60 protein-coding genes, 1 tRNA gene and 1 pseudogene (1 of these 62 only partly in view) are annotated in these 54,942 nt (G+C 60.8%); 30 read left to right on the forward strand and 32 right to left on the reverse strand.

The features are described from left to right. The 5 genes and pseudogenes from AC1DYF_RS23760 to AC1DYF_RS23780 form a co-directional block, all read left to right on the forward strand. A pseudogene (locus AC1DYF_RS23760) lies at positions 1-441 on the forward strand (P-type conjugative transfer protein TrbL); the annotation flags it as partial. Next, positions 441-1,124, forward strand: a complete 684-nt coding sequence (gene trbF, locus AC1DYF_RS23765; protein ID WP_477879243.1) for a conjugal transfer protein TrbF — start codon at positions 441-443, stop codon at positions 1,122-1,124. The pseudogene AC1DYF_RS23760 and the gene trbF, both read left to right, overlap by 1 nt. Continuing rightward, positions 1,121-2,170, forward strand: a complete 1,050-nt coding sequence (trbG, locus tag AC1DYF_RS23770; RefSeq protein WP_477879244.1) for a P-type conjugative transfer protein TrbG — start codon at positions 1,121-1,123, stop codon at positions 2,168-2,170. Before trbF ends, trbG begins: the two co-directional genes overlap by 4 nt. Then, complete coding sequence (locus tag AC1DYF_RS23775; RefSeq protein WP_477879245.1) at positions 2,167-3,390, forward strand: TraB/TrbI/VirB10 family type IV secretion system protein; 1,224 nt, start codon at positions 2,167-2,169, stop codon at positions 3,388-3,390. Before trbG ends, AC1DYF_RS23775 begins: the two co-directional genes overlap by 4 nt. A gap of 5 nt (positions 3,391-3,395) precedes the next feature. Then, on the forward strand, positions 3,396-3,638 hold the full coding sequence (locus AC1DYF_RS23780) for a DUF2274 domain-containing protein (RefSeq protein WP_477879246.1): 243 nt from the start codon (positions 3,396-3,398) through the stop codon (positions 3,636-3,638). A 33-nt stretch (positions 3,639-3,671) separates the two neighbouring features. On the opposite strand, the gene AC1DYF_RS23785 is transcribed toward AC1DYF_RS23780, so the two are convergent. The 4 genes from AC1DYF_RS23785 to AC1DYF_RS23800 all read right to left on the reverse strand — a co-directional run bounded on the left by AC1DYF_RS23785 (position 3,672) and on the right by AC1DYF_RS23800 (position 7,361). Next, positions 3,672-4,595, reverse strand: coding sequence for a LysR family transcriptional regulator (locus AC1DYF_RS23785; RefSeq protein ID WP_477879247.1), 924 nt, complete (start codon positions 4,593-4,595; stop codon positions 3,672-3,674). A gap of 114 nt (positions 4,596-4,709) precedes the next feature. Continuing rightward, positions 4,710-5,390, reverse strand: coding sequence for an FMN-dependent NADH-azoreductase (locus AC1DYF_RS23790; RefSeq protein WP_477879248.1), 681 nt, complete (start codon positions 5,388-5,390; stop codon positions 4,710-4,712). A 3-nt stretch (positions 5,391-5,393) separates the two neighbouring features. Then, on the reverse strand, positions 5,394-6,338 hold the full coding sequence (locus AC1DYF_RS23795; protein ID WP_477879249.1) for an alpha/beta fold hydrolase: 945 nt from the start codon (positions 6,336-6,338) through the stop codon (positions 5,394-5,396). 234 nt (positions 6,339-6,572) lie between these two features. Continuing rightward, positions 6,573-7,361 carry an enoyl-CoA hydratase/isomerase family protein gene (locus AC1DYF_RS23800; protein WP_477879250.1) on the reverse strand — a complete coding sequence of 263 codons (789 nt, stop codon included), beginning with the start codon at positions 7,359-7,361 and terminating at the stop codon, positions 6,573-6,575. A gap of 137 nt (positions 7,362-7,498) precedes the next feature. Between AC1DYF_RS23800 and AC1DYF_RS23805 the strand changes: the two genes are divergently transcribed. Then, on the forward strand, positions 7,499-8,728 hold the full coding sequence (locus tag AC1DYF_RS23805) for a TetR/AcrR family transcriptional regulator (RefSeq protein ID WP_477879251.1): 1,230 nt from the start codon (positions 7,499-7,501) through the stop codon (positions 8,726-8,728). 91 nt (positions 8,729-8,819) lie between these two features. On the opposite strand, the gene AC1DYF_RS23810 is transcribed toward AC1DYF_RS23805, so the two are convergent. Together AC1DYF_RS23810 and AC1DYF_RS23815 are read right to left on the reverse strand one after the other, a co-directional pair. Beyond that, positions 8,820-9,614 (reverse strand): SDR family NAD(P)-dependent oxidoreductase, encoded by a 795-nt coding sequence (locus tag AC1DYF_RS23810; protein ID WP_477879252.1) that lies wholly within the window; start codon positions 9,612-9,614, stop codon positions 8,820-8,822. Further along, on the reverse strand, positions 9,611-10,663 hold the full coding sequence (locus AC1DYF_RS23815; RefSeq protein WP_477879253.1) for a LysR substrate-binding domain-containing protein: 1,053 nt from the start codon (positions 10,661-10,663) through the stop codon (positions 9,611-9,613). The genes AC1DYF_RS23810 and AC1DYF_RS23815 overlap by 4 nt, the downstream gene beginning before the upstream one ends. Positions 10,664-10,688: 25 nt before the next feature. Here AC1DYF_RS23815 and AC1DYF_RS23820 point away from each other — a divergent pair, with 25 nt between their 5' ends. Next, entirely contained in the window at positions 10,689-11,108 is a 420-nt protein-coding gene (locus AC1DYF_RS23820) for a hypothetical protein (RefSeq protein WP_477879254.1), read from the forward strand. Between the two features lie 133 nt (positions 11,109-11,241). Beyond that, positions 11,242-11,511, forward strand: a complete 270-nt coding sequence (locus AC1DYF_RS23825) for a helix-turn-helix transcriptional regulator (protein WP_477879255.1) — start codon at positions 11,242-11,244, stop codon at positions 11,509-11,511. On the opposite strand, the gene AC1DYF_RS23830 is transcribed toward AC1DYF_RS23825, so the two are convergent. From AC1DYF_RS23830 to AC1DYF_RS23840, 3 genes are all read right to left on the reverse strand, one after another. Continuing rightward, complete coding sequence (locus AC1DYF_RS23830) at positions 11,501-12,757, reverse strand: tyrosine-type recombinase/integrase (RefSeq protein WP_477879256.1); 1,257 nt, start codon at positions 12,755-12,757, stop codon at positions 11,501-11,503. The two genes, AC1DYF_RS23825 and AC1DYF_RS23830, sit on opposite strands and share 11 nt — an antisense overlap. A gap of 318 nt (positions 12,758-13,075) precedes the next feature. Continuing rightward, positions 13,076-14,653: a glutamine-hydrolyzing GMP synthase gene (gene guaA / locus AC1DYF_RS23835; protein ID WP_477879257.1), complete on the reverse strand. Its 1,578-nt coding sequence runs from the start codon at positions 14,651-14,653 to the stop codon at positions 13,076-13,078. A gap of 45 nt (positions 14,654-14,698) precedes the next feature. Next, positions 14,699-15,127, reverse strand: coding sequence for a MarR family winged helix-turn-helix transcriptional regulator (locus tag AC1DYF_RS23840; RefSeq protein WP_477879258.1), 429 nt, complete (start codon positions 15,125-15,127; stop codon positions 14,699-14,701). Positions 15,128-15,218: 91 nt separating this feature from the next. Here AC1DYF_RS23840 and AC1DYF_RS23845 point away from each other — a divergent pair, with 91 nt between their 5' ends. Continuing rightward, positions 15,219-15,539, forward strand: coding sequence for a hypothetical protein (locus tag AC1DYF_RS23845; protein WP_477879259.1), 321 nt, complete (start codon positions 15,219-15,221; stop codon positions 15,537-15,539). On the opposite strand, the gene AC1DYF_RS23850 is transcribed toward AC1DYF_RS23845, so the two are convergent. Both AC1DYF_RS23850 and AC1DYF_RS23855 read right to left on the reverse strand, forming a co-directional pair. After that, positions 15,531-16,172, reverse strand: coding sequence for a 5'-methylthioadenosine/S-adenosylhomocysteine nucleosidase (locus AC1DYF_RS23850; protein WP_477879260.1), 642 nt, complete (start codon positions 16,170-16,172; stop codon positions 15,531-15,533). The genes AC1DYF_RS23845 and AC1DYF_RS23850 overlap by 9 nt on opposite strands. Further along, complete coding sequence (locus AC1DYF_RS23855) at positions 16,169-16,618, reverse strand: PaaI family thioesterase (RefSeq protein WP_477879261.1); 450 nt, start codon at positions 16,616-16,618, stop codon at positions 16,169-16,171. The genes AC1DYF_RS23850 and AC1DYF_RS23855 overlap by 4 nt, the downstream gene beginning before the upstream one ends. 221 nt (positions 16,619-16,839) lie before the next feature. On the opposite strand from AC1DYF_RS23855, the gene AC1DYF_RS23860 reads away from it, so the two are divergent. Together AC1DYF_RS23860 and AC1DYF_RS23865 are read left to right on the forward strand one after the other, a co-directional pair. Continuing rightward, positions 16,840-17,829, forward strand: a complete 990-nt coding sequence (locus AC1DYF_RS23860) for a potassium channel beta subunit family protein (RefSeq protein WP_477879262.1) — start codon at positions 16,840-16,842, stop codon at positions 17,827-17,829. 94 nt (positions 17,830-17,923) lie between these two features. Further along, positions 17,924-18,403 carry an MEKHLA domain-containing protein gene (locus AC1DYF_RS23865; RefSeq protein ID WP_477879263.1) on the forward strand — a complete coding sequence of 160 codons (480 nt, stop codon included), beginning with the start codon at positions 17,924-17,926 and terminating at the stop codon, positions 18,401-18,403. A gap of 149 nt (positions 18,404-18,552) precedes the next feature. Here the strand turns inward: AC1DYF_RS23865 and AC1DYF_RS23870 are convergent, their stop codons facing one another. From AC1DYF_RS23870 to lptC, 7 genes are all read right to left on the reverse strand, one after another. Further along, complete coding sequence (locus AC1DYF_RS23870) at positions 18,553-19,236, reverse strand: glutathione S-transferase family protein (protein WP_477879264.1); 684 nt, start codon at positions 19,234-19,236, stop codon at positions 18,553-18,555. Positions 19,237-19,271: 35 nt separating this feature from the next. Continuing rightward, positions 19,272-19,736, reverse strand: a complete 465-nt coding sequence (ptsN, locus tag AC1DYF_RS23875; protein ID WP_477879265.1) for a PTS IIA-like nitrogen regulatory protein PtsN — start codon at positions 19,734-19,736, stop codon at positions 19,272-19,274. Between the two features lie 76 nt (positions 19,737-19,812). Next, on the reverse strand, positions 19,813-20,394 hold the full coding sequence (gene hpf / locus AC1DYF_RS23880) for a ribosome hibernation-promoting factor, HPF/YfiA family (RefSeq protein ID WP_477879266.1): 582 nt from the start codon (positions 20,392-20,394) through the stop codon (positions 19,813-19,815). Between the two features lie 398 nt (positions 20,395-20,792). Then, entirely contained in the window at positions 20,793-22,343 is a 1,551-nt protein-coding gene (gene rpoN, locus AC1DYF_RS23885) for an RNA polymerase factor sigma-54 (RefSeq protein WP_477879267.1), read from the reverse strand. A 181-nt stretch (positions 22,344-22,524) separates the two neighbouring features. Further along, the gene (lptB, locus tag AC1DYF_RS23890) at positions 22,525-23,274 is read right to left on the reverse strand and encodes an LPS export ABC transporter ATP-binding protein (protein ID WP_477879268.1); all 750 of its coding nucleotides are present in this window, start codon (positions 23,272-23,274) and stop codon (positions 22,525-22,527) included. Positions 23,275-23,337: 63 nt separating this feature from the next. Next, complete coding sequence (locus tag AC1DYF_RS23895) at positions 23,338-23,892, reverse strand: LptA/OstA family protein (protein WP_477879269.1); 555 nt, start codon at positions 23,890-23,892, stop codon at positions 23,338-23,340. 5 nt (positions 23,893-23,897) lie between these two features. Beyond that, positions 23,898-24,566 (reverse strand): LPS export ABC transporter periplasmic protein LptC, encoded by a 669-nt coding sequence (lptC, locus tag AC1DYF_RS23900; RefSeq protein ID WP_477879270.1) that lies wholly within the window; start codon positions 24,564-24,566, stop codon positions 23,898-23,900. Between the two features lie 197 nt (positions 24,567-24,763). Between lptC and sppA the strand changes: the two genes are divergently transcribed. From sppA to AC1DYF_RS23915, 3 genes are all read left to right on the forward strand, one after another. After that, entirely contained in the window at positions 24,764-25,738 is a 975-nt protein-coding gene (gene sppA, locus AC1DYF_RS23905; protein ID WP_477879338.1) for a signal peptide peptidase SppA, read from the forward strand. Between the two features lie 20 nt (positions 25,739-25,758). After that, positions 25,759-26,076, forward strand: coding sequence for an integration host factor subunit beta (locus AC1DYF_RS23910; RefSeq protein ID WP_477879271.1), 318 nt, complete (start codon positions 25,759-25,761; stop codon positions 26,074-26,076). A 234-nt stretch (positions 26,077-26,310) separates the two neighbouring features. Next, positions 26,311-26,652 (forward strand): lipopolysaccharide assembly protein LapA domain-containing protein, encoded by a 342-nt coding sequence (locus AC1DYF_RS23915; protein WP_477879272.1) that lies wholly within the window; start codon positions 26,311-26,313, stop codon positions 26,650-26,652. Positions 26,653-26,875: 223 nt separating this feature from the next. Here the strand turns inward: AC1DYF_RS23915 and AC1DYF_RS23920 are convergent, their stop codons facing one another. Next, a complete protein-coding gene (locus tag AC1DYF_RS23920) occupies positions 26,876-27,331 on the reverse strand; it encodes an SRPBCC family protein (RefSeq protein WP_477879273.1) in 456 nt (151 codons plus the stop codon). Between the two features lie 117 nt (positions 27,332-27,448). On the opposite strand from AC1DYF_RS23920, the gene AC1DYF_RS23925 reads away from it, so the two are divergent. From AC1DYF_RS23925 to olsB, 5 genes are all read left to right on the forward strand, one after another. Beyond that, entirely contained in the window at positions 27,449-28,564 is a 1,116-nt protein-coding gene (locus AC1DYF_RS23925) for an RsmD family RNA methyltransferase (protein ID WP_477879274.1), read from the forward strand. Then, positions 28,561-29,415 carry a TrmH family RNA methyltransferase gene (locus tag AC1DYF_RS23930; RefSeq protein WP_477879275.1) on the forward strand — a complete coding sequence of 285 codons (855 nt, stop codon included), beginning with the start codon at positions 28,561-28,563 and terminating at the stop codon, positions 29,413-29,415. The genes AC1DYF_RS23925 and AC1DYF_RS23930 overlap by 4 nt, the downstream gene beginning before the upstream one ends. Beyond that, positions 29,412-29,906, forward strand: a complete 495-nt coding sequence (gene lspA, locus AC1DYF_RS23935) for a signal peptidase II (protein ID WP_477879276.1) — start codon at positions 29,412-29,414, stop codon at positions 29,904-29,906. The genes AC1DYF_RS23930 and lspA overlap by 4 nt, the downstream gene beginning before the upstream one ends. Positions 29,907-29,970: 64 nt before the next feature. Then, positions 29,971-32,304 carry a hybrid sensor histidine kinase/response regulator gene (locus tag AC1DYF_RS23940; RefSeq protein ID WP_477879277.1) on the forward strand — a complete coding sequence of 778 codons (2,334 nt, stop codon included), beginning with the start codon at positions 29,971-29,973 and terminating at the stop codon, positions 32,302-32,304. 287 nt (positions 32,305-32,591) lie between these two features. Next, positions 32,592-33,425: a l-ornithine N(alpha)-acyltransferase gene (gene olsB / locus AC1DYF_RS23945; RefSeq protein WP_477879339.1), complete on the forward strand. Its 834-nt coding sequence runs from the start codon at positions 32,592-32,594 to the stop codon at positions 33,423-33,425. Between the two features lie 104 nt (positions 33,426-33,529). Here the strand turns inward: olsB and AC1DYF_RS23950 are convergent, their stop codons facing one another. Beyond that, on the reverse strand, positions 33,530-33,691 hold the full coding sequence (locus AC1DYF_RS23950; RefSeq protein WP_477879278.1) for a hypothetical protein: 162 nt from the start codon (positions 33,689-33,691) through the stop codon (positions 33,530-33,532). 174 nt (positions 33,692-33,865) lie between these two features. On the opposite strand from AC1DYF_RS23950, the gene AC1DYF_RS23955 reads away from it, so the two are divergent. Together AC1DYF_RS23955 and AC1DYF_RS23960 are read left to right on the forward strand one after the other, a co-directional pair. Next, on the forward strand, positions 33,866-34,786 hold the full coding sequence (locus AC1DYF_RS23955) for a LysR substrate-binding domain-containing protein (RefSeq protein WP_477879279.1): 921 nt from the start codon (positions 33,866-33,868) through the stop codon (positions 34,784-34,786). A gap of 120 nt (positions 34,787-34,906) precedes the next feature. After that, positions 34,907-35,152: a DUF982 domain-containing protein gene (locus tag AC1DYF_RS23960; RefSeq protein ID WP_477879340.1), complete on the forward strand. Its 246-nt coding sequence runs from the start codon at positions 34,907-34,909 to the stop codon at positions 35,150-35,152. 282 nt (positions 35,153-35,434) lie between these two features. On the opposite strand, the gene AC1DYF_RS23965 is transcribed toward AC1DYF_RS23960, so the two are convergent. Then, complete coding sequence (locus AC1DYF_RS23965) at positions 35,435-35,638, reverse strand: hypothetical protein (protein ID WP_477879280.1); 204 nt, start codon at positions 35,636-35,638, stop codon at positions 35,435-35,437. Positions 35,639-35,867: 229 nt separating this feature from the next. Between AC1DYF_RS23965 and AC1DYF_RS23970 the strand changes: the two genes are divergently transcribed. Then, the gene (locus AC1DYF_RS23970) at positions 35,868-37,034 is read left to right on the forward strand and encodes a PAN domain-containing protein (RefSeq protein WP_477879281.1); all 1,167 of its coding nucleotides are present in this window, start codon (positions 35,868-35,870) and stop codon (positions 37,032-37,034) included. Positions 37,035-37,235: 201 nt separating this feature from the next. Here the strand turns inward: AC1DYF_RS23970 and AC1DYF_RS23975 are convergent. Both AC1DYF_RS23975 and AC1DYF_RS23980 read right to left on the reverse strand, forming a co-directional pair. Next, positions 37,236-37,312: transfer RNA gene (locus AC1DYF_RS23975), tRNA-Arg, on the reverse strand. A gap of 194 nt (positions 37,313-37,506) precedes the next feature. Continuing rightward, complete coding sequence (locus AC1DYF_RS23980) at positions 37,507-38,946, reverse strand: sensor histidine kinase (protein WP_477879341.1); 1,440 nt, start codon at positions 38,944-38,946, stop codon at positions 37,507-37,509. A gap of 246 nt (positions 38,947-39,192) precedes the next feature. Between AC1DYF_RS23980 and rpmH the strand changes: the two genes are divergently transcribed. The 4 genes from rpmH (at position 39,193) to AC1DYF_RS24000 (ending at position 42,537) form a co-directional block, all read left to right on the forward strand. Then, on the forward strand, positions 39,193-39,333 hold the full coding sequence (gene rpmH / locus AC1DYF_RS23985) for a 50S ribosomal protein L34 (RefSeq protein WP_477879282.1): 141 nt from the start codon (positions 39,193-39,195) through the stop codon (positions 39,331-39,333). Positions 39,334-39,355: 22 nt separating this feature from the next. After that, positions 39,356-39,754: a ribonuclease P protein component gene (gene rnpA / locus AC1DYF_RS23990; protein WP_477879283.1), complete on the forward strand. Its 399-nt coding sequence runs from the start codon at positions 39,356-39,358 to the stop codon at positions 39,752-39,754. After that, on the forward strand, positions 39,738-41,516 hold the full coding sequence (gene yidC, locus AC1DYF_RS23995; RefSeq protein ID WP_477879284.1) for a membrane protein insertase YidC: 1,779 nt from the start codon (positions 39,738-39,740) through the stop codon (positions 41,514-41,516). Before rnpA ends, yidC begins: the two co-directional genes overlap by 17 nt. 124 nt (positions 41,517-41,640) lie before the next feature. Further along, positions 41,641-42,537 carry a DMT family transporter gene (locus AC1DYF_RS24000; RefSeq protein WP_477879285.1) on the forward strand — a complete coding sequence of 299 codons (897 nt, stop codon included), beginning with the start codon at positions 41,641-41,643 and terminating at the stop codon, positions 42,535-42,537. A 17-nt stretch (positions 42,538-42,554) separates the two neighbouring features. On the opposite strand, the gene AC1DYF_RS24005 is transcribed toward AC1DYF_RS24000, so the two are convergent. From AC1DYF_RS24005 to AC1DYF_RS24015, 3 genes are all read right to left on the reverse strand, one after another. Continuing rightward, the gene (locus AC1DYF_RS24005) at positions 42,555-42,881 is read right to left on the reverse strand and encodes a hypothetical protein (RefSeq protein ID WP_477879342.1); all 327 of its coding nucleotides are present in this window, start codon (positions 42,879-42,881) and stop codon (positions 42,555-42,557) included. Beyond that, positions 42,818-43,165: a 2'-5' RNA ligase family protein gene (locus AC1DYF_RS24010; protein WP_477879286.1), complete on the reverse strand. Its 348-nt coding sequence runs from the start codon at positions 43,163-43,165 to the stop codon at positions 42,818-42,820. Before AC1DYF_RS24010 ends, AC1DYF_RS24005 begins: the two co-directional genes overlap by 64 nt. Positions 43,166-43,247: 82 nt before the next feature. Further along, positions 43,248-43,838 carry a 2'-5' RNA ligase family protein gene (locus AC1DYF_RS24015; RefSeq protein ID WP_477879287.1) on the reverse strand — a complete coding sequence of 197 codons (591 nt, stop codon included), beginning with the start codon at positions 43,836-43,838 and terminating at the stop codon, positions 43,248-43,250. A gap of 245 nt (positions 43,839-44,083) precedes the next feature. Between AC1DYF_RS24015 and yihA the strand changes: the two genes are divergently transcribed. After that, positions 44,084-44,734 (forward strand): ribosome biogenesis GTP-binding protein YihA/YsxC, encoded by a 651-nt coding sequence (gene yihA / locus AC1DYF_RS24020; protein WP_477879288.1) that lies wholly within the window; start codon positions 44,084-44,086, stop codon positions 44,732-44,734. A gap of 162 nt (positions 44,735-44,896) precedes the next feature. On the opposite strand, the gene AC1DYF_RS24025 is transcribed toward yihA, so the two are convergent. The 4 genes from AC1DYF_RS24025 to AC1DYF_RS24040 form a co-directional block, all read right to left on the reverse strand. Continuing rightward, on the reverse strand, positions 44,897-45,454 hold the full coding sequence (locus tag AC1DYF_RS24025) for a fasciclin domain-containing protein (protein WP_477879289.1): 558 nt from the start codon (positions 45,452-45,454) through the stop codon (positions 44,897-44,899). A 146-nt stretch (positions 45,455-45,600) separates the two neighbouring features. Beyond that, positions 45,601-45,834, reverse strand: coding sequence for a hypothetical protein (locus AC1DYF_RS24030; protein ID WP_477879290.1), 234 nt, complete (start codon positions 45,832-45,834; stop codon positions 45,601-45,603). A gap of 117 nt (positions 45,835-45,951) precedes the next feature. Next, on the reverse strand, positions 45,952-46,671 hold the full coding sequence (locus tag AC1DYF_RS24035; protein ID WP_477879291.1) for an anti-sigma factor: 720 nt from the start codon (positions 46,669-46,671) through the stop codon (positions 45,952-45,954). Beyond that, complete coding sequence (locus tag AC1DYF_RS24040) at positions 46,668-47,219, reverse strand: sigma-70 family RNA polymerase sigma factor (protein WP_477879343.1); 552 nt, start codon at positions 47,217-47,219, stop codon at positions 46,668-46,670. The genes AC1DYF_RS24035 and AC1DYF_RS24040 overlap by 4 nt, the downstream gene beginning before the upstream one ends. Positions 47,220-47,342: 123 nt before the next feature. Here AC1DYF_RS24040 and argB point away from each other — a divergent pair, with 123 nt between their 5' ends. Next, the gene (argB, locus tag AC1DYF_RS24045; protein WP_477879292.1) at positions 47,343-48,230 is read left to right on the forward strand and encodes an acetylglutamate kinase; all 888 of its coding nucleotides are present in this window, start codon (positions 47,343-47,345) and stop codon (positions 48,228-48,230) included. Positions 48,231-48,305: 75 nt separating this feature from the next. Continuing rightward, entirely contained in the window at positions 48,306-49,034 is a 729-nt protein-coding gene (locus AC1DYF_RS24050) for a glycoside hydrolase family 16 protein (RefSeq protein WP_477879293.1), read from the forward strand. Between the two features lie 66 nt (positions 49,035-49,100). On the opposite strand, the gene AC1DYF_RS24055 is transcribed toward AC1DYF_RS24050, so the two are convergent. Continuing rightward, complete coding sequence (locus AC1DYF_RS24055) at positions 49,101-50,201, reverse strand: DMP19 family protein (protein ID WP_477879294.1); 1,101 nt, start codon at positions 50,199-50,201, stop codon at positions 49,101-49,103. Positions 50,202-50,318: 117 nt separating this feature from the next. Further along, entirely contained in the window at positions 50,319-53,033 is a 2,715-nt protein-coding gene (gene mutS / locus AC1DYF_RS24060; protein ID WP_477879295.1) for a DNA mismatch repair protein MutS, read from the reverse strand. A 125-nt stretch (positions 53,034-53,158) separates the two neighbouring features. Here mutS and AC1DYF_RS24065 point away from each other — a divergent pair, with 125 nt between their 5' ends. Then, positions 53,159-54,942 carry the 5' portion of an NADP-dependent malic enzyme gene (locus AC1DYF_RS24065; RefSeq protein ID WP_477879296.1) on the forward strand. 499 nt of this gene lie beyond the right edge of the window, so only the first 1,784 of its 2,283 coding nucleotides appear in the window; the start codon lies at positions 53,159-53,161; the stop codon falls past the right edge of the window.

The raw sequence follows: 54,942 nt of genomic DNA on the forward strand, positions 1-54,942 counted from the left end.
GCCGCCGCTCGCGGCGGTGCTGCGATCGCTGGCGGCGCGTCCACCGCCTACAGCCTCGGCGCAGCCGGCCAGTCCGGTGCGTCGGGTGTCGCGTCCGGCCTTGGCGGGGTCGCCCGTGCCGGCGGTAGCGCCGCCGTCTCACCACTGCGCCGCGCTGCCTCGCGGGCCGCCGAAAGCATGCGCTCCAGCTTCAATGCTGGCGGCAAGGCCACCTTCGAGGCGACGGGCGGCACTTCCACCGCTGGCTCGATCGGCGGCGACGCGGCCGGTGACGCCGCCGCCGCCGGTTCCCCAACCGCCGGCGGTCCGCCGGCCTGGGCCCAGCGGATGCGCCGCTCCCAACACATGACCCATGCCGTCCAGGCCACGGCCCATGCCGTCCGCTCAGGCGACGCCCACGGCGGCGGCTCCTCCGTCAACCTTTCCGAAGGCGATCGCTGATGTTCAAACGACCAACCACCCACTACGGCAAAGTTTCTGAGCCGGAGACACCCTATCAACGCGCTGCCCAGGTCTGGGATGAGCGGATCGGCGCCTCGCGTGTTCAGGCGAAGAACTGGCGGCTGATGGCGTTCGGCTCGCTGATCCTGTCGGCCGGATTCGCCACCGCGCTCGTCGTGCAGTCGGCGCGGGGAACGATCGTGCCGTGGGTGGTGCAGGTCGATCGGCTCGGCCAGGCGCAGGCCGTCGCGCCTGCCGTCGCGGACTACCGGCCGACCGATCCGCAAATCGCCTTCCACCTCGCGCGGTTCATCGAGCAGGTCCGCTCCATCCCGGCAGACGCGATCATCGTGCGTCAGAATTGGCTGCGCGCCTATGACTTCACGACCGATCGCGGCGCCATGGCCCTGAACGATTACGCTCGGTCGAACGACCCGTTTGCGAAGGTCGGCCGCCAGCAGATCGCGGTCGACGTCTCCAGCGTCATTCGCGCGTCCCCCGACAGCTTCCGCGTCGCCTGGGTCGAGCGCCGCTATGAGAACGGCCAGCTCGCCGAGACCACGCGCTGGACCGCGATCCTGACGATCGTGGTGCAGATCCCGCGCAACGCCGACCGGCTCAGGGCGAATCCGCTCGGTATCTACGTCAACGCCATCAACTGGTCACGGGAGCTTGGGCAATGAAGCCGTATTTCCGTAAAGCCGGAAACCCGGCTTCACACACATCCGTAGTCTCGGCTTTCCGCAGAGCCGCATTCCCTATGGTCCTGCTGGCGACGACCGCGCTCGCCGGCTGCGCCACCACCAATCCGCCGCCGGAGATCTCTTATGACAATGCCGCTCCGGCCGTGCAGACCGTCGATCCGCCTGCACCCGTAACGGTAGTCGAACTGCCTCGGCCGCTGCCGCTGCCTGGCCAGTTGCAGCGCGTCGAGCCATCCCGGCGCATACCGGAGCCGACCGATCCAACGGCGCGGGTGAACCAGGCTAATGCAGCAGCGCGCATCCAGCCGGTGCGCGACGGCTTCATCAACTCGATGCAGGTCTATCCGTTCACGCAAGGGGCGCTCTATCAGGTCTATACCGCCGTCGGACAGATCACCGACATCGCGTTGCAGCCCGGTGAACAGCTCGTCGGCTCAGGCCCCGTCGCCGCCGGCGACACGGTGCGCTGGATCATCGGTGATACCGAGAGCGGTTCGGGCGCGACCCGGCAGATCCATATCCTCGTGAAGCCTACCCGCGCCGATCTGATGACGAACCTCGTCATCAATACCAACCTGCGCACCTATCATATGGAACTGCGCTCGACCGAGCGCACCTATATGGCTTCGGTCTCCTGGCAATATCCGCAGGACCAGCTTATCGCGCTGCGCCGGCAGAGCGCCGAGGCGCAGGCCTCTCAGCCGGTGGCGAGCGGCGTCGATCTCACCAACGTCAATTTCCGCTACGCCATCGACGGCGACCGTGCGCCGTGGCGACCACTGCGCGCCTTCGACGACGGCCGCCAGGTCTTCATCGAGTTTCCCCGCGGGATCGGCCAAGGCGAAATGCCACCGCTCTTCATAGTTGGCCCCGAGGGCAATACCTCCGAGCTGGTGAACTACCGCGTCCGCGGCAACCACATGATCGTCGACCGGCTCTTTGCCGCCGCCGAACTGCGCTTCGGCTCCAGCGACCACCAGAAGCGCGTGCGCATCACCCGCACCGACGGGAGGCCGGCATCATGAGCGATAACGAGCCCCCGAACGAGCAAACGCCAGCCGACGATACCCAACCCTTGACCGGCGAGCCGGCCAACGCCGCGCCGATGCGACTGCGCGCCGAGCCACCGCGTGTCACTCGGCTGTCGCGTAAGGTCCTGGCGGGAATCGGACTCGTCGCCAGCGTCGGGCTCGGCGGCGCTCTCGTCTATGCGCTTCAGACCCGCGATGGCGCCCGGCCGAACGAGGAACTCTATTCGACTGAAAACCGCTCGACCGCCGATGGGCTCGCCGGGCTGCCGCGTGACTACAGCGGCGTGCCTCGGCTTGGACCGCCCCTGCCAGGCGATCTCGGGCGACCGATCGTCGGTGCGCAGGAACGCGGCCAGCCCGTTCCTGTCCCCTCCATCGCCACCCCCAATCCGGGCGTCAGTCCCGAAGAGCAGCGCCGCATTCAGGAACTGGAGGCGGCACGCACGGCCCGGCTGTTCGCGAGCACTGAAACCCGGACAGCCGCCGCGACGCCGTCGCAAGCGACGCCCGGCGCTCCACCGACGCCCGATCTCACCAGCCTGGGGCTAGCGCCACCACCCGCGACGCCCACGGCGCAGGACCGCCAGACCGCCTTCCTCAATGCGGCCCCGGATCGCCGCACGGTCGCGGCCGATCGTGTCGTCGCGCCCCCATCTCCGAACATCCTGCAGGCCGGCGCTGTCATATCGGCCGCGCTGATCACCGGCATCAGGTCCGATTTGCCGGGCCAGATTACCGCGCAGGTCACCGAGAACATCTATGACAGCCCGACTGGACGCATCCTCCTCGTGCCTCAGGGCACGCGTGTTGTTGGCCAGTACGACAACAACGTGCAGTTCGGTCAGAGCCGCGTGCTTCTTGTCTGGAACCGACTGATCTTCCCGAACGGTCGCTCAATCGTTCTCGAGCGCCAGCCAGGAGCAGATGCCGAGGGATTTGCCGGCCTCCAGGACGGCGTCGACTATCACTGGTGGGATCTGGCAAAGGCAGCAGGGCTCTCAACCTTGCTAAGCGTCGGCGCGGAGCTGGCCACAAACGACGACGATCGACTGATCAGCGCGATCCGCAGCGGCGGCCAGGACACGATCAACGACGCTGGCCAGCAGATCGTCCGCCGTCAGCTCAACATCGCGCCGACCCTCACCATACGGCCCGGCTTCCCGGTGCGGGTGATAGTAACGCGCGATCTCGTACTTGAACCGTATGGAGGCTGATGAGGATGAAGTTGAAGCTTGGCCCTATCGTAGATGACAAGCCGGTAAAAGTGACGGTGGAGCTGCCGGCGTCGCTCTACCGCGATCTCACCGCATATGCCGAGGTGCTTGGTCGTGAGGAGGGTCGCGCATTGGTCAATCCTGTCAAACTCATCGTGCCTATGCTCGACCGGTTCATCTCATCCGATCGTGGCTTCGCTAAGAGCCGGCGTAGCTCTTCAACTGCTCCAGCATCAGGATCAGCCTGACGCTCTCGAACAGGGCTTATCATTCCAAGCAGATCAAGGCGGCCCAGATGCCTGTTGTCGCCGGTTCGCGAGGGAAGCAGCCAAATCTAGCAATCCCTTAAGCGCGGGATTCTGGTTGATCGTAGACCATACGACGCTCGAACCTACGACTTCCGCACCGTCGCCGATCGGGACAAAAGAAACCCCCGGATATACGGCGCCAAGCGTAGAATATGATGTCAGCGTGATTCCGAATCCCTTTGCCACCATATGCATCAGATTCTCCCGACCCACACGTTGGATCGAAATCTTTGGGCGAAAGCCTGGGCCTGACAGTTGGCGCACGAGGTAATCTTCGATCTCCGGTCCGGCCGCATCGGCTGTCACCAAGAAAACTTCGCCGCGCACATCCTGCAAAGTGATATCCCGCGAGGACGCCAGAAGGTGCCCGTCGGGCAAGGCGACGAAGATTCCTTCACTCCACAGATACCGGGTCTGACATCCAGGAAGCCGTGGATCGCCTGGAATAAAGGCCGCATCCAACCGCCCGTTCAAGACGCTAGCGGCATTCGCTTGCGCGGTAGCTTCCTCCAACTTGACATCAACATGAGGAAAGCGCCGGTGGTAAGCGTCGAGCAGATCGGACAAGAATCCACTTGCCAGAGAGGCCATCAGGCCAATCTTCAACTCTCCCGCTTCACCGCGTTTTATTAAGGCCATTTCATTGACGGTTTGGCGCAGGTGTCCGGCGCTGACGGCTGCTTCGCGTATGAAGCGCTCCCCCGCAAGGGTCGGCCGGGCTCCGATCCTACTGCGCTCGAACAGCGGCACGCCAAGCGTTCGTTCGAGTATCTGAATACGCCGGCTGACGGTCGACTGCGACAGATTTAAGATATCGGCCGCTCGCCGAAAGCTACCTTGCTCGGCAACAACGATCGCATACTTAAGATATCGAAGATCAAGCGCGAGGTCCGGCACTGGATGCGGGGTCGCGCAATCAAGCCAAGTAGGCGAAGCGCGAGTTCATCTCGCACCATTTGCGAAGGGCATTCCCTTTGCTCCGCAGCGTGCCATTCGCCTGTCCTCTTTTTGTCACGTTTGCCTCGGCTCAGGCACCAGCGATTTTGTAAGGCGCGTCGCCAGCTGTTCTCCCGCTTGCTTGGCGGCGGCGTGCGCCTGCTTAAGATTGGACGCCGCGAGGTCCCGAAACGAGGCCATGGCGGGATTAACATCGGCGAGGGTCAGCTCGACATCGATGAGTTGGAGGTCCAATCCCCAGTTGTCTTCGAAGATGCGCCTAAGCCAAGGCGTCGCGTGGTCCCAGCCGTCCTTCGGCATGCCGGGCCCGTAAGCGCCGCCACGCGCCGAGATCAAATAGGCGGGACGTCTCGAGATCGGCGACGGCACCTTAACGGTGAAACGCGGTTCGGTGACTAGAAGGTCAATCCAAGCCTTGACGTGCTGCGGAACCCCATAATTGTAGAGTGGAACCGCAAAGATGAAGGCGTCTGCTGCCAGCATCTCATCGGCCAGTTGGGTTGCGAGCGCTGCCGCCTGCGCCTGCTCCACCGTGCGTTCACTAAGGTTCAACGGAGCGGCCTGCACAGCCAGGGCCCAGGCCGTTGCAGGTAAGGGCGAGAGTCCAACGTCCCGCCCCACGACATCCAACCCTGCCAATTGCGCTCGGACGGCGTCCTCAAGCGTTGAAGCCACGGCACGGCTTTGCGAACCAACTGTACGGATGCTTGCATCCAAACGATAAATTGTAGTCACGCTTCAGCCTTTCTTCTTCTCAAGAAAGTCCACCAACGCCTCGTTCACGACCTCCGACGCTTCGAGCTGCGGCCAGTGGCCCACGCCATCGAGAGGCAGGAACCCCTTGAGATTCGGCACGGTCGGGGTGAGATCCTCCGCCTTCAGCGCTCGCATCTTCATCATCCCGTCCGCTGTGCCGAACGCGAAGAAGGCGGGCTGTTGGATCTTCGCCCCGGCAAAGGCTTTTGCCTGGTCGAAGTAAGGCTGCATGGCGCGGTAGATGTTGAGTGGTCCATGGAAGCCGTCGCGTTCGAAGCCAGCGATCGCCGCCTCGACATCCTCTCGGTCAGCGAACGGCGGGATACCGATCGGCGACGGCCGGTTGAGGCTCTTGCTCGGATCCATCGGATTCCACGCTTCGGAAGCGTTGGGCAGCCCCGACGTCCAGTAGAGCATGCCGGGCCAGGTCGTTGCGGCGTCCGCCCACTCCTCGTCGGCCTCCGGCCGCATCTGCCGGAACATGTAAAAGGCGTCCTCCTTACCGCCAGCCTTCAGCATCTCGAGCATGCTGGGTCCAGCACCCGGCAGGACCGGCGGGACGCTGAGGCAGAAGACTGCGTCAAAGAGATCCGGCCGCATCGCTGCCGCGTTCCAGCTCACGGTCGCCCCGAAGTCGTGGCCGACCAGGGTGGCGCGCTCAATGCCGAGTTTCGTCAGGATGCCGACGAGATCTCCGACGTTGTAGAGGACCGTATAGAGCGCGGGGTCTTCGGGCTTTGAGCTATCGCCATAGCCACGCGTATCGAACGATATCGCGCGGTAACCCGCGGCCGCGACTGCCGCCATCTGCCGGCGCCAGCCCCGCCATCCGTCAGGAAAGCCGTGGACGAACAGCACAGCCGGGCCCTCGCCTTGCTCGACAACGTTCAGCTTGACGCCATTGGCTTCTACAAAGGTCTGCTTCAACGATTTATTCCGATCCACGAAAGTCATCTTTCATGCTCCATTTGAATTGTGAAATTGACGCGCGCGATGCGGCGACCGCTGAGATCGATCTGTGAAGTACACAGTTTGATAATAGTTCGCGTGCGATCGAGATGGTGCTCGGCTTTACTTTGAACTCTCTGTCATCTGTCTCGGGGTCAGGTCGCAGACTAGCCGCTGCCTGACTCCGAGAATCGATGTCAGCGCCGGATCGAGTTACTTCCCGGAAAACTGGATCTTCGGAATCGGCTCATGTTTCCGTACAGCCGCGACTGCAATGGCCATTCCCTCTGCGCCGTCTTTGGTGTCGAGGATGCCAGCGCCGAGTTGGGTGGAGATGATGTCGGCAGCCGAGACGCCACCGGTAGCCCAAGTGCGGATGAGCGTACGCGCCTTGCCGTACGCAAGGGTCGGCCCCGTCGCGAGATGCCGCACGAGTTCGTCGGAGACCTCCTCCAACTTGCCGTCAGGCGCTGAATGGGTTGCGATACCCAGATCGACTGCGACCTTTCCGAAAATTGGCTCTGAGAGTAGGACGAAGCGAGTAGCGAGTGTTTTGCCGACGCGATCGGCGAGCCGCTGCACCCCGCCTGCCATTGGAATGCCGCCGACCGACACTTCCGGGAGGACGAGCATCGCCGACTCTGCGACGACCAGGAAATCGAACGCCAGGAGCAGTTCGAAACCGCCACCCATGGCCATCCCTGCTACCGAAGCAACCGTGGGGACGGGCAGTTCCTCGATCAGACGGATCGAAGCCAGGATGTCAGCTGCAAACGCTTCGAGAAATTTCGAGCCCTTGTCACCGATGGCGCCCAGATCGTCTGCCACGGCAATGTTGCCGGACGCGGACGTCAAGTGAAGGACGCGGATGTCGCTCGCATATGCCTGGCGAACGGCGGCCCGCAGCGACGAGGGAAAGTCGGACCCTGGCTCGCTGTCTGCATCACCGAGCAAGATCAGCTTGCCCACCGCACCGTGTTGCTCGAAGCGGAACGAACTCATGTTTTAACTCCTCATTTGCTGACTTATCTAGCCAGACAGGCCTAACGCCTGCTACAAAACGCCGATGCTTTGCGTCGCTCTTGGCACAGGCGACCAAACCGGTTATGTTATGTACGTTACAGAAAGGCGCTTTGTCAATGGCCCGTCCTCGTGCGTTCGAAGAGAGCGAAGTGCTGGATCGCGCGGCGGACGTGTTCGGCCGCCGGGGCTACGACGGATCGACCATGGCAGAGCTGACGGCCGCGATGGGCTTGAACTCTCCCAGCATTTACGCTGCCTTCGGAAGCAAGCGCGGCCTCTTCGATGCCGTTCTCAAGCGCTGTAGCGCTCGCGAGGACGAGCACTGGGAATGGGCGCTCGCCGCCGCGACGGCCGAAGGTGTCGTCAAACGCCTGCTGACGACCTCGTCCGAGCAGACGTCCAGCCGCATTCTCGTGCATGCGGGGTTGGCGATGGGCAGTGAGAACGCCGACATCCCTGCCGCGCTGCTGCATCGTCGGCAATCGGCCGAACAGAAACTTCGAGACCGGTTCGAAGAGGCGAAGCGGGCCGGTGATCTCCCCGTGGGCGCTGAAGCCTCGCGGTTGGCGAGCTATGTGACGTCGGTACTCGGCGGTCTCGCCATGAAGGCCGCCGGTGGAGCAAAGCACAGCGACCTGCGAGAGGCTACCGAGCAGGCGATGGCCGCCTGGCGGGCCATCAGCGACGTTGCTGCCGCGGCAAGCGCTTCAACGAAGGGATCGACGCCGGCTGATCAACTTCGCGAACCACGAAAATTCAGTGCTGACGTAGCGCTCGATGCCGCCATGAAGGTCTTTTGGACCAAGGGTTTCGCCGGCGCGTCGCTGAATGATCTGACCGAGGCTATGGGAATTACCCGCCCAAGCCTCTATGCCGCGTTCGGCAACAAAGAAGCGCTCTTCTTCAAGGCCCTCGAGCTCTATCAATCCCTTCGAGGGGACTACATGGCTAGAGCGCTCCAGTCTCCGACAGCGCGAGGCGTTTTCGAAGCAATCCTGAGGGGGACGCTACGCACCCAACTGGCGGAGGGACACCCGCGCGGCTGCCTCATGGTCCTTAACTCAATGCCGGGCGGCGATGAGGCGCAAGTGATCCGCAACGAGATCCTCAGGCGCCAAGCCGTCGGGCGCGATCTGCTCGCCGCCCGGTTTGAAAGGGCCAAGATCGAGGGCGACCTACTGCCCACCGTCAATGTCGACGGCCTTGTGCGTTTCGTCCAATCCATGATGAACGGCATCCTCATGCAGGGGGCGGCAGGCGCAAGCCAAAGCGAGCTTGAGGGACTCGTCGAGAGCACCTTGGCCATGTGGACCGCTTCCGCCGATCTACCGATCGGTAAAGACTAGACGCAGCTGACGGATAGTGGAATCTTTACCGATCGGTATGATGCCTTCGATCTCCGGAGCATGCGGCGGTACTGCAGCAACAAGTCGGCTCCTAGGCGGCACTTCGGCCGCCGTCACACGGGAGCACGATCCCTGTCGTCCACCGCGCCTCGTCTGACAGCAGGAAGAGTGCGGAGCGAGCCATGTCATCGGGGTCGGCGATATAGTTCATGGGCATTTGGGCTGCCATCTGCTCGCGCGATTGCTCATCCGGCATCCAGCGATCGAACATCTCAGATCGGGTCGGCCCAGGCGCGATCGCGTTTACGCGGATGCCATCACGAGCATAATCGAGCGCCGCGCATTTAACGATGCCGGCAAGGCCGAACTTGCTAGCCGCGTAGATACTGTTTTGAGCCGCCCCGACGAGGCCGCCAATCGAAGAGGTGTTCACGATGGATCCGCCGTGGCCCGCCTTCAACATCGCGCCAGCTTCATGCTTGATGCACAAAAAGACGCCGCGCAGGTTGGTCCCGATGATGCGATCAAAATCTTCGGCCTTAGCCTCATGGACGGGGCTGCGTGCACCGCCCACGCCAGCATTGTTGAAAGCGCCGTCCAAACGCCCGTAGCGGTCTATCACCGTGGAAATTGCGCGATCGATCGAGTCCTCGTCGCGCACGTCGCAGGCAACAGCGATCGCCTGAAGGCCACGCGCGCGCAACTCGGCGGTCATAGCCTCCGTGCGTTCAAGGCGACGAGCGGCAGCGACTACGGTAGCGCCCTCGCTCGCAAACAATGACACGGCCGCCTGGCCGATTCCGCTCGAAGCGCCGGTGACGAAGACAACCTTGTCTCGAAGGCGGCTGGAGGTGAACTCCAGAGGAGGAGGGTTGAGGTACGTCATGGAGAGATCCGTTGGTTGATAACGTCGGGAAAGACGGGCGCATGCTGCCGAAGGAAGGCGACGACAGCGTCTACCCTCTGAACGCCGTGACGTAGGTCGCGGCGCACGAGCGAAACCGTTGTCTCCTCGCACCGCCAGTCGCGCAGAACCGGGACGACTTCGCCCGATCGTAGCGCCTCGTCCGCCAGCCACAGTGGCGCCATCACGATCCCGACGCCCAATAGTCCTGCGACCCACACGGATTCACCATCGTCGATCGCGAAGCGAGCGTGCGGCATGATCGAGATCGCCTCCCCTTTGCCCTTTGAAGGTAGGAACCGCCAAGGCCGGATCGCGCCGCTATGCTGATTGCGGAAGCCGATCAGTGTGTGTGCCGTGAGTTCATCCGGCGTGGAGGGTGTGCCATGCCGCTGCAGGTAACCCGGCGTCGCGCAAGCGACCCAAGGGTAGCTGAACCACTGTTGGGCGAGGTGCCCGTGCAGTCCGTTGAGCGGACCACCCCGCACCGCAATGTCAATTCCATCAGCGGCGAGATCGACGCGCTCGTTGCTTGCCCGCAGGTCGAGATGAATGGCGGGGCAAGCCGCGGCAAATGCCGGAAGCAGCGGAACAAGCCGGCGCCGCATCAGGCCGACGGCCGCGCTGATCCGCACTCGGCCAGTGGCGCCCGGAACCGCTAGGTCGCTCAAGGCGGACTCGGCTGCGGCGACGCCGTGTATTGCCTCGCGTGCCGGGCCAATTAGCACCTCGCCCTCCTCGGTGAGAGAAAGCGCGTGGGTCGAACGGTGGAAGAGCTTGAGCCCGCGAGCCGCCTCGAACCGCGCGATCGTCTTGGACATCGCCGAAGTTGACATCGCGAGGCGTCGCCCAGCTTCAGCGAAGCTGCCTGCATCAGCGACCGCGACGAAGCAGCGCAACTGGGCAAGGGACAATTCAGACATAGCTGCGGACATAATGTCAACATTAGCTGATGGGGAGTGCCACGCAAATCCGGAACGGACGAACTTGCGGTCGAGACTGACGGCTACAGCCGCACGGCCTGTGGTCATAGCTTAGCTCCCAAAGGAGTCAGCGATGGCAACCGAGATGAATTTGGACGCAGTGGCCTCCCTGAAGGAGAACTTTGGTCCTGACGAGCCGCTGTTTGTGGTGAATCTGCTGAAGTACCGGGAGCACGCGAGGTATCCCGGCGGCTCGCCGCTAGCAGGCATCACCGGCCGCGAGGCGTATTTCTCGCACTACCTGCCGGCGTTTGCGTCGGTGAACGTAGGCAAGGACATTAGCCCGATCTGGGTCGGAACCGTGGCGGGCATGCTGGTCGGAGAGGATGGAGAGCAGTGGGACGACGTCGCCATCGTCCAATATCCGTCGTTCTCCGTGTTCGTTGAGGCTGCCACCAGCCAGCCATATGTCGATCAGGCGGAGCCACATAGGCTTGCCGCACTCGAGGACCTTCGCCTTATCGCAACCAAGAAGGCGCAGCTACCTGGATGAGTAGCGCGTCCCAGACCACCCGTCCGATATGCACGCTATAGCCCGATATTACCGCACACGTTCACGAGTGGACTTCAAAGCGGAAGATCTATCGCCTTCTATCTCCACAAGACCAAAGAAGTGGAGATACAGTATGAGCGTTGCCCCGCATGTCGCCCGCAAAACAATTCGCCGGCAGCAGCTACGAGAGATCGTACCGCTTGCCGACAGCACGATCTATGACATGGAGCAGCGAGGAGAATTCCCGCAGCGCTTCTATCTCACCTCGCGCTGCGTCGTCTGGGACTTGGCAGAAGTGGAAGCCTGGCTCGATGCTCGGCGCCATGCCTCTCGCTCAAATGCAATCAAACTTGCTCCAAGCCCTGACGTGAGGCTGCGCCGTTCGCGGCCCGTCAAACACTAGGCTCCAACTCAAGCAACTCCATCGTGGCCGGGAGCAGCGTCGGGCGATACTTCTGACCCAAAACCCAGGCGTCCAACATATTGGACCACTCCTGCATCATATGGCGGCGTTGATGCTCATACTCCGCCTTGTTATAGACGCCACGCGAGGATCTTCCGTCCTCATGCGCCAGGCACTTCTCGATCCAGTCGCTATTGAAGCCCAGCTCGTTCAGCAGGGTAGAACCTGTGCGTCGTAGGTCATGGACAGTGAACGGTTCGAGCGGCAAACCCTCTTTTTTCGCTCTGACGACGACCGCAGTCGTTATCCGATTGAATGTCGCCCGCGACATCGGTGCGTCAGCGTCGTATCGCGATGGAAGCACATAGCGCGAGTTGCCCGCGCAAGTTTTCAGCGCGATGAAGATGTCCACTGCCTGCTCCGACAGGTAGACGTTGTGTGCCTTCGACCGCTTCATTCGCTCTTTTGGGATCGACCAGACGGCGTTCTCGAAATCGACTTCATCCCATGTCGCGTCCTGCAGCTCGCTTTTCCTGACCATCGTCAAAAGGAAGAGCTTCATTCCCAGCCGTATAGTCGGCAGGGTCGGCACATGGTCGAGCTGACCGAGCATGACGCGGATCTCCGCCGGTGATAGTGAACGATCCTTCGGTACGAATGTTGCGATAGACGCGGGCCCAACTTCATCCGCCGGGTTGGCGACCTTCTCGCCATGTAAGATCGCGAACGCAAAGATCAGCTTCACGATATCCCGCACATGGACGGCCGTAGCTGGAGCACCGCGATCCTTCACTTTTCCGCACATCATGCGGAGATCGTCAGGCGCGATCTCCGTCAAAAGCTTGTTTCGAAACGTTGGTAGGATGTCGCGTTCGTAGATCGATCTTCGCATGGCGCGCGTGCTGTCGGCCATGCGCGACTCCTGGAACCATTTCTCGCCGAACTCGCCGAACCTCTTCGCCTCCTTCAGCCGCCGCTTGTCGTGCTGCTTCTCCTGGGCCGGAGACCTCCCCTCTGAAATGGCACGCTTGGCATCGATCAGCTTTTCCCGAGCGCGGGCCAGCGAAAGGCCTTCTGGCCCATACCGACCAAGCGTTAGCGTCTCGCGACGGCTGTTGAGGCGGTAGTCGTACCGGAACACGATCGCACCCGACGGCTGCACCACGACGTACATACCGTCACGGTCGCTCACCTTATACAATTTACGCTGTGCTTTCAGTGCCTTAATCGCCGTGTCAGTAAGCATGGGGGCCTCCAAAATCGTCCCATAATCGGGGAGAAGCGCCAATTATACCGTCAGGCCAAAACAGACGATGCTGGAAGCATGATTCCTTTTTGAAATCAGTCTGTTATGTCTGAAAAAAATACCGTCAGCAGCTCTCTTGGCCCTGACGGTATCGCGAATTCGCTGATCGAACAAGATTCCCCATACCGTCCGCTATACCGTCAAATCGGAGCACTACCCCCCGATAGATGGCGATAGACCTAGTTAGGATTATCTCTTTCTATCAATGTCTTATATCGTATCCTGGCGTACAAAGGGATACTGGCGGATAGGCAAAAATCATTCCCACTCGATCGTCCCGGGTGGCTTGCTCGTCACGTCATAAACCACGCGATTGATCCCGCGCACCTCGTTGATGATCCGCGTCGCAGTGCGGCCGAGGAAATTCATGTCGTAGGGATAGAAATCCGCCGTCATGCCATCCACGGAGGTGACGGCGCGGAGTGCGCAGACGAAGTCGTAGGTGCGGTAGTCACCCATGACGCCGACGGTCTGTACCGGCAAGAGCACGGCGAAGGCCTGCCAGATCGTGTCGTAGAGGCCGGCTTTGCGGATTTCGTCGAGATAGATGGCGTCGGCCTTGCGCAGGATGTCGAGCTTTTCGCGTGTCACGCTGCCGGGGCAGCGGATGGCGAGGCCGGGGCCGGGGAAGGGGTGGCGGCCGATGAAGCGATCCGGCAGGCCGAGCTCGCGGCCAAGGGCGCGGACCTCGTCCTTGAACAGTTCGCGCAGCGGCTCGACCAGCTTCATGTTCATGCGTTCCGGCAGGCCGCCGACATTGTGGTGCGATTTGATCGTCACCGATGGTCCGCCCGAGAAGGATACGCTTTCGATGACATCGGGATAGAGCGTGCCCTGCGCCAGGAAGGCCGGCGCGCCCTTGCCGTCCGCGGCGATCTTCTGGGCTTCCGCGTCGAACACTTCGATGAACAGGCGGCCGATCGTCTTGCGCTTGACTTCGGGGTCGGAGACGCCGGCAAGCTCGGTGAGGAAGAGGTCGGAGGCGTCCACATGCACCAGTGGGATGTTGTAGTGGTCGCGGAACATTTTCACGACCTCGTCGGCCTCGTTCATCCGCATCAGGCCGTGATCGACGAAAATGCAGGTCAGCTGGTCGCCGATCGCCTCATGGATCAGGACTGCCGCGACTGAAGAATCGACGCCGCCTGACAGGCCGCAGATGACTCGTTCCTTGCCCACCTGCTCGCGAATCTTGCGGATCATCTCGGCGCGATAGGCCGACATCGTCCAGTCGGATTTCAAACCGACGATCCGGTGCACGAAATTGGAGAGCAGTTTGGCGCCGTCGGGCGTATGCACCACCTCCGGATGGAACATGGTGGAGTAATAGTGCCGCTTCTCGTCTGCGGCGATGGCAAAGGGCGCGTTCTCGGAGGTGGCGATGACCGAAAAGCCGTCCGGCAGCTTCGTCACCCGGTCGCCATGGCTCATCCAGACAGGATAGCGTTTGCCAGGCTGCCAAAATCCTTCGAACAGCGGGCTTGCAGCCTTGATCTCGACATCGGCGCGGCCGAATTCCGCCGCATGACCGCCCTCGACCGTGCCGCCGAGCTGGTGCGCCATCGTCTGTTGGCCGTAGCAGATGCCGAGGATCGGCACGCCGGAATCGAACACCGCTTGCGGCGCCCGCGGGCTGCCTTCATCCGTCACCGAGGCCGGGCCGCCGGAGAAAATCACGCCTTTCGGCTGCAATTTCTCAAAAGCCTGAGCGGCATTCTGGAACGGATGGATTTCGCAATAGACCCCGGCTTCACGGATGCGGCGCGCGATCAGCTGCGTCACCTGGCTGCCGAAATCGATGATGAGAATGCTGTCGGGATGAGCTGTCTGGGTCATGTCGGGCCTATAAAGAAACATCGCCGGGTACGCAATTGGGAATCGTCAGCTGTCGCGCAACTTTCGCAGCAGGTCGCCGAGCGCGGCAAAGGCATCGTTGCCAATGCGCGACCGGTACTCTGTTTCGATCTCTGTCTTGATGCGGCTGGCGTCGCGCATGGCGGCTTTCCCGATTGCTGTCAGCGCAACGATCCGGCCGCGCTTGTCGTCGGGGTCGGCGCGGCGCTCAAGAATGCCGTCGGCCTCGAGGCCGTCGATCAGCTGCTGGACGGCCTGTTTCGATATGGCCAGGCGCTCGACCAACAGCGCCTGCTTTGTACCCTTCGGCGCGATACTGCCGATCAGTGTCGAGCGGGCCTCTGTGAACCAGCCATGTCCGGCCGCCTGCATGCGGGCAACGAAATCGCCATGCCAACGATCGCTCGCCTGCCACAGCAGCCAGCCGATATGATCGGGAAATTTATCGTCAAGCACCTTGACTATGTTCCTTGTGCATTCTATTTCATTCTAGTCAAGTTACTTGACCATACCGAAGCTGTCGAGTTCTCAAGAAAAGGTTTCCACCATGATGACGCTTGAAAAACCCGTGCTTGCCGCAATCCTCATCCGCACGACCCACGAAGTCGATCTGGGCGAGGGCCGGCAGGCCACAATTTATTACGAGACCGAAGACCGCGCTCACATGCGCCTGCCGGACGGCGTGACGATGACCGGCGATTGGCACCTGCTGGACGATGGCTATGCGATCGAATGGCAGAACGGCCCCTCAGGCCGGTGGACGCTCAAGGCGATGCCTGGACGGATCAGTTATTTCGATACCGAAGGCAAGGATCGCGGCACGGTGCGAGCGATCACCTTCGGGCCGAATGCCGCCTTCTCATCCTAAGCCAATAGTGCCATCCTCGATTCCGGCCTCCAACAGCGCAACAGCCGCTGACAGTTTCTCGTCGACAATGTGCAGATATTCGGTCCAGTCGTCGATATGGCTGACCTCGGCCTTGCCGTCGGAAATGCCGCGCAGGCCGACCAGCGGAATGTCAAAGGCCATGCAGGAACGGAGGATGGCATAGGTTTCCATCTCTACCATCTCGGCGTCGATCGAACCATAGGCGAGGCCTGAAATCACGGCGCCGCCCGTCGAAAGCCGCGCTTCCTTGACGCCGGGAATGCGCACCGGCAATGGCAGCACCGCGGGCAGGCCGAGGAAAGGCGTCACGCCCCGTTCGAAGCCGAAGGGCGACGCATCCATGTCGCGATAGCCGACGGAGGTGGCCTGGTAGACTTCGGCCTGTTCCAGCACCGCCGAGCCGGCGGAACCCAGTGAGACGACAAGATCCGGCTTGCGCCCGTCCATGACGAATTGCGCCAGTGTCTTCGTCAGCTCGACGGCGGCTTCGACCGGACCAACGCCGGTCATGACAGGCTTGAACAGCGCCTGYAGGTGCGGGCCATATTCCGCCTCCGCCGCCATCACATAGAGCAGCGACTTGCCGCCCACGGTTTTCAGCCGATCGCTCATCCGCGTATATCCTCCCGGCCGCGCAGGGCCATTTTCGTGCCCGTCATCGACGCGATCAGCTTCGCCGGTCCGTCGCCGATCGAATAGGCGCGGCCGTCGGCAACGATGATATTGGAGCCGGGTTTGGTGATCTCGCCGCGGAACAGGAAGCGATCGCCCTTGCCGGGCGAGAGCAGGTTGACCTTGAACTCGATCGTCAGGATCGACACGTCGGGCTCGATCATCGTATAGGCGGCATAGGTGCAGGCCGCATCGAGTGCGGCGGAAATCACGCCTGCATGCAGAAAGCCATGCTGCTGCGTCAGCTCAGGGCGATAGCCGAGTTCGATCTCGACACTGCCGTGCTGGATGCGGGTCAGCTCGGCGCCGATCAGCGACATCGCGCCCTGGCGGGAGAACGACGTGCGGATACGCGTGCGGAAATCATCTATGGGTTCGTCCGGCATTGGGCTTCCTTTCGCGGCCGCGAAACTGCCATTGCCGTCATCGCAGCACAAGCGGCATTGAAGATTTCACCAGAGTTTTCGGATGCTAACGCTTCCGTCCGCGGCATCCGCAGATCATCGAGGTCGGTTTTCTGGAGGTGAGGCAATTGTGTTTGGTCCCGCTCTGCGTCTATGTTGCCGCATCTTCTCCCCTCCATCGTCGTCCTGCGAGGAACTRCATCATGGAATATCGTCGTCTTGGAAAATCCGGCCTGAAGGTCAGCGAGTTTTCGTTCGGATCATGGGTTACGTTCGGCAAGCAGGTCGATGGCGACGATGCCGTCAGCCTGATGGCGCATGCCTATGACAACGGCGTCAATTTCTTCGACAATGCCGAGGGTTATGAGAGCGGCAACTCCGAAATCGTCATGGGCGAGGCCCTCAGGACTCTGGGCTGGAGCCGGGACAGTTTTATCGTTTCGAGCAAGGTGTTCTGGGGTGGCAGCAAGCCGACGCAGCGCGGGCTTTCGCGCAAGCATGTGACCGAGGCCGCGCATGCGGCGCTCAAGCGCCTTAAGGTCGACTATCTCGATCTCTATTTCTGTCACCGTCCCGACATCGATACGCCGATCGAGGAAACGGTCCGCGCCATGCACGATCTCGTTACCCAGGGTAAAGTTCTTTATTGGGGTACGTCGGAATGGTCGGCGCAGCAATTGACCGAAGCCTATGCGGTGGCGCGCGATCTCCGCATCACGCCGCCGACGATGGAACAGCCGCAATACAATCTTTTCGAACGCCAGAAGGTCGAAGCCGATTACCTGCCGCTCTACGACCTGATGGGCCTGGGCACCACGATCTGGTCGCCGCTCGCATCGGGCGTTCTGACGGGCAAGTACAACAACGGCATGCCCAATGACAGCCGCATGAACCTGCCCGGCTATGAATGGCTGAAGGAGAGATGGTCAAGTGACGAGGGCCGCACTAAGCTCGCCCAGGTGGCGAAATTGGCTGAGCTGGCGAGCGAGACCGGCATTTCGATCACGCATCTTGCTCTGCTCTGGTGCCTTTCCAACCGCAATGTCTCGACGGTGATCCTCGGCGCGTCGCGGATGAGCCAGTTGGAGGACAATCTCGCCGCACTTGCCCACAAGGACAAGCTTACGCCTGATGTGCTGGCCCGCATCGACGCCATCGTCGGAAACAAGCCGGCAGCGCCACAACGGTTTTGACGAGGGAAGGGCTGGGCCATTGCTTCGACCCGGTCAGGGTGGTCCGAATTTCGGGTCGAGCAGAATGCGGTTCCAGCCCAGTCAAGGGGGCGGCATGATTTCCAACTACAATGATGCAGGGCTCGACTTGTCTGGTGATGTCGAGTTTTTCACATTGATGGCGGAAAGCTTCGAACGGTGCGTGGGGCGTCCCTTAGCGCCGGAAGGTCGGGGTGCCGACTGGCTTTATGAAAAGTCGCCCACCGTAGTTCTTGCTCACAACACCGAACCCGATCCACGGTTTATCTATGCCAACCGTGCCGCCCAGGCCTGCTTTGAATATTCATGGGACGAGTTCATCGCCTTGCCGTCGCGCCTTTCGGCGGAAGTGCCGGACCGCGCGGAGCGCGAAAGACTGTTGAATGCCGTCGCCGCAGAAGGCTTTGTCGCCGGCTATAGCGGCGTTCGCATTGCCAAATCGGGACGACGTTTCCGCATCGAGAACACGATCGTCTGGGATCTCGTTGATCGCCATGGGCGCCGTCTTGGGCAGGCGGCGATCTTCGGTTCCTGGCGGGATGAGGTCACAAGCTAGAGCATGTCGCCTGGAAGTGGGCACCGGTTTCAGGGCAACGACATGCTCAAACAAAGGCTTGGAGCGCGGTTCTGATCTATCAGCACGCAAAGCGCTCCAGGCGTCGGACAGGCGGCGCAAGTGGAGCTTCGCGGTCTCGGGTCTGCTGATCAGTCCGGTTGGTAGAAGCGGGCGCCGAGCTTTTCCTTATAGGGATAGTATTGGAAATAGGGACGGGCTTCGTCGAGCACGCGGGTTACGGATGGCCGCGCCAGGAGCCGCTCGAAATAGGCCGCCAACCCGGGATGGGATTGCGAGAACGGCAGAAGCGTGTCGGCAAAGAACAGCGCTGGCAGAGCCGCACAGTCGGCAATGCCGAATGCCTCGCCATTCGCCCAGGTCCTGCCGGCAAGATGCTGTTCGGCCATGTCATAGGCGGTCTTGAGCATCTGATAGGCATCCGCCACACCTGCCGGATCCTTCTGCTCGTCGGATCGTAGGCGGTCCAGGACGATCTTCTGCATCGGCACGCTGACATAGAGATCGAAGAACCGGTCCCAGAGCCGTGCCGAAAGTCCCGCTTCGAAATCGTCCGGAATGAATCGGATCGGCCCGGGATAGTGCCGGTCGAGATATTCTATGATGATGCTGGTCTCGGGAATGGTGCGATCGCGCGCCGTATCCTTGAGCATCGGAATCTTGCCGATCGCCCAATTCCTGATGAGGTCGGCGCTCGATTCTTCATCCGCAAGGTCGACCATACGCGCCTCGAACGGCGTGCCGTTTTCATAAAGAGCGATCAGCACCTTGTGGCAGAAAGACGCCAGCGGGTGCATATAGAGGATGAGCGCCAAAGTTCCCTCCATCAAAGGACGCGGCGCTATGCCGGTCACGCAGCGTTGGACGTCTGTTCCTGATTGAGGCAAGCGCTGATTGCCGAGACCGTATCCGAGCCCCGCAGCCGCGCGACCAGATCCTGGTCCCTGAGGGCGCGGGCGATGCGCGACAATGCCTTGAGATGATCGGCGCCGGCTCCTTCCGGCGCGAGCAACATGAATGCGATGTCCACGGGCTGGTCGTCGAGGGCCTCGAAATCGACTGGCGTTTCCAGCCGGGCGAAGACGCCGGTGATCTTGCTCAACTGCTTGAGCTTGCCATGCGGGATGGCGATGCCGCCGCCGACCCCGGTCGATCCCAGTTTCTCGCGCTGCAGCACGACATCGAATATTTCCCGCTCCGAGATGCCGGTCAACTTGGAAGCGTTTGTCGCAAGTTCCATCAGAAGCTGTTTCTTGGATTGTACGCGAAGCGCCGGAATAATACCTTCCGGATGCAAAATATCCGCCAAAGCCATTCATTTTGTCCTTTTTGGCTTGGTATAGCCGGGCCGGCGCCGCCGCCGACCCGTATTATTATCCTCGCAAGCTTGCTCAGCCCTTGATGTTGGCGGAATCGATCCAGCCGATATTGCCGTCATTGCGGCGGTAGACGATGTTGAGTTCGGTGGAGCCGGGCTTGCGGAACATCACCACTGGGTCGTCGGTCATGTCGAGCGCCATCACGGCACTTGCCACCGACATGGTCTTCAGCGACTTGGTCGTCTCGGCGACGATCACCGGTGCATAGTCCTCGGCCACTTCGTGGCCATCGTCCTGTTCGGGGGTATCGATGACGGCGTAGGCGATCTCGGTGCCGTTGCCGTTGCGGTTTTCGCCGTGATGATGGTCACGCAATTTGCGCTTATAGCGGCGCAGGCGCTTTTCAATACGTTCAAAGGCGGTGTCGAAGGCGACCTGAGGGTCGTTGGCATCGCCGGCGGCATGCAGATTGGCCCCGGAGTCGAGATGGATCTTGCAGTCGGCATTGAAGCGCGCGCCCGATTTTTCGACCAGCACCTGGCCTGAAAAGCCGCCGTCGAAATATTTTATGATGGCGTCATTGATCGCTCCGGTGATCTTGGTCCGGAATGCCTCACCGATATCCATCTGTTTGCCGGTCACACGCACGGTCATAGTGTCATCCTTCCTGCAGTCGAAGTGCCCGAAGCCCGCCTGGACGCGCATTCCCGAAACGGGCTTCTCATCCCGGGAAAGCGTTCGCGGTCGCATCACGGTGGTGATCCGAACCCAAGACCACGAAAGGATGGTCAGGCCCGGATGTCCCCTAAGCAATCGCAAACCAATCGGAAATCAGTCTATTCCAACGCGGCCCCCGATCCAAGCACTTCGTTTGCTGCGCTGCCACAGAGCGCAATCTGCTGAAAATGGCGAATTCTCGCCGATTTCTGGCGGCGGGCTCTACCGATGGCCCCGTTTGGAGTCAAGCGGCGCGGTCAATCGAGGCTGTGAAAAAGCGGGGAAAAAATACAAGCTAAGGCTGTTTCAGCACTGGCTTACGTACGTCAGGCCGATCAGGCCAGCGCCAGTCTGGCCATGGCGCGCTTTTCCCGCCGCCGCTGCACGGAGGAGGGGATGTTCATCGCTTCACGATATTTGGCCACGGTGCGGCGGGCGATGTCGATACCGCCACCCTTGAGTTGCTCGACGATGTCGTCGTCCGAGAGCACGTTATCGGCGCTTTCATCGGAAATCATCGCCTTGATTCGATGGCGAACGGCCTCGGCCGAATGCGCATCGCCGCCTTCGGCCGAGGCGATGGAGACGGTGAAGAAATATTTGAGCTCGAACAGGCCGCGCGGCGTCAGCATGTATTTATTCGACGTCACCCGGCTGACGGTCGATTCATGCATCTTGATCGCCTCGGCTACTGCTTTCAGGTTGAGCGGCCTCAGATGCTGGATGCCGCGAACGAAGAAGGCATCCTGCTGGCGTACGATTTCGGTCGCCACCTTCATGATCGTCTTGGCGCGCTGGTCGAGGCTGCGCGTCAGCCAGCTGGCGCTCTGCAGGCATTCGCTGAGGAAACTCTCTTCGTCGGTGCGCTTGCCGACCGAGCCCGCGATCCGCTGATAATATTGATGATTGACGAGCACGCGCGGCAGCGTGTCGGGATTGAGCTCTATGGTCCAGCCGCCGTCCGGCGCCGCCTGGACGATGACATCGGGAATGATCGACTCGGACGGACCGGTCTCAAAGCCGTTGCCGGGCTTCGGATCGAGCCTGCGGATCTCGGCCAGCATATCGACCAGGTCCTCCTCGTCGACACCGCAAAGCCGTTTCAGCGTAGCGAAGTCGCGCCGGGCAAGCAGGTCCAGATTGGCGAGCAGAGCCTGCATTGCCGGGTCGAGCCGGTCGCGCAGGCGCAGCTGGATCGCCAGGCATTCGCTCAGCGACCGCGCATAGACCCCCGGCGGATCGAGCTCCTGCAGCCGGCCGAGTACATGTTCGATTTCGCCGATTTGGACGCCCAGGCGCTCGGCCACGTCCTCGACGCCGCTATGGATGTAGCCTGCCTCGTCGAGCAGGTCGGTCAGGGCGTTGGCGATCAGCCGCTCGCGCGCATCGGCGACCGCGAACGGTATCTGCTGGTTGAGATGGTCCTTGAGCGAGATCTGTCCGGCGACGAAATCGTCGAGGTCATAGGCCTCGCCGCTTTCGCCGAGGCTGCCGGGCATGGATTTCCACTGCTGCAGCAGTTCGGGCGCATCCGCCTTGCGCGGCGCGTCGTCCTGAAAGACATTGTCGAAGCCGGTGTCGAGCGCATCGCTGAGCCGCTCGGCACGGCTCGGAGGGGGAACCTCCTCGGCCTTGCCGTCGGCAGCGCGGCCCTCGAAGATCGATGCGGCCCGGTGATCGATCACCATGCCATCACCGGCCCCGTCCAGGCTGACCGGCTCGTCGCCGGAGGCCATTTCGAGCAGCGGATTGCGCTCGACTTCCTGGGCGATGAACTGGTTGAGTTCGAGGAACGTCATCTGCAGGAGCTGGATGGATTGCATCAGCTGCGGTGTCATCACCAGCGACTGGGACTGTCGCAAATGCAGGCTGGCAGACAAAGCCATGGCGGACGCTATACTCCCTCGAAGAGATGAGTTCCGACGGTGGTGGGAACGTCAAATCCAAACTGGCCCAAAAATTGCTTATTAATTTTTCCGGGTCAAGAACTCTTTGCCATCGGGGCGAAATTTCGCGAGCCGGCGGGAAATTCGATCATGTCGTGGTTAATGGCGCCCCACCGGCGGTTCACAGGCTGAAATTGTCGCCGAGATAAAGCCGCCTGACGTCGGCATTGGCGACGATGTCGGAAGCGCGCCCATGCGTCAGCACTTCGCCGGCATGGATGATGTAGGCCCGGTCGATCAGGCCGAGCGTTTCGCGCACATTGTGATCGGTGATCAGCACGCCGATGCCGCGCCGGGTCAGATGCCGGACGAGATTCTGGATATCGGCGACGGAGATCGGATCGACGCCGGCAAAGGGTTCGTCGAGCAGCATGAAGGCAGGCTCGGTCGCCAGCGCGCGAGCGATTTCCAGCCGCCGCCGCTCGCCGCCGGACAGCGCCACGGCGGGCGATTTCCTCAGATGCTCGATGGCGAATTCCTCGAGCAGCGATTCCAGCTGTTCCTCGAGTGCCTTGCGGCTCTTGAACTTGACCTCGAGGACAGCCCGCAGATTCTGCTCGACCGTCAGTCCGCGGAAGATCGAGGCTTCCTGCGGCAGGTAGCCGACGCCGAGCCGCGCCCGCTGATACATCGGCATCCAGGTGACGTCGTTGCCGTCGATCTCGATCCGGCCCTGGTCGACTGGGACGAGGCCGGTGATCATGTAGAAACAGGTCGTCTTGCCGGCGCCGTTCGGTCCGAGCAAACCGACGGCTTCGCCGCGCCGCACGATCAGCGACACGCCATTGACCACGCGCCGTGTGCGGTAGGTCTTGGTGATGCCGCGCGCAATCAGCGTGCCTTCATAACGGGCCTTCTGCGCCGGATCCATTGAATCCGCGCCATCAGCCCTTTTGCCGGTCGATGTCAGGAAGGGTATCTTCAAGGGAGAAGATCAGTTCGTCTTGTTGTTGGTCTTGTTGGACTTCGGATCGATCGAGATCCGAACCCGGGTGCCGCAATTGTCGAGTTTGGCAAGGCCGGTCTGCATCTGGACGGTGAGTTTGCAGCCGGTGAACACATTCGATCCATCGACCAACACCACCTGCTTTCCGGTGAGCGTCAGGAGCTGGCTTGCCATATCATAGGTGCCCGCGTCGCCCTTGGCACTCTGCGTGCCGGAAAAGGCGCTGACATTGCCGGTCACCTCGATGCGCTTGATGTCGCCCTGGCCGGTCGTGACGTCGCTGCCCTTGCCGTTGTAGAACACGATCATATGGTTGGAGTTCAAGGTCATCGCGCCCTGCACGACCTGGACATTGCCGTCGAACAGCGCCTGCTTGTCCTGGTCATGGATTTCCAGGTGGTCCGCCTCGATCTGGATCGGCTTGTCCTTGGACAGTTTCAGCCCATTGATCTGGCTCGTGCTTTGCTCGGCGAAAGCCGCCGTCGCCGCGGTCGCGAGCAATGCGGCTGCGGCCACGCAAGCGGTGATACGGAAAAGCCCCATGTCGCTCATTCCCCCTGAGTGCTCTTGGATTTATGCATGGCGGACGGACTGATCATCACGTGGATCTTGCCATCGAAGGCAATCACGCTGCCCCTGCCGGTTACTGTCATACTGTTTGCCGTCAAAGTCGAATCTTTTGCGTTGACCGTCACCGGCTTGTCGGATTGCAGCAGGCCGGAATGCGGGTCCATATTCGCGGCCTGAAAATGCACGACCACGCCGGATGACAGGGTCACCACGAAAGGTGCCGTCATCTGCAATTTGTCGGTGGCGCGGTCGAACTTCGCCGCCTTGCCCGTAACGCGCGCAATCAGGTTTCCCTTGATCGGCACCGCGGCTTCGATGTCTTCGAGCGCGATGTCGTTAGGGTTGAGGATTGCCTGCAGCGCCCGCCGGGCATTCATGAAATAGCTGATGCCGTCGCCGTTGCGGCCGGAAATCGCCGGCTTTTCCATGACGATGCGGCCATCTTCGATCGTGGCGCCACCGATCGTCAGGTTTTCCGGAATCATCGTCTTGATCCAGGACACGGCGATGAAACCGAGCGAGATCACCACTGCCATGATCGGCAGCAGGATCTTCCAGCGCCGCACCCGGCCAGAATGGGAAAGCGCGCGCTTGTAAGCGGCGGCCGAGCCCGTTCCGGGAATATCGATCGTGGCGCGAATGTCCATTTGAGTCTCAAGAGCCGTCGGGGCGAGTGGGCGTCTGACAAATAGGCAAATCACGGCGGAAATACAATGTGTCATTCCGTGAGCGGTGAAATTTGCGCCGCTGCGTGGCGTTTTTCGCCGCCACTGTTTCCTTCTTCACATTGCCGCGTTATCTGTGTGCCGCCAACCAACCGAATTCACTCGAAAGTCCCGATCCGATGGCCTTCAACGATATCGCCGAGCGCCGGCGCATCCGGCGCAAGCTGAGCTTCTGGCGCGTCTTCACCTTCCTGTTCATCGCGCTTGCCATCGTGCTGCTCTGGCTGCTGGCGACCGGCGGCAATCTCTCCGACAACAAGGAGCGCGATCATATCGCGCGCATAGAGATTTCCGGCCTGATCACAGATGATCGTGAACTGCTGGAACGGCTCGACCGGATTGCCAAGAAGAACTCGGTCAAGGCGTTGATCGTCTCCATTTCCTCGCCCGGCGGCACCACCTATGGCGGCGAGGCCATCTACAAGGCGATCCGTCGTGTCGCGGAAAAGAAGCCTGTGGTATCCGACGTCCGTACGCTCGCCGCCTCGGCCGGCTACATGATCGCGGTCGCAGGCGACAGGATCGTCGCGGGTGATACGTCGATCACCGGCTCGATCGGCGTCATCTTCCAGTATCCACAGATCAAGCCACTGCTCGACAAGATCGGCGTGTCGCTGGAGGAGATCAAATCGGCGCCGCTCAAGGCCGAACCGTCGCCCTTCCATGACGCCAGCCAGGAAGCCAAGGATGTCATGCACCAGATGGTGATGGATTCCTTTGACTGGTTCGTCAGCCTCGTCGCCGAGCGTCGGCATCTGCCCAAGGAGCAGGCGTTGAAACTCGCGGACGGCCGCATCTATACCGGCCGGCAGGCGCTCGCCGTCAAGCTCATCGACCAGATCGGCGGCGATGACGACATCCGCGCCTATCTCGAAAGCCGAAAAGTGACCAAGGGCCTGCCGATCATCGACTGGGAACCGCGCCGCGAAGCATCGTCGTTCCTGTTCGGCAGCATGGTCCATGAGTTCATGGACTCGCTTGGCCTTGGCTGGCTGACAAAAGTCAATTCTTTGGGGAAATTGAGTGATGACAAGATGTTACTTGACGGTATGGTGTCGGTTTGGCAGTTTGATGCAAATGACAAGGATCGATAAGACCGTCTGAGGGGGCTTCCGTGATCAAGTCTGAATTGGTGCAAATCGTCGCAGCCAAGAACCCGCATCTCTATCATCGTGACGTCGAAAATATCGTCAATGCGGTCTTGGATGAGATTACGGACGCGCTTGCCGGCGGCAATCGAGTGGAGTTGCGTGGTTTCGGCGCATTTTCCGTCAAGAATCGCCCGTCGCGCTCCGGCCGTAATCCGCGTACCGGCGACGCGGTCTTCGTTGAGGAGAAATGGGTTCCCTTCTTCAAGACCGGCAAGGAGCTCCGCGAGCGCCTCAATCCCGACCTTGCAGACCAGGAAGACGACGAGGACGATGAGGATTGATTTCCTTCGCCTCGCGAGGGGCAGGCAATTCCTGGCTTGATTTCGCCTGCCGGACATCGTGAGCGTGCTGTTATAGTCTGAAGGCGCTCTGCCTGGCCCTTTGGGCTGGCTGAAACGGGCCGGCTGTCAGGTCGGCTCCCGTTTGAGCCAACAGAACGCTTCCAAATTACAGCAGCACGCTCTAGAGAGAGGCGCGGTGTTTGTTTGCGCCGCCATCAAGGGAGTTCGGTGAACATGATCACGCGCTTTGTCAGGTTAGTCATTCTCGTTCCGGTCGCGATCATCCTCATCGTGCTCTCGGTGGCAAACCGTCATTCCGTGACCGTGGCGCTCAACCCGTTCCGTCCCGAGGACAGTATCCTGGCCCTGACGCTGCCGCTCTTCGTGCTCCTGCTTCTCACGCTGATGATTGGCGTCGTGATCGGCTCGGCCGTCACCTGGTTTTCGCAGGGCCGCCATCGCAAGCGGGCGCGCAACGAGGCTTATGAAGCCAAGAAATGGCGCGACGAAGCCGGTCGCCAGCGCGACAGGCTCGAACAGCAGACCGCGCAGAAGCTGCTCTCCGCCTCCAAATAATCAAAGCAATTGTCGAATATTGCCGCAGATGGCGCCGGAACCCGCTTCCGGCGCTACAGCATGTCGCTCGAAAGTGGTCCCGGTTTCGGGGCACGACATGCGTAAAAGCAAAAGCATGTCGCCCGAAAGTGGCTCCGGTTTCCGGATACCGACAGGCGCAGAAACAAAAAAGACAAAGCGCGTCACTTGACCCGTGAACAGGCGACGCGCTTGAGCGTGGATGTTACGCCTCTGAGAGATCCTTGGCGCGGGTGCGGTCCGAAATCGTCTTTTTCAATTTGGTGAAGAATTGCTCGACGATCTTCTTCGCCGACGAGCGGATGAGACCGGAGCCCAGCACCGCGAGCTTGCCGCCGACCTTGGCGTTGACCGTATAGCTCAGCACGGTTTTGCCGTCCTCTTCGCGCAGCTTGACGTCGGTGCTGGCTTTGGCGATGCCGCCTTCGCTGGTGATCGTGTAGCTTTCCGGCGCGTTGATATTGCTGAACTTGACCTCGCTCTTGAAGTTGCGCGAGATCGGGCCGACCTTGACCTTGATCGTCGCCACCATTTCGGTCGGCGATTTGGCTTCCAGCGACTCGCAGCCCGGAATGCACTTCTTCAGGACATTCGGGTTGTTCAGCGCTTTCCAAACCTGCTCGCGGCTGGCCGCAATCTGCTCTTCGCCGGACATGTCCATGATCGTCTCCTTGGTCGTCTCTTGTCGGCCCCTTATTGCCTCTCTCAAATCACTTTGCCAAGAGGAGATTGGATGCTATTTCAGCCCATTGTCGTGGAAATGATAAGAAGACAACGAGTGAAGAGCAAGAATCCACCGCGTGCAGCCGCTTCCGGCAATGCTTCTCAACGCATGCGCGAGAAGGTGCGGCCGGACGGAAGCAAGTCCCGGGAGGATCAGCGTGACCGTGTCTCGCCTGTTTCGGCACAGACACGGCGTGAGCGTCCGCAAACGCTACAGGTGCCGCCGCTTGGCTTGAGACCGGGCGCTCGGCCGGCCGAACGGGCGCCGCTCATCCTCGAAACCGCAGGCGAGGAAGGCTACCGTCTGCTCGACAGCGGCAATGGCGAAAAACTCGAACGCTATGGTTCCGTCATCGTCATCCGGCCCGAGGCACAGGCGCTGTGGCCGAAGGCGCTGCCGAAGTCGGAATGGGACAAAGCCGACGCGATCTTCACCGGCGACACCGACGAGGAGGGCATGGGCCGCTGGCGTTTCCCGAAGCAGGCGTTGGGCGAAACCTGGCCGATGCAATTGCTCGGCGTCGAATTCCACGGCCGCTTCACCTCTTTCCGCCACACCGGTGTGTTTCCGGAGCAGATCGCGCATTGGTCCTGGATGCGGGAGGTGGTTCAAGCGCGGATCGCCGCGAACGGCCGGCGGCCGAAAGTGCTCAATCTCTTCGGTTACACCGGCGTCGCCTCGCTCATCGCCGCGGATGCCGGTGCCGAGGTCACCCATGTCGATGCTTCGAAGAAGGCGATCGGCTGGGCCAAGGAGAACCAGCAACTGGCGCGGCTCACCGATCGCCCGATCCGCTGGATCATGGACGACGCGATGAAATTCGTCGAACGCGAGCAGCGCCGCGGCAACCGCTACGACATCGTGCTCACCGATCCGCCGAAATTCGGCCGCGGCCCGAACGGCGAGGTTTGGGAATTGTTCGACCATGTGCCGCAGATGCTCGACATCTGCCGCGACCTCCTGGCGCCCGATGCGATCGGCCTGGTGCTGACCGCCTATTCGATCCGCGCGAGTTTCTATTCGATGCACGAATTGATGATGGAGACCATGCGCGGCATGGGCGGCCTCGTCGAATCGGGAGAACTGATCATCCGCGAATATCCGACCATGCCAGGCCAGGCGGCCCGTGCCCTCTCCACCTCCCTTTTCAGCCGCTGGACGAAGGCATGACAGACAGAGACGACGACGGTCCGCGCCGGCCCGGACAGGTGAAGGAAATCACCTCGCTTGCCAATCCGATCATCAAGGACATCAAGGCGCTCAGCCAGAAGAAGAACCGAGAGGCCTCGGGCACCTTCATGGCCGAGGGGCTGAAGCTTGTCCTCGACGCGCTGGAAACCGGCTGGAAGATCGAGACGCTGATCTATTCCAAGGAGGGCAAGGGCAAGCCGCTGGTCGAGAAAGCCGCTGCGCGCACCGTCGCCGCCGGCGGACTGGTGCTGGAAGTCACCCAGAAGGTTTTGGAGTCGGTGACCCATCGCGAAAATCCGCAGATGGTGGTCGGCATTTTTCGCGCCCGCTGGCAAAGCCTGCACAATGTGAAGCCGAAGTCGAACGAAACCTGGATCGCGCTCGATCGTGTGCGCGATCCCGGCAATCTTGGCACCATCATCCGCACCGCAGACGCCGCCGGCGCATCGGGCGTGATGCTTGTCGGCGACACGACCGACCCGTTTTCCCTGGAAACCGTTCGGGCGACCATGGGCTCGGTGTTCAGCCTGCCGCTGGTTCGCACGATACCGGCCGAATTCCTCAAATGGCAGAAATCGGCCGGCGTCAATGTCGTCGCCACCCATCTCAAGGGCGCCGTCGATTATCGCACGGCGGACTATAAATCGAAGCCGGTCGTGCTGCTGATGGGCAATGAGCAGGCCGGCCTGCCGGACGACCTCGCCGACGCCGCCAACATAAAGGTACGCATCCCGCAACAAGGACGGGCGGATTCGCTCAACCTGGCGGTGGCAACCGGCGTCATGCTGTTCGAGGCACGCCGCCATCTGCTGACACTGGATGAACGATGATGCCGCAGTCGAACCCGTTCTCCAGGCCCCTGCCGGCGGCCACCTTCATTATCATCGCGATACTCCTCGACCAGCTGGTGAAATATCTGGTCGAAAGGATGCTGCCGTTCCAGGAGGCCGTGCCGGTTATCCCACATCTGTCGCTCTACCGGACGTGGAACGAAGGCGTCGCCTTCTCCTTCCTCTCTGGCATGAATGGCTGGGCGCTCATTGGCATGCGGCTCCTGATCGTCGCCTTCATTTTCTGGTGGTGGCGCAATTCCAGCCGTTCGGGAATGCTGATGCATCTCGGCTTCGCCATGATCGTCGCGGGCGCGGTCGGCAATATCATCGACCGTTTCATTTATGGACATGTGGTGGACTATGTTCTTTTCCACGTCGGCACCTGGTCTTTCGCGGTCTTCAACCTTGCCGACAGCCTGATCACCGTGGGCGCGATCATCGTCGGCTTCTCCGAGATTTTCCTGCATCGAGGCGAAGCAAAGGGATAGAATTGATCCTTTTTTAAGGACGCTCCGCAAGCATTCCGTAAGTGCATTTGTGCTAACTGGAGGCATGACCGAGCCCCAGAATCTTCAGCATCGCGTCGCGATGGCGTTTCAGGAACCGTCCGCTCCTCCGCCGGAGGAAGCGCTCGACAACCTCTATGCGAAAGTCGAGCACCCGGCCAGCCGGCTGCCGCACCCCCTGGATCCCGATCCGGAAGACTTTTCCTTCGATGACACCGGCACGGACAGGTCCGGCGTGCTGCGCTATTGGATCGCCGGCATCGGTCTTGTCGCTTCGGCGCTGGTGCTGTCGCTCGGCTCCGGGCTGGGCTTTGCCCTCGTCGCCATCGGCCTTGCCGCGGTCGGTGTGTCCGCGATCATCTATTCCCTGGCCTCCCGGCTGGACCGCAAGGCGCAGGCGCCTGTCGAACAGGCCGCTACGCAGGCCGAAGCGCAACCCGCTGCCCCCGTCGCCGGTACAGACAGCTATGCCGCCGCCGGCGCGATGATGGGCGATATCCATGATGCGCTTGGCGATATCACGCTCTGCCGCAGCTTGGGCGGCGTCATCCTGTCGGCAAATAAAACGTTCCGTAAGGTCGCCCGCTGCGAAAAACCCGAGGGCCGCTCCTGCGAGGAGCTCGGCATCCGTTTCACCCCGCGCACCGTCGAACATTGCTACGACGTGGAGTTCAAGACACCGGCCGGCTCCAAAACCTTCCTCTGGCACGACATCGTCACCCGCGATCCGATTCTCGGTGATCTCGTTCTTCAAAGCGTTGCCCGCGACGTGACGACCGAGCGCCAGGATGCCGAGAGCCGCGAGGAAGCGCGCGCCCGCGCCGAAGAGGAAAGCGTGATGAAATCGCGGCTGATCGCGACCGTCAGCCACGAAATCCGCACGCCGCTTTCCGGCCTGCTTGGCATGGGTCATCTGCTCACCGGCACGTCGCTGACGCCGGAACAGAAGAACTATCTCGACGGCATCAGCCAGTCCGGCACCGCACTGGTGCAGCTTGTCGAGGACCTGCTCGATTTCTCGACGCTCGCCGCCGGCCGCTTCCAGCTGAAGCCGCGCCGCGAAGCCGTCCGCCCGCTGATCGAAAGCGTGGTCGAACTTCTTTCCAGCCGGGCTCATGCCAAGGGCATCGAGATCGGCTCGACCATTTCCCCGGCGATCCCGGAAAATCTGGTCTTCGACCCGGCACGGTTCCGTCAGGTGCTCTACAATGTCGTCGGCAATGCGGTGAAGTTCACCGAGGAAGGCGGCATCCTTGTCTCCGCCGCTCTCGAGGGAACCACGCTCGTCATCCGCGTCAAGGACACAGGCCCTGGCATGAACGAGGCCGAAACCAAGCGCATTTTCAACGAATTCGAACAGGGCGACCTCAGCCGCGCCCGCGAGGGTGGCGTTGGCCTCGGCCTGGCGATCTCGGCCCGGATCATGGCCGAAACCGGCGGCGCGCTGTCGGTCGAAAGCCGTCTTGGCGAGGGCAGCACGTTCACGGTCCGGCTGCCCGTCACCGTCGATTCCACTGCGATGCGGCTTGGCAATGAGCTCAGCAATGCCAAGGTCCTGCTCCTGGCGCCCATCGGACCCGCCGCCACGGCGCTCGCCACCACGCTCAAGGGCCTTGGCGCGGAAACCTATATGGCATCCACCGCCGCCGATGCCGAATCGATCCTTGCCTTTCGCGAGCACTTCACCGGCATCATCGTCGATCACCGCCTCGACGCCGATTTCACCGCGGCGCTGAGCCACAATCCACGGCTTGCCGGCGCCAAGCGCGTCTATCTGGTCAATCCCGAATCGCGGCCGGCGCAGATGTCCGGTGATGACTATGACGGCTGGCTGATCCGCCCGTTGCGCGAACAATCGCTGCTCGACGTGCTGACCGGCAAGCTGAGGGGTCTGGAACATCGCCGCGCGGCGAGCGAACAATTCCCGGTCATTTCCGCCGAGGCGGAGGATGAAGCCGTTGTGGTCGGGGAAGGCCTATCCTCCGGCGAGCGCCTGTCGATCCTGCTGGGTGAGGACGATCCGGTCAACGCCATGATTTCCCAGGCGATCCTGGAAAAAGCCGGCCATAATGTGCGCCTGGCGACCAATTTCGCCCGGCTGGCCGAAGCGCTTGCGGAAACCACGCCCGACGTCGTGCTCACGGACTATTCCATGCCGGATGGCACCAGCGACGACTTCATCCATCGGCTGCGTCAGATCGAGCGTTCCACCGAGGGCAAGCCGCTTCCGGTCATCGTGCTGACCGCCGACGGCAGCGACGAAACCCGCCGCCGCCTGCTCGTCAACGGCGCCGATCTGGTGCTGGTCAAACCCGCCAGCCCCGATATGATCAACGGCGCCATCGCGCGGCTGAACGAGCGCCTGATTCGCGCAGCCTGAGCCGACCATCCGAGGCGCGGGAACGATGTTTCCCGCGCGGTTCCCCAAAAATTACCCACCAAATTGCTTTCCCGGGAACAATAACGCCCACACGCGGCCACGCCGCTTGGCGAACTGTTGTCTTTATGCCCCACACGGCGTCCGGCTTGCCTGTTCCAAGCCGGCTATGCACTTGATTTCTGTCATCGTACTGTCTCATACATGTGATTAGTGGCTGGTCGATTGCCAAAGGGACACCGGCCATGGAATTGGAGCTTTTCGACCTGAAAGCGGAAATAGCGCCCAGCATGGACAGCGGGACGTCGATCTCGGACATCAAATTGCCGGTGCTCGGCCGGATTGGATCTTTGGAAACGCGGCTCGCCGTCTCCCGTCAGGAGATCGTGGCCGCGCAGCAGATTCGTTATCGCGTTTTCGTCGAGGAAATGGGCGCCGAACTACCGCCTGAGGCGATGCGCGCCAAGCTGGATTTCGATGCCTTCGACGATATCTGCGACCACCTGATCGTGCTCGATACGGCGATCGAGGGTGATTCCGCCGATCAGATCGTCGCCACCTACCGTATCCTGCGCCAGGAAGTGGCGATGCGGCATTCGGGTTTTTACTCGGCTTCGGAATTCGACATCGCACCGCTGATCGCGCGCCATCCGGACAGGCAGTTCATGGAGCTCGGCCGCTCCTGCGTGCTGCCGCCCTACCGTACCAAGCGCACCGTCGAACTGCTCTGGCAGGGCAACTGGGCCTATGCGCTGAAGCACAATCTCGGCGTCATGTTCGGCTGCGCCTCGTTCCCGGGCCGCCATTCGGAGATGCATGCGCTGGCGCTCTCCTTCCTGCATCACAATGCCTTGGCGACGGGCGAATGGGCGGTGCGGGCCGCCGGTCCCTATGCCCGCAACATGGATCTGATGCCGCCGGAGGCGATCAATGCCAAGCGGGCGCTGATCACCATGCCGCCACTGGTCAAGGGCTATCTGAGGCTTGGGGCCATGATCGGCGAGGGCGCCGTGGTCGATCCGGCCTTCGATACCACCGACGTGCTGATCGTGTTGCCGGTGGAAAGCATTTCCAGTCGCTACGTCAATTATTACGGAGCCGACGCCCAGCGTTTTGCCAGCTGAGGATCCCTGGAAAATCCATCCGAATTTTCCGCACCCCTCCTTCAGCCGGTCCGGGGCATGAGTAAGCCCCGGCTTTTTGTTGCAGCGAATGAAAAGCCTGCGGATCAGAAATCTTGTCGCCGCCTCGCGAATGGCAGGTCCGCCAATTCCCGCTGGGACATGGCGCGGATTTGCGGCTGCGACCACGGATCGCCCCGGTTTTCCGGCAGGCTGCTTTCGGTTTCGGTCAAGTGGTGCGCGGCATTCCTGAGCTTGATCACTGTCATTGCGGCTATCCCCTTGATTTGACCGGTGAATGTTGCCGCCATCCTGGACGAAAGATTTTGATCGGCAGTTCTCATGACTATGGAACTCCTTCATGACATTTATCTCTATAGATATCCTTCTACGCAGCGTTGGATTCAATTGATAAATTGAGCCATCCCTTATAGATAATCTATATGAAGAACTTGAACCTTGTTCATCTCAACGGCCTGCGGGCGCTGGAGGCGGTGGGCCGTCTCGGCTCGCTTCAGGCGGCGGCCGACGAACTGGGCGTCTCCATCGGCGCCGTCAGCCAGCAGGTCATCAAGGTCGAGGCGCAACTCGGCCACACGATCTTCGAACGCCGGCCGAAGGGCCTCGTGCCGACCGATATCGGCCGGCCGGTGCTGGGCCGCCTGACCGAAGGCTTTGAGCGGATGTCGGAGGCCGTGGCACTCGCCCTGCGCCGCGACAACCATTGCCTGACGATCTCGGTAGCGCCGGTCTTCGCCGCGCGCTGGCTGGTGCGCCGGCTGGAAAGCTTTGCCCGGCAATATCCCGACATCGTGCTCAGGATCGACGCGACGCTTAAGCTTGTCGACCCCGCCACATCCGATATCGATCTCGGCATCCGCGTCGGCAACGGCCAATGGGCCAATGTCCATTCCGAACTCATCCTGGCCCAGAAAGTCTTCCCCGTCGCCGCACCCTCATGGCTCGACCGGCTGAAGGTGCCGCGTGACGTGCTCTCGGTCCCCGCCGTGATCGACGCTCCGGCGATGTTCGACTGGAATGTCTGGCTGAAAGAGGTCGGCCTCGACGGAGAAAAGATCAACGCCCGCCATTTCTTCAGCGAGGCGTCACTCTGCATCGATGCTGTCATGAGCGGGCAGGGGGTGATGCTCGCCTGGCAGACATTGGCCGCTGACGCCATCTTCGAAGGCAAGCTCGCGGTTCCCTTCCCGATCCGCGCCGCGACGGGGTTCGGGCATTATTTCGTCACCGCCAAGGGGCAGCGCGAGAGCCATAAGGTCAAGATGTTCAAGGCCTGGCTCAGGAAGGAACTGGCGTCGAGCATGGAAATACTGGATGCGCATTTCTCGGGAAAAAGTGGGTAGTCTGGCCACGAGGGAACGGAGGTGGTGTCGGTCATGCTGTACAGCCATGCAGCTGAATATTTCCAGCCGAGCAAATCGTGCTAAGCAGAGTCGTGATGTCGAGAAGAAAGGCTGTTGGCGATGGACAAACCCTGGAGCAAGCCGGTGACGCTCGCCCTCGAAGCACCGGGCGTCTACACAACGATCTCGACGCCACAGCAGGCCTCGTGGGCCATGATCGAGGATTGGCCGCTCGAGGATGGAACCGCTCTCGATCGGGCGCTTGACGTCTGCGCCGAAGTCGCGGCAGGCAAGAAGTCTGGCGAAGATGCCCGTCGTGCCTTTCTGCTCGCTGCGGCGGAAGCCAGCATCCACGTTCGAGACTGAAAAAGCAGGAGGTCAGGCTTCCTGGCCGGCCTCGATCAGACGTGGCTCTCCCGTCCACCAGATGCGCACGACAACGAGCGATCAGACTCTTCATGAATGCGGTACACAGGACATATGCGCTTTTTCCAAAAGGAACGAAAGCTGGCGATAGTCTGGACGCCCCTCCACGCGGATACCGATATACGGGGTTTTCAGAAGCATCAGGATACCCTCATCGATCGCCACATAGCCTTCTGGGCCACCAGCGCGTTACCTTGGTTTATGAGAAAATTGAAAAGCCGCTCAATGTCGTCTTCCGCCTCGGGCAGGAAAACGAATTTCATCGGGGGCCGCCTTGCGCGCCGCATCGGCGGCAAGACCGCGCAGCTTCGATCGAGCGGTGTTGAACGGCACCGATGCGCTGGCTTCGAGATAGCGCTGCCAGCGACTTTCGTCTTCGGCATGCTCGTTGATGGCCCGTTCCGCCTCGTCGGCATAGGAACGCAAGACGCTTTCGGCTAAGTCGGAAAGGGTTGTGCCTTGTTTCCGGGCGAGTGCGCCGATCCGATCCTGAAGCTGCGGGACCAATTTCCAGTGGTATTCTACCACATTCCCGCGGTAAGAAAAAGCTTTTGGCGCTCAAATCGCGCAAAAATTACAATGGAAATATTGACAACCTTCCGCGAAAAAAGGTGTTATATTTTTGGAGAAGGAAAGACTATAAAACGGACGCATTATGCGAAATTTGTTTCGAGTTAGCATTTCGTTGCTTTCATTGTTGGCCGCCGAAGGCCAGGCCGAAGCTGCAAACATTGCGCTTGATCGAACATCCATCGGAATTCCAGTTATCACCATAGACGGTGACTTTAATGCTGGTGACGATAAAACATTCAACAATTTGGCAATCTCGGTTGATCAGGCAGTTGTTGTGCTGAACAGCCCAGGTGGATTGGCGGAAGTCGGGATTTCAATTGGGAGAACAATTGCAATCAAAGGATTTCCCACAGCAGTCTTTCCGAATGGGATGTGCGCGTCATCATGCGCCTTAGCTTGGCTGGCCGGTCGCCCTCGTTCGCTGTTCCCGTCTTCCAAGGTCGGGTTTCACGCGATTTTCACAATTGACAACGGCACAAGCAATGTGAGTTCGGCGGGCAATGCCTTGGTCGGTTCATACTTGCACGAACTCGGAATGACCGACCGTCAAATCGTCTACATTACGCAGACACAGCCGGATTCGATGGCGTGGCTGAGCCAAGACACCGCGACCGCAATTGGGTTGGATGTAAAGATGCTTTCGGAAACCGCATTGGCGACTTCCAACCAAAGCACGACAGATAGCGCTACACCCGTTCCAACTCCGGCTGTTAGAGCAAGTCAGGATTCCGGCGCCGTCGTATCAACCAGTCGGTCGATACCGGCATTGCAAGCCAGCAACCAATGGACATTGGTGCCAAGCACCGATTTGTTCGGCTTCGATATCGCTGCCAAGCCGGTGACGGAATATACGGTCGATCAATGCAAGGCGGCTTGTGAAGCCGATGCGCGTTGCACCGCATTCACCTTCAACGAGTCTCACAACGCATGCTTTCTGAAATCGGGCGCCAATCAAGCTTTGCAATTCACTGGCGCGATCTCCGGTTACAAGCCCCCAAATGTCGTCATGCGTGTCGGGCGGGATTACGGCACCAGCGTCAACTTCCGAACCTTCCAAGGAAGTGAAATTACGACGATGCCCTATTCAACATACATGAACAAAAGCCTTGCTTGGTGCCAAGACGAATGTGTTGATGACGTATTTTGCAAGGCGTTCACGTTCTACAAAAACGGAATTTGCGTGAAATTCGACCAAGCCAAGCCAGTGCAACGCAATTCTGAAGTCTTTAGCGGGATTAAGACGGATTGAAAACAAGCGTCATGGCAAACGGCGACCTTGGTCGAGATTGTCAACCTATTGATTTTATTGGTCGTTGATAGTCGATGATTGCGGCAATGGTGGGACGCTGAAAACTTGCCAGGCGGCCGAAGCTATAGCCGAATGATCGAGCCCGGCGTGCCCCCGGATGATTTAGAGGGTTCTTTGTATTGCCTTAAGTCATTGAAAAAATGGCGCGCCCGAAGAGATTCGAACTCCTGACCCCCAGATTCGTAGTCTGGTGCTCTATCCAGCTGAGCTACGGGCGCCTGCCGCAGCGGAGCGTGTCCGCTGACGTGGCGCTCTCCTAGAGAATTGCTTGGAGGAAAGCAAGCGCATTCTCGAAAAAAATTGCAGGAAAAGATTCCGGCTTGAGCTGTTGCGGTAAAATTATGAAATAAAAACAGATGGTTACCCTGCCGCAAAAAGGATCACGACCTGCCTTGACCGAGACCCTAGCCGGTCAACCGCCCGTCCGGTCTGGCAGTTCAAACCGGAAGCGGGTGCCGCGCTCCTGCTTTTCCTCGAGCACGATCCAGCCGCCATGTGCCTCGATCAATTCGCGGGCAATGGCGAGGCCGAGGCCGGTGCCGCCGGCGCGGACGGAGCCGCGGAAGGCGGAGAAGAGGTTGTCCTTGGCCTTTTGCGGCATGCCGGGGCCGTTGTCGTCGACAGTAATGTGGACGCCGTTGTCGTCGCGCGAAGCGGAGATGGTGACGCGCTTTTCCTCGCTGGTGTCGGTTTCCAGCGCCTGGGCGGAGTTGCGGCAGAGATTGTAGAGGACACGGAACAACTGCTCGGGATCGGCGTCGACTTCGAGATCGCGGGCGACATCATTGGCAAAGGCCACTTCGGTGCCGGCGCTCAGGCCCAGGATTTCGCCGGCGTCTTCCACCAGCGGCCGCAGCTTGATGCGGTTGACGCGCGGCTGGGTTTCGCTGGCCCGGCCATAGGCCAGCACTTCCGAGGAATAGCCGATGGCGCGGCCAAGCGTGCGCACCAGCTTTGACGACAGGCCCTTGACCACGGGGTCGCCGACATCGGCGAGACGATCCGACATCAGCTGCGCCGAGGAGAGGATGTTGCGCATGTCGTGATTGATCTTGGAGACGGCGAGACCGAGATCGGCAAGGTTCTTCTGCTGGCGGATGGTTTTCTGCAGGTCCATCTGCATGGCGGCGAGATGGCGGCCGGCGAGCGACAGTTCATCCGTGCCTTTGGGTGGTGTCATCACTGCGGACGGATTGGCGGGATCGAGCGCAAAACTCTGCATGCTTGCCGTCATCCGCGCCACCGGCCGGATCAGCACGCGGTTGATGACGAGGAAGATCAGCGTCGCCGTCACCAGCGAGATGATCACCGAAAACAGGAGGATCTCGCGGCAGTAGACCAGCATAGCCTCGCGCAATGCCTTGTCTTCCATGACGAGCTCGATCTTCATCGGGCTGCCGCCGATCGGCCCGCGCACGGAAAACACCCGATCGCCGCCCCAGATGAGGGTCGAAAGCGCATCCAGCGCGTCGCCGACGAAATCCGGCTTGCTCAGGTCATATTGGGCGTTGACCATGGGCGGCACTTCGGAGACGACGATCATCCGCGTCATATCTTCCTTGTGCAGCACGATCGCCTTGGTACCGGTGGCCATCAGGGTGGAATTCTGCAGCGGTCGCGGTAGATCGACGTTGGGCAGGCCGTCGATGACGATCGCGGCGGCGGCGGCGGTGTTCAGCCGGTCGCGCAGCCAGGAGACGCGCATATTGCTGACGGAGGGTACGAAGATCAGGATTTCGGCAAGCAGCACGAAAGTGATGGTCAGCACCAGAAGCTGCGTCGACAGCCGTGAAGTGAAGGGCACGTCGTGGCGTTCGGTCGACGAGGCTTGCGGCTTCGGTCCCACGCTCATCTCCACGCTGCAACTCCAATGCGGCCCGTGCGATCTCTCGCGCCAGCTCGCACGTCATATCACAGAATCGCCGTTTGCCAACAAAGCCGCGGAAAATCCGCCGATCGGTTGACTTTGGCGGGCTTCGTCCATATAAGGCCGGCCACGTTCGGGAAGCCCGGTCTCGTCTGACGGCGGCGACGCATTTCCTGTTCGAAATCAGAACACGCTATCAAGAAGGGCCGCACTCCGCGGTAATTAAATAACATGGCAACAAAGCGTACCTACCAGCCTTCGAAGCTCGTCCGCAAGCGCCGGCACGGCTTCCGCGCCCGCCTCTCCACCACGGGTGGCCGCAAAGTCCTCGCCGCTCGTCGCAATCGTGGCCGCAAGCGGCTTTCCGCTTGACGCAATCGGACATCAAGGGCCGATGACGACCCGAAAAATTCAAAACATTGCCGGCCGGCTGAAAAGCCGGCCGGAATTTTTGCGCGTGCGTGATGGCGAGAGGCGCAAAGGCCGCTATTTCATCCTCGAAGTCCTGGACCGCAACGTGGCCGACGAGGCGCCGCGCGCCGGCTTCACCGTGACCAAGAAACAGGGCAATGCCGTGGTGCGCAACCGTATCCGGCGCCGCCTGAAAGAGGCGGTGCGGCTCTCCGCGCAGTTTGCAATGCAGCCGGGCCATGACTATGTGATCGTTGCGCATCGGGAGGCGCTTGGCGCCTCATTTGAAGAATTGACAAACGCGCTCTCAACGCGCATCTCCAGCCGGCAGAATTCCAAGGGCCGCCGACCATCGGGAAAGAGTGATGGAAAACAACCGTAATTATTATATCGCGATCGTTCTCTCCGTCCTGATCGTCTTCGTTTGGCAGTTCTTCTACATGGGCCCGAAGATGGAGCGCGAGCAGAAGCAGCAGCAGATCCAGCAGGCCGAACTCGCCAAACAGAAGAAGAGCGAAAAGCCGGCGATCGTCGATGACAATGGCAAGGTACCCGGCATCAATGACGGCGCGGTTCCCGTTGTCACCCGCGAGCAGGCGCTGGGCCAGGCCAAGCGCGTCGAGATCGACACCCCGGCGCTGACCGGCTCGATCAACCTGACCGGCGCCCGTTTCGATGACCTGAGGCTGAAGAAATATCGTGAGACGATCGACAAGAACAGCCCGATCATCACGCTGCTGAGCCCCGGCAATACGCATGACGGCTATTTCATCGAGCTCGGCTATATCGGCGGCGACAAGACCTCATCGATGCCGACGGCGAGCACCAATTGGACGGTGACTGGCAATACCAAACTGACGCCATCTACGCCGGTAACGCTTTCCTACACCAATACGGCCGGCGTGACCTTCGTGCGCGAGATCGCCGTTGACGATCACTACCTGTTCACCATCAAGGACACGATCAAGAACGACGGCAAGACCGACATTCCCCTCGCGCCTTATGGTCGTATCGCTCGCTACACGATTCCCACCACCCCTGCTGCCTGGGTGCTGCACGAAGGCTTTGTCGGCTGGCTGAACAATGGCCTGGCGGAAACCACCTGGGCCAAGGATACCGAGCCGGTGGCGCATGACGGCAGCAATGGCGGCTGGTTCGGCCTGACCGACAAATATTGGGCCGCCGCGATCATTCCGCAGCAGGACCTGACCTTCAACTCGAACTTCACCCATGTGCAGACTGGCCAGCAGCTGTTCCAGGCAGACTACCGCGAGCAGACCGGCAACATGTTGAAGGCTGGCGGATCCAGGACGCTGACCACCAAGGTCTTCGCCGGCGCCAAGGAAGTCGATGTCGTCAACGGCTATTTCAATGCCGGCATTGTGAAGTTCAACCTGTTGATCGACTGGGGCTGGTTCTGGTTCTTCACCCAGCCGATGTTCAAGCTGATGGACTTCCTCAACAAGTATTTCGGCAATTTCGGTCTCGCCATCCTGGCCACCACCGTCATCGTCAAGACGCTGTTCTTCCCGATCGCCAACCGGCAATATGCCTCGATGGCAAAGATGAAGAAGCTGCAGCCGAAGATGGAGGAACTGAAGGCGCGTCTCGGCGACGACCGCATGGCGATGCAGACCGCGACCATGGCGCTTTACAAGGAGGAGAAGGTCAATCCGCTTGCCGGATGCTGGCCCGTCCTGCTGCAGGTGCCGGTGTTCTTCGCACTGTATAAATGTATCTATATCACCATCGAGATGCGGCATGCGCCGTTCTTCGGCTGGATCCAGGATCTGTCGGCACCCGACCCGACGACGATCTTCAACCTCTTCGGGTTGATCCCCTGGACACCGCCGCATGCACTGATGCTTGGCGTCTGGCCGCTCGTCATGGGTTTCACCATGTTCCTGCAGATGCGCATGAACCCGACGCCGCCCGATCCGACCCAGGCGATGATCTTCAACTGGATGCCGCTGATTTTCATGTTCATGCTCGGCTCCTTCCCCGCCGGCCTGGTGATCTATTGGGCCTGGAACAACACGCTGTCGGTGGCACAACAGGCGATCATCATGAAGCGCAACGGCGCCAAGATCGAACTGTTCGACAACTTGAGACGGCTGGTGCAGCGAAAACCATCATCGGCATGAATGGCTGTTGAAAAGATGTGATGATTGACGAATGTCGCTTTTGGCTGCGGCATCCGGCATCAGAAAACGCTAATGAACGAGGCTTCCGGTCTATGCCGGGAGCCTTTTTCTTAGGAGAATGAGGATGGAACGGGCGGTCGCCCAACATTCGCTGGCCGAGGAGCGCATCGGTGCGGTGCTGGTGTTCGGCTCGGCGGTGGCCTGGAGTTTCGGCGGCGCCATCGCACGCTATCTCACCATTGCCGACAGCTGGACGATCGTCTTCTGGCGCTGCCTGTTTGCCGGCCTGTTCCTCGTCGGCTTCCTGATCGCCCGCGATGGGCCGAAAGCGACGGTCGCCGCCTATCGCAACATGGGCGTTCCGGGCCTGGTCGTCGGCACCGGATTCGCAATCGCCTCCGTCTCGTTCATCATCGCCATCGGCTATACGACGGTCGCCAATGTCGTGCTCATTCAGGCCGCAACACCGCTCTTGGCGGCGCTGATGGCATGGGCGGTCTATCGCGAGCGGATCGCCGTCTCGACCTGGATCGCCATCGTCGCCGTCATCTTCGGTGTGGCCGTCATGGTTTCGGGATCGCTCGGCCAGGGCAAGTCATGGATCGGGACGGCGCTCGCCATGCTCATCCCGATCGTCTATGCGACGGCGACGGTCGTGACCCGGCGCTACAAAAATGTCCGGCAAGTGCCGGGCGTCAGCCTCGGCTGCTTCCTTGCCGTGGCGCTGGCCGCGACACAGGCCTCGTCCTTCCATGTCACATGGTCGGAAATGGCGATCCTGGTGGCCTTCGGCGTCTGCAATCTCGGGCTCGGCATGGCGCTCTGGGCCACCGGCGCGCGGATGGTGCCGTCGGCGCTGGCCGCACTGCTCGGCACGGCCGAGACCATGCTCAGCCCGCTCTGGGTGGCGATCTTCCACCACGAGATTCCCGGCATCGAGACGCTGATCGGCGGGCTGATTATTCTCATGGCGCTGATCGGTTACCTGCTCCTGGCGCTCAAGCGGCAGAACGTTTCCTGAAGGCCAACCCCGCCGACTCAGATATCCGGCTGCTCATCAGACATCCTGACATCCGGCCAGAGCCAGTCATATTTCGATTTTCCGACATGGCTGAAAATCAGGCTCGGCTTTTCCGCGATCCATTGGATCGGTTCTTCAAGCTCGAGTTTGGGAATGCTGGCGCGGTCCCAGATCATCGTCAGGTGTGGCTTGAACGGCAGGCCCGGCATTTTGGGTATATGCAGCTTTTCATGAAGGCGTTTTTCCAATTCAAACAGCGCCTCATTGCGCCGGCTTGAACTCAGCACGGTGGGACGGCGCGACCCGTGGTCAAAACTCTCGACCCGGTCGAAGGAAATCTCGATCGGTCGAACTGCATTTGCGAGAGCACGGCGCCGATGGCGGCAATAATCCGATCGGTCGGTTTCGGCGGTGCTTCCAGCCGCGGCAGGGTCACGAGTGTCACATGAAATGTCTCCTCGCGCCGCAGTCTCCCTTTCAGCTTCCTGCGTTGCTTGACGTCATTGGCCAGAGCCGTGACCTTTGCCGCGACGGGTTCCGGCGGTGCTAAAACGACATAAAGGTTCGCACGGTTCTGGCTGAAGCCTGAACGGCGCGGCCCGCCGCGCGCGGATTGAGCATCCGACATGCTTCTCTCTCCATCCTACGGATCGGCTATCTCACTATGCCACCACGACGACTGTGCGGAAAGGCCGTCTGGTTGACCAACGCTATGCGGCCCTCGTCTGGGACTGGCGACACGGGAACGTGCAGATCGGGCGATACTCCGTCTGGCCCTGCAGGCTTTCGACAAGAACGAGTTCACTGACCCGCCACCGGATCGGCGGCTTGATCTCCTCGGCAACAATCTTTTTGTCATCGTAAAGCAAAGCCATATGCGGGTGGTAGGCCCTGCCCGCCGGCCTTCCGAAATAGGGTTGAAGCAGTTTCCGCGCCGATATCTCCAATTCGATCAGTGCCTGATTGCCGTTGTCGCTGTAGAGGACGACCGGTTTTCCATGGGATCCGTTAAAGCTTGCAGCTCGGTCAAAATAAATATCGAATTCTACTCCGGACAGGATATGGCGCACCGCATTCACCTGGACCAAGGGGAGCATCGCATACGGTCCAAAGCCCACAATCGCCACATGCAGGACATCATCAGGCCGATGTCGACCGGTTAATCCATGTTGGCGGGAAAGATCACGCGTCGCCTGCCTGATCGGTTCCAGAGCGCTCTCGCTCGGCCGGGCAAGAAGAATCAACTTGCTGCCCGAAAATGGATTTTTGATTTCGAAATTCCGGCTTGCATTGCCTGACATCTGTGCCTCCATCCAATCATTTTTGGAGTCCGACCATATCAGAAAATGTAGAACATAACAAGAACAAATGATATGGAACGGCATGCCCGCCGACAGAAAGCGTCACCAGTGTCGCACTTCGGAATCGTCGCGCCGGCGCGCGAATTGGCTCACTCGACCTCCATTTTCTGCGCTCTTTTCGGGGCAGCGCTTGACTTTCCCGCCGAAACCCGAAAATCCGGACCGGTTATAAACGGGATACTGACATGACCGACAGTGCAAAGCCGCTCGACCGCATCTTCACGCGGCCCTGGATCTTCATCCGCGGCGTGCCGGCAATGAAATTCCTGCCGCCGGAAGGCCCGGCCGAGATCGCTTTTGCCGGTCGCTCCAATGTCGGCAAGTCATCGCTGATCAATGCGCTGACCGGCCAGCGCGCTCTGGCGCGCACTTCCAACACGCCGGGACGGACGCAGGAACTCAATTATTTCGTCCCGGATGGTTATTCGGGTGGGATCGGCGACCTGCCGCCCTGCGCACTGGTCGACATGCCCGGTTATGGTTATGCCGAGGCACCGAAGGCCCAGGTGGATGCCTGGACCAAGCTGGTCTTCGACTATCTGCGCGGGCGCTCGACGCTGAAGCGCGTCTATGTGCTGATCGACAGCCGCCATGGCATCAAGAAGAACGACGACGAGGTGTTCGACCTGCTCGACAAGGCGGCCGTCTCCTACCAGATCGCGCTGACCAAGACCGACAAGATCAAGACAAGCGCGATTCCGGCTCTGATCACGGATACGCTGGCAAAGCTCGCCAAGCATCCGGCCGCCTATCCGGAAATCCTCACGACCTCGTCGGAAAAATCCGAAGGCATCGAGGAGATGCGTGCAACCCTGATCAAGACACTGTCTCTCTAAAGCGCGTCGCGATCTCCGGGAATCGCTCCGGGCGCTTTAGCTCCTTGTTTTTTCGCATGTCTTTATCCCGAAACCGGCGACCACTTTCGGAAGACATGCTCTGATAAAAAGCCGTCCGGGCTGGATGCACCGGACGGCGTGAGTTGGCCTGGGCGCGAGCGCTCACGCCTTCGGCAAAAGCACCTTGTTGATGACGTGGATGACGCCGTTCGATTGCTGGACGTCGGCAATGGTGACGGTGGCGACGCCGCCCGTCTCATCCTTGAGCATGATCGTCTTGCCCTTCTTCATCGCGGTCAGCACGCAGCCGCCCACCGTGGTGATCTTGTGCATGCCGCCATCGTCCTTGATCATCTTGGCGATGGTCTTCGACATGGCGTCGGCGGCAACGACATGGCAGGTCAGCACCTTGACCAGCTTGTCGTGATTTTCCGGCTTCAGCAGCGTATCCACAGTGCCGGCCGGCAGCGCGGCGAAAGCTTCATTGGTCGGCGCGAAGACAGTGAACGGGCCCTTGCCTTCCAGTGTGTCGACCAGGCCGGCCGCCTTGACGGCAGCGACCAGCGTCGTGTGGTCCTTCGACTTCATGGCATTCTCGACGATGTTCTTCGTCTTGAACATCGGCGCGCCGCCGACCACCGGGTTCCTGGCCTCGGCGGCGAAAGCAGTGGCGAAAATGGCGGCGGCGACGAGCGTCGTGCGGATTGCGGTTCTGAGCATCGGATTACCCTTCCTGTCTCCTCGGCCGGCTGGACGATTCCAGGCCGGTCCTCACTCCCTGGTGGGATGAAAGGAAGTACGGGCGGGGCGGGATTAGAGTTTCAGCTGGAAGAAATTTTGCGAGATTTCGATTGCAAGAGCGTGGCTCATTCAAATCGCGCCAGATAATCTGCTATTTCCTCGTCTGTCGCTTGCCACTCTTCCCCTCTGGCCTCCGCGATGACGACCACGCCAACGAGCGTGATCGGATCTTCCGCCATAAAGCGGTCCGCGCCTCGCACGGCGACGACAAATTGACCCTCCGGGTGAACGGCATAACCCTTTGACAGCAAGGTCAGATAGGCTGGGGTGAGCAGATTTGCCGCGGCGGCAAGGTGCATGAGGTGCCCTCTCCAAATCGGCGTTACAACGCCGGCGAAACGACGGATCGGTCACGGGAACCGCAGCCACGGCATGACGTCGGCGCGTAAAAAGGCCGAGCACGCGACCTTTTGGATTCAGAGTGCCCTGGTCTTGCCCATCGCGATGACTGGCCCGGTTGGCTTGCCGTCCGGCGCGCCGCCGAAGGGTTCGACGGAAATGGCAATTGTCTTGTCAGGACCAAGTTCCTTGCGCATGGCGCTCGGGACATTGATTGCACCGGTGCCATCGGGCAGGATGCCGAGCGAGTGAGCCTGTTTGTCTTCGGTGATCAGCCAGAGCTGCAGCGACTTCGGCTTTTCCTGCTTCAGCGCCGCGGGCGTGATGCTCAGCCGGCCCGAAGCCGTATCATAGCTGGCGATCAGGCTCATCGGCGTATCCATGGCTGTGAGTTCCGCCACCAGCGGCTTGACGGTCGGCCCAACCGGCGGGGTGACGCGATCGGCCACGGTGACGCTGACGCCTGCGATGATCGCTACCGCCGTCAGTGTGCGCCACAGGAACACGGAACTCCAGACAGCCTGCAGCAGGCCTCCCTGCTCACCCTGCTGCGGCATGCCGAATAGCCGCGTTTCGATCTTCTTGTAGAGTTCCGGCGAGGGGCGGACGTCGCGGTAATCTTCGTTGAAATCGGCGAGGTTGGCTTGCCAGCGGCGCACCTGGTTGGCGAATTTGGGGTCGCCGGCCATGCGCGCCTCGACGCGTCGCCGGTCTTCCTCGGACAGCACACCGAGCACATATTCGCCGGAGATGATCTCGTCACGGGTCCGGTCCCAATCCTGCGGCTTATCGCTCATCGCCCGAGGCACTCTCTTAGTTTCAGCAGGCTGCGACGCAGCCAGGTTCGTATGGTGTTCAACGGTATATTATAGAAATCTGCCAGCTCTTGGTAGCTCAAACCTTCAACATATGCGCGCTTGACAGCATCTGCTTTATCAGATTCGAGCGTCTGCATGCAGCCCTCAATTCGGCTACCTTCGCTGCGATTGATGGCCTCGGCTTCCGGATCAGGCGCATCGCTTGCAAGATCAAAGACTTCGTCCAGTTCGGAGGCCTGCGGCTTCCTCGCGCGCATCACGTCTATGGCGTGATTGCGGGCGATCGCGGCAAGCCAGGTCTCGGCCCGGCCTTCGTCGCGCGAGAAGCGTTCGGCACGCTGCCAGACCTTGATGAACACATCCTGCAGCGCATCCTCCGCTTCGGACCGGTTTTTCAGGATACGCAAGAGGATGCCGAGAAGTTTCGGCGCGGTGCGAAGATAGAGCCGGGTATAGGCCGCTCGGTCGCGCAGACCTACGCGGAGCATCAATGCATCGATATCCTCGTCCGACCTGTTTTCGGCCATTGCCATCCGCCGCATTGCCTCATTGCTGACCGGCAATTTTTACGCGGGTTTCGGCCAAACGGATCATTCCATGTGCCCGCGACTTACGCTAAAGAGGCTCGACTTCATTCAGCGAGGCCCGGTATGTCCCAGTCGGAAAGCGAGATCCAGGCGCGTCTGCTCGCGCAGGCTCTGCCCTTCATGCAGCGTTATGAGAACAAGACGATCGTCGTCAAATATGGCGGCCACGCCATGGGCAATCCGGAACTCGGCAAGGCCTTCGCCAGCGATATCGGCCTGCTCAAGCAGTCCGGGCTGAACCCGATCGTCGTCCATGGCGGCGGCCCGCAGATCGGCGCTATGCTGGCCAAGATGGGCATCGAATCGCGCTTCGAGAACGGCCTGCGCGTCACCGACGAGAAGACGGTCGAGATCGTCGAAATGGTGCTTGCCGGCTCGATCAACAAGGAGATCGTGCAACTGATCAACCGGACCGGCGAATGGGCCATCGGCCTCTGCGGCAAGGACGGCAACATGGTGTTCGCCGAAAAGGCGCGCAAGACGGTCATCGACCCTGATTCCAATATCGAGCGCGTGCTCGATCTCGGCTTCGTCGGCGAGGTCGTGGAAGTCGACCGCACGCTGCTCGACCTGCTCGCCAAGTCGGAAATGATCCCGGTGATCGCGCCGGTGGCGCCGGGCCGCGACGGCCACACCTATAATATCAATGCCGACACCTTCGCCGGCGCCATTGCCGGTGCGCTCAACGCCGCCCGCCTGCTCTTCCTCACCGACGTACCGGGCGTGCTCGACAAGAAGGGCGACCTGATCAAGGAACTGTCCGTCACCCAGGCCTATGAGCTGATCAAGGACGGCACGATCTCCGGCGGCATGATCCCCAAGGTCGAGACCTGTATCGAGGCGCTGAAGATGGGCGTCGAGGGCGTGGTCATCCTCAACGGCAAGACCCCCCATTCGGTGCTGCTGGAACTGTTCACCGAGACAGGGGCCGGCACGCTGATCGTGCAGTGACAAGCATCGGCTGGTGGCGCGCCAGCCTGAAATCAGCCAGCGGGATTAGGCATTGCTTGTCCCGCTGGAGTTGCCATGTTCAAGCGCCTGTTTCTGTCCATCGCCGTCCTCGCCTTGCTCGCCGCACCGTCCTATGGCAAGCGGCTGCATTTCTCCGGCTATGATTTCAAGATCAAGGAAGGAACCGGCCTCGGGCCGGGACCGAATGACTGGGCCAAGTCGCAGGCCTTTGTCGACACCAAAGGCCGGCTGCATCTGCGCTTCTCGGAAAAGGATGGCCACTGGTATGCCGGCGAAGTCGAGAGCATCAGCAAATTCGGCTTCGGCACCTACAGGATCGTCTTCGAGGGCAATATCGGCGGCCAGGATAAGAACGTCGTGTTCGGCTTCTTCAACTATCCGACCGCTGATGTCGGGCCGGATGGGACCAACGAGATCGACGTCGAATTCGCCCGCTGGGGCGACAAGGCCAACGCGCCGCTGAACTACACGGTCTGGCCGGTGGATCCGGGACTCGACAATGCGCATCAGACCTTTGTCTTCCGCAGGGGCGATCGCAAAAGTGTCCACCAGTTCACCTGGCAATCCGATAGCGTCGTCTACTCATCGACGGAGATCAACGACGACGGCGGCCCAGGCAATACCTCTGACTGGACTTTCGCGCCGAAAAATCCAGAAGCGCGGATCGGCCAGAACCCGATGCCGGTCTATTTCAACCTCTGGGGTTTTCAAGGCCGTGAACCGAGTGACGATAAGCCGGTGGAGGTGATCATCGACTCGTTCAAATATACGCCGCTGAAGTAGCCAGTCGGGTTGCGATCCACCAGACCTCTTCGATTGCTAGGATCATAAACACATCACAGGCCCCGATCACCTCGGCCAAACATTGTTATCCTTGGCGAATTGGATGACGGCGGGATAGATCCTGCCATCGTCGACGATATTTGTCAGGCCCTTCAACGTGTTGGCCAAAGCGTCGTCATGCTCCGACATGAAGTGCCACCGCTTGCTCGGGTCTGTCGGATATGGCTTTGGGAAGAGATCCACGCCGTGCTCGACCGCCCCGGCATGCTTTTTCAGCCCCATCTCGTTCAAGGCGACCACCACCTCTGGGGCAAAATTGCCCGAAGATTTATAGAAGAACTGCGCGACCGAGCCGTTCGACACCTCGTCTTCAAACACGCGGACGACGATGATGCGAGCATATGGCGCAGGCAGCCGGGCAAGGAACGCTGCTTGTTGCTGATATGTCTCATCGTCGGCCAAGCAGCCTATCAAGCCGTTGGTCAGGTAACCCAACTTGTCGCCATCCGTTGCGGCTGCTTTCAGCGGCTCGTAGATCGCCTTGAGCGCGGGGGAGCGCATGATCCTTGTCTCGGCCTCGTCGAGAAGGCTGGGCAGGGCACGAAATTTTGCCGAAAGCGCCTTCAGATTCGCGTCGAGGACCGGATCGCGGATGCCACCACGGCCGTCGCTCCAGCGCTCATAACGCTGCTGCTCCGTGCCATAATCCGGGCCGAACAGGACACGGCCCTGGCGGATGATCATGGCGTGGTCCTTGAGCCCCTGGGCATCAAGCGTTGCCAAGACTTCATCGATATAGACGCTTGGTTCATCAACGAAGAAATGGATCAAGCCATTCTCCCTGTCCGTCCATGCGGCCGTCGCCGCGAGCATCATCATTGGCCGCTCGACTGGTTGAAAGGTCTTGAGGCCGCGGGCGAGCGCCATCTTTGCTTTTTTCCCGCCGGCCTCATCCGCTCCCAAACCCATCGTGTCCGGCCTGCCGTTGGGATCAGGAAAGAAAATGGTCGGCTGATACAACGGAACGGCACGCCTCTCGATAACATCAGTCATTGGATAGTGCTTCAACCGCCCGACATCGCAGCCTTCCGCCGCCGCCAAAGGACCAGGCGCCGCCATTGCCATGAGCACCGTCAATACCGCAGCGAAATCAAGCCATTTCAACATGCAGCGCCTCCTTTGGAAGATTCCGCCGGAATCGGTAACGGATGGAGCTGGAGATTTCTTCTGGGTAGGCAAAGCGGCGATATCACAGGATTTTTGCTATCCTGCACAATTTCCGGCTCAGCCGAGTTCTCTCTTCAGCGCATAGAGCGCGTCCAGCGCCTGCCTTGGCGTCATGTCGTCGAGATCGAGCGCCTTCAGCGCCGCGTCGACCTTTGAGGCCTTTGCCGCTTTGGGTTCTTCTCGGCGGATGGCGGCCTGGAACAGCGGCAGGTCGTCGATCAGTTTCGCTGCCGGGTTCTTGCGATCGGCGTCTTCGAGCAGGCTCAGCACTTCCCGAGCACGCGCCACCACCGAGGCCGGCAGGCCGGCAAGTCGCGCCACCTGGATGCCGTAGGAGCGATCGGCAGCACCCGGCCCGACTTCGTGCAGGAAAATGACATCGCCGTCCCATTCCTTGACGCGCATGGTGACATTGGCGAGGCGCTTGAGCTTTTCCGACAGCACCGTCAGCTCATGGAAATGGGTGGCGAACACGGAGCGGCAGCGGTTGACCTCATGCAGATGCTCGACCGCAGCCCAGGCAATGGAGAGACCATCGAAGGTCGCCGTGCCGCGGCCAATCTCGTCGAGGATCACCAGCGAGCGATCGGTCGCCTGATTGAGGATCGCCGCCGTCTCGACCATTTCGACCATGAAGGTCGAACGGCCGCGTGCCAGATCATCGGAGGCGCCGACGCGGGAAAACAGGCGGTCGACCACGCCGATCTCGGCCTCGGCTGCGGGCACGTAGCACCCCATCTGCGCCATGATGGCGATCAGCGCGTTCTGGCGCAGGAAAGTGGATTTGCCGCCCATATTCGGGCCGGTCAGCAACCAGATGCCACCATGCTTCTGCTCTTCCCCCGGCGAGAGATCGCAATGATTGGCGACGAACGGATTGCCCGCGGATTTTCGTAGCGCCTGTTCGACCACCGGATGCCGCCCGCCTTTGATGCGAAAATCCAGCGAGCCATCGACCACCGGCCGGCAATAGGCCTGCTCATCGGCCAGCGCGGCCAGGGCGGAAGACACGTCGATGACGGCGATGGCATTGGCGGCGGCCTTGACCATCTCGGCGGCTTTCACCACGGCCTCGACCATCCGGTCATAAGCTTCGAGCTCGATCGCAAGCGCCTGTTCGGCGGCATTGGCGATCCGGCTTTCGAGATCGGAAAGCTCGACCGTGGTGAAGCGCATGGCACTCGCCGTCGTCTGGCGATGAATGAAGCGCGCACGGCGCTCGGGCGTGTCGGTAAGCGCACCGGATGTGCCGGAGGTCAATTCGATGAAATAGCCTAGCACATTATTATGCTTGATCTTCAGCGATTTGACGCCGGTTTCCTCGGAATAGGAATTCTGCAGACCGGCGATCACCCGGCGCGACTGGTCGCGCAGCTCCCGCAGTTCGTCGAGATCGGCGATGGCGCCGTCGGCAATGAAGCCGCCGTCACGCTTGAGCAGCGGCAGATCCTCCGCCAACAGGCTTTCGAGGAGCGCTTCAAGTTCGAAAGGGACAGCATTCAGCGCCGAAGCCGCCGCTGCCAATTCGGGCGGCAAGCGGCGCTGCCCGAGCAAGGATGAAACTGTCCGGCCTGTTTCAAGCCCACGCAAAATCGCCTGCAGGTYGCGCGGACCACCACGGTCGAGCGCCAGTCGCGACAGCGCGCGCGGCATATCGGGCGACCGCTTCAGCATCTGTCTGACGTCTTCGGTCAGGCGCGGCTCGTCGAGGAAGAAGGAGACCGAATCCAGCCGTCCGTTGATTTTATCCGCATCTGTCAGCGGCGACATCAGCCGTTCGCAGAGCAGCCGCGTGCCGCCGCCGGTCACCGTACGATCGAGCGCCTTGAGCAGCGAACCGTCGCGATTGCCCGACAGCGTCTTGACCAGTTCGAGATTGGCGCGCGTCGCCGGATCGATGAACAGGGTCGAGGCGCCGCTTTCGCGCTCCGGCCGGCCCAGCGGCGGGCGCTCGGCGATCTGCGTCTTTTCGACATAGGCAACCGCTGCGGCACCCGCAGCCAGCTCGGCGCGGCTGAAACCGCCGAAGCCATCGAGCGTCGAGACATCATAATAGCGTGCTATGCGGCTCTCGGCCGTGGCTGAGTCGAAGAGCACAGCCGGCTGTGGACTGACGACCCGGCCGAGAATGTCGAAGGTCGGCCTCAGTTCCGGGTCATGGAACAGGCCGTCGGCGACGATCAATTCCTTCGGCTCGACGCGCAGGATGTCGGCAAGCAACCGCAGCAATGTCGTCTCGGCCAGGCGGAAAATGCCGGTGGAAATATCGATCCAGGCGAGTGCATAGGCGGGTGCTTCACTGCCGCGGATGCGTGAGAGCGCCATCAGGTAATTGCTGTCGCCCGGGTTGAGCAGCTTTTCCTCGGTGATCGTGCCTGGCGTCACGAGGCGCACGACATCGCGGCGGACGACCGACTTGGCGCCGCGCTTCTTCGCCTCGGCAGGGTCTTCGACCTGTTCGCAGACGGCGACGCGGTAACCCATCCCGATCAGTTTCTGCAGGTAGTCATCGGCGGCATGCACCGGCACGCCGCACATCGGAATATCCTGGCCGAGATGCTGGCCGCGGCGGGTGAGCGTGATGCCAAGGGCGCGCGATGCTTCCAGCGCATCCTCGAAGAACATCTCGTAAAAATCGCCCATGCGATAGAACAGCAGGCTATCCGGATTGGCGGCCTTGATCTCGATATATTGCTCCATCATCGGCGTCGCGGTCAGCCGGCTTTCCTCGGAAGCGAGCTGGGCAACGGTCAAGGCATCAATAATTGTCATACTGTTCTTTTGACAAACGGATAAGCGTGTCTGATAAAGGCAGGGACACTATCGATATTGCGACCAAAAACAATAAGAGGCTCGGCCAAAACGACAAGAGCCCACAGAATGCATTGGGAGGAAGAATGTCTGACGTTCAGAAACGCCGCGGCCTGCCGACGATCACCCGGGAAGAGGCGCTGGAATTCCATTCGCGCGGCAAGCCAGGGAAGCTCGAGGTCAATCCGACCAAGCCGATGGCAACGCAGCGCGACCTGTCGCTCGCCTATTCGCCTGGCGTCGCCGAGCCGGTGAAGGCGATCGCCGAGGACCCGGCAACGGCCTACGATTACACCGCCCGCGGCAATATGGTGGCGGTGATTTCCAACGGCACGGCGATCCTTGGGCTGGGCAATCTCGGCGCTTTGGCCTCCAAGCCTGTCATGGAGGGCAAGGCCGTGCTCTTCAAGCGCTTTGCCGATGTCGATTCGATCGACCTCGAAATAGATACCGAGGATGTCGACGCCTTCGTCAATTGCGTGCGCTATCTCGGGCCTTCCTTTGGCGGCATCAATCTCGAAGACATCAAGGCGCCGGACTGTTTCGTCATCGAAAGCCGGCTGCGTGAGATCATGGACATTCCGGTGTTCCATGACGACCAGCACGGCACGGCAATCATCGCCGCTGCCGGCCTGATCAATGCGCTCGACTTGACCGGCCGCGACATGAAGACCACGAAACTGGTCTGCAATGGTGCCGGTGCGGCGGCGATTGCCTGTATCGAGCTGATCAAGTCCATGGGCTTCAACCCGGAAAACGTCATTCTCTGCGACACCAAGGGCGTGGTCTACCAGGGCCGCACCGAGGGCATGAACCAGTGGAAATCGGCGCATGCGGCCAAGACCGATAACCGGACGCTGACGGAAGCGATGAAGGGTGCCGACGTTATCCTCGGCCTCTCCGCCAAGGGAGCGCTGTCGACGGAGATGATCGCCTCGATGGCGCCGAACCCGATCATCTTCGCCATGGCCAATCCGGATCCGGAAATCACGCCGGAAGAGGTCGCGCGCATCCGTGACGACGCGATCATGGCGACCGGCCGTTCGGACTATCCGAACCAGGTCAACAATGTGCTCGGCTTCCCCTATATTTTCCGCGGCGCGCTCGACGTGCGCGCCTCGACCATCAACGATGCAATGAAAATCGCCGCCGTGCAGGCGCTGGCCAATCTCGCCAAGGAGGATGTGCCCGACGATGTCGCCGCGGCCTATCAGGGCAACCGGCCGCGCTTCGGCGCCAACTACATCATCCCGGTGCCGTTCGATCCGCGGCTGATCTCGTCGATCCCCGTCGCCGTCGCCAGGGCAGCAATGGAATCGGGCGTCGCCCGCAAGCCGATCGCCAATCTGGAAGCCTATGCCCGCGAATTGCGTGGCCGGCGCGACCCGATCGCCTCGACGCTTCAGCGCATTTATGACCGTGTCCGGCGCATGCCGAAGCGCGTCGTCTTCGCCGAAGCCGAAGAAGAGCAGGTGATGCGGGCGGCTGTCGCCTATGTCAACCAGCAGCTCGGCACTGCGATCCTTGTCGGCCGCGACGACATTATCGAGGCCAATGCCGAACGCGCTGGCATCGACCTCAACCGGCCAGGCATCGAGCGGATCAATGCCCGCACATCGAAGCGCCGCGAAGCCTATATCGATTATCTCTATGCCCGGCTGCAGCGGAAGGGCTACCTGCATCGCGACGCCCAACGGCTGATCAACAACGATCGCAACCATTTCGCCGCCTGCATGGTGGCGCTCGGCGATGCCGACGCCATGGTCACCGGCGCGACCCGCAATTATTCGACCGCGCTGGAAGACGTGCGGCGCTGCATCGACGCCAAGCCGGGCCATCGCGTCATCGGCGTGTCGCTGGCGCTCTGCCG

It is taken from the genome of Rhizobium sp. P2_G9, from assembly GCF_056403475.1.

Coding starts and splice junctions, on each gene's coding strand:
- AC1DYF_RS23830 (WP_477879256.1), bottom strand. CDS start 12,757: ATGCTTACTGACACGGCGATTAAGGCACTGAAAGCACAGCGTAAATTG.
- rpoN (WP_477879267.1), bottom strand. CDS start 22,343: ATGGCTTTGTCTGCCAGCCTGCATTTGCGACAGTCCCAGTCGCTGGTG.
- lptB (WP_477879268.1), bottom strand. CDS start 23,274: ATGGATCCGGCGCAGAAGGCCCGTTATGAAGGCACGCTGATTGCGCGC.
- AC1DYF_RS23805 (WP_477879251.1), top strand. CDS start 7,499: ATGGCCCGTCCTCGTGCGTTCGAAGAGAGCGAAGTGCTGGATCGCGCG.
- argB (WP_477879292.1), top strand. CDS start 47,343: ATGTCCCAGTCGGAAAGCGAGATCCAGGCGCGTCTGCTCGCGCAGGCT.
- lptC (WP_477879270.1), bottom strand. CDS start 24,566: ATGGACATTCGCGCCACGATCGATATTCCCGGAACGGGCTCGGCCGCC.
- AC1DYF_RS24000 (WP_477879285.1), top strand. CDS start 41,641: ATGGAACGGGCGGTCGCCCAACATTCGCTGGCCGAGGAGCGCATCGGT.
- hpf (WP_477879266.1), bottom strand. CDS start 20,394: ATGACCGTGCGTGTGACCGGCAAACAGATGGATATCGGTGAGGCATTC.
- AC1DYF_RS24035 (WP_477879291.1), bottom strand. CDS start 46,671: ATGAGCGATAAGCCGCAGGATTGGGACCGGACCCGTGACGAGATCATC.
- AC1DYF_RS23970 (WP_477879281.1), top strand. CDS start 35,868: ATGCGAAATTTGTTTCGAGTTAGCATTTCGTTGCTTTCATTGTTGGCC.
- olsB (WP_477879339.1), top strand. CDS start 32,592: ATGGACAGCGGGACGTCGATCTCGGACATCAAATTGCCGGTGCTCGGC.
- AC1DYF_RS23820 (WP_477879254.1), top strand. CDS start 10,689: ATGGCAACCGAGATGAATTTGGACGCAGTGGCCTCCCTGAAGGAGAAC.
- AC1DYF_RS23775 (WP_477879245.1), top strand. CDS start 2,167: ATGAGCGATAACGAGCCCCCGAACGAGCAAACGCCAGCCGACGATACC.
- AC1DYF_RS23825 (WP_477879255.1), top strand. CDS start 11,242: ATGAGCGTTGCCCCGCATGTCGCCCGCAAAACAATTCGCCGGCAGCAG.
- AC1DYF_RS23960 (WP_477879340.1), top strand. CDS start 34,907: ATGGACAAACCCTGGAGCAAGCCGGTGACGCTCGCCCTCGAAGCACCG.
- rnpA (WP_477879283.1), top strand. CDS start 39,356: ATGACGACCCGAAAAATTCAAAACATTGCCGGCCGGCTGAAAAGCCGG.
- sppA (WP_477879338.1), top strand. CDS start 24,764: ATGGCCTTCAACGATATCGCCGAGCGCCGGCGCATCCGGCGCAAGCTG.
- AC1DYF_RS24010 (WP_477879286.1), bottom strand. CDS start 43,165: ATGTCGGATGCTCAATCCGCGCGCGGCGGGCCGCGCCGTTCAGGCTTC.
- AC1DYF_RS23895 (WP_477879269.1), bottom strand. CDS start 23,892: ATGGGGCTTTTCCGTATCACCGCTTGCGTGGCCGCAGCCGCATTGCTC.
- AC1DYF_RS23915 (WP_477879272.1), top strand. CDS start 26,311: ATGATCACGCGCTTTGTCAGGTTAGTCATTCTCGTTCCGGTCGCGATC.
- AC1DYF_RS23940 (WP_477879277.1), top strand. CDS start 29,971: ATGACCGAGCCCCAGAATCTTCAGCATCGCGTCGCGATGGCGTTTCAG.
- lspA (WP_477879276.1), top strand. CDS start 29,412: ATGATGCCGCAGTCGAACCCGTTCTCCAGGCCCCTGCCGGCGGCCACC.
- rpmH (WP_477879282.1), top strand. CDS start 39,193: ATGGCAACAAAGCGTACCTACCAGCCTTCGAAGCTCGTCCGCAAGCGC.
- yihA (WP_477879288.1), top strand. CDS start 44,084: ATGACCGACAGTGCAAAGCCGCTCGACCGCATCTTCACGCGGCCCTGG.
- AC1DYF_RS24050 (WP_477879293.1), top strand. CDS start 48,306: ATGTTCAAGCGCCTGTTTCTGTCCATCGCCGTCCTCGCCTTGCTCGCC.
- AC1DYF_RS24055 (WP_477879294.1), bottom strand. CDS start 50,201: ATGTTGAAATGGCTTGATTTCGCTGCGGTATTGACGGTGCTCATGGCA.
- ptsN (WP_477879265.1), bottom strand. CDS start 19,736: ATGGCTTTGGCGGATATTTTGCATCCGGAAGGTATTATTCCGGCGCTT.
- AC1DYF_RS23920 (WP_477879273.1), bottom strand. CDS start 27,331: ATGGACATGTCCGGCGAAGAGCAGATTGCGGCCAGCCGCGAGCAGGTT.
- AC1DYF_RS23930 (WP_477879275.1), top strand. CDS start 28,561: ATGACAGACAGAGACGACGACGGTCCGCGCCGGCCCGGACAGGTGAAG.
- yidC (WP_477879284.1), top strand. CDS start 39,738: ATGGAAAACAACCGTAATTATTATATCGCGATCGTTCTCTCCGTCCTG.
- AC1DYF_RS23860 (WP_477879262.1), top strand. CDS start 16,840: ATGGAATATCGTCGTCTTGGAAAATCCGGCCTGAAGGTCAGCGAGTTT.
- guaA (WP_477879257.1), bottom strand. CDS start 14,653: ATGACCCAGACAGCTCATCCCGACAGCATTCTCATCATCGATTTCGGC.
- AC1DYF_RS23845 (WP_477879259.1), top strand. CDS start 15,219: ATGATGACGCTTGAAAAACCCGTGCTTGCCGCAATCCTCATCCGCACG.
- AC1DYF_RS23980 (WP_477879341.1), bottom strand. CDS start 38,946: ATGAGCGTGGGACCGAAGCCGCAAGCCTCGTCGACCGAACGCCACGAC.
- AC1DYF_RS24030 (WP_477879290.1), bottom strand. CDS start 45,834: ATGCACCTTGCCGCCGCGGCAAATCTGCTCACCCCAGCCTATCTGACC.
- AC1DYF_RS23865 (WP_477879263.1), top strand. CDS start 17,924: ATGATTTCCAACTACAATGATGCAGGGCTCGACTTGTCTGGTGATGTC.
- AC1DYF_RS23855 (WP_477879261.1), bottom strand. CDS start 16,618: ATGCCGGACGAACCCATAGATGATTTCCGCACGCGTATCCGCACGTCG.
- AC1DYF_RS24040 (WP_477879343.1), bottom strand. CDS start 47,219: ATGGCCGAAAACAGGTCGGACGAGGATATCGATGCATTGATGCTCCGC.
- trbG (WP_477879244.1), top strand. CDS start 1,121: ATGAAGCCGTATTTCCGTAAAGCCGGAAACCCGGCTTCACACACATCC.
- AC1DYF_RS23950 (WP_477879278.1), bottom strand. CDS start 33,691: ATGACAGTGATCAAGCTCAGGAATGCCGCGCACCACTTGACCGAAACC.
- trbF (WP_477879243.1), top strand. CDS start 441: ATGTTCAAACGACCAACCACCCACTACGGCAAAGTTTCTGAGCCGGAG.
- AC1DYF_RS23815 (WP_477879253.1), bottom strand. CDS start 10,663: ATGACCACAGGCCGTGCGGCTGTAGCCGTCAGTCTCGACCGCAAGTTC.
- AC1DYF_RS24025 (WP_477879289.1), bottom strand. CDS start 45,454: ATGCTCAGAACCGCAATCCGCACGACGCTCGTCGCCGCCGCCATTTTC.
- AC1DYF_RS23780 (WP_477879246.1), top strand. CDS start 3,396: ATGAAGTTGAAGCTTGGCCCTATCGTAGATGACAAGCCGGTAAAAGTG.
- AC1DYF_RS23800 (WP_477879250.1), bottom strand. CDS start 7,361: ATGAGTTCGTTCCGCTTCGAGCAACACGGTGCGGTGGGCAAGCTGATC.
- AC1DYF_RS24015 (WP_477879287.1), bottom strand. CDS start 43,838: ATGTCAGGCAATGCAAGCCGGAATTTCGAAATCAAAAATCCATTTTCG.
- AC1DYF_RS23810 (WP_477879252.1), bottom strand. CDS start 9,614: ATGACGTACCTCAACCCTCCTCCTCTGGAGTTCACCTCCAGCCGCCTT.
- AC1DYF_RS23955 (WP_477879279.1), top strand. CDS start 33,866: ATGAAGAACTTGAACCTTGTTCATCTCAACGGCCTGCGGGCGCTGGAG.